Annotated in this window: 49 protein-coding genes (2 of these 49 running past the window's edge); 21 read left to right on the top strand and 28 right to left on the bottom strand. The window is 64.1% G+C overall.

Annotated features, from left to right (window positions below; genetic code table 11):
* The 10 genes from E8F12_RS01745 to E8F12_RS01700 form a co-directional block, all read right to left on the bottom strand.
* Positions 1 to 380, bottom strand: the beginning of a protein-coding gene (locus E8F12_RS01745; RefSeq protein ID WP_280323571.1) for an AAA family ATPase. Its footprint begins 838 nt before the window's first position; 380 of the gene's 1,218 nt are visible here — the first part of the coding sequence; the start codon lies at positions 378 to 380; its stop codon lies off the left edge, out of view.
* Positions 374 to 877: a TadE/TadG family type IV pilus assembly protein gene (locus tag E8F12_RS01740; RefSeq protein ID WP_280323570.1), complete on the bottom strand. Its 504-nt coding sequence runs from the start codon at positions 875 to 877 to the stop codon at positions 374 to 376. The genes E8F12_RS01745 and E8F12_RS01740 overlap by 7 nt, the downstream gene beginning before the upstream one ends.
* On the bottom strand, positions 877 to 1,347 hold the full coding sequence (locus tag E8F12_RS01735) for a TadE/TadG family type IV pilus assembly protein (protein ID WP_280323569.1): 471 nt from the start codon (positions 1,345 to 1,347) through the stop codon (positions 877 to 879). Before E8F12_RS01735 ends, E8F12_RS01740 begins: the two co-directional genes overlap by 1 nt.
* 8 nt (positions 1,348 to 1,355) lie before the next feature.
* A complete protein-coding gene (locus E8F12_RS01730; protein WP_280323568.1) occupies positions 1,356 to 2,696 on the bottom strand; it encodes a Tad domain-containing protein in 1,341 nt (446 codons plus the stop codon).
* Between the two features lie 10 nt (positions 2,697 to 2,706).
* Positions 2,707 to 2,979, bottom strand: coding sequence for a hypothetical protein (locus E8F12_RS01725; RefSeq protein ID WP_280323567.1), 273 nt, complete (start codon positions 2,977 to 2,979; stop codon positions 2,707 to 2,709).
* Positions 2,980 to 2,993: 14 nt separating this feature from the next.
* Positions 2,994 to 4,496 carry a type II and III secretion system protein family protein gene (locus tag E8F12_RS01720; protein WP_280323566.1) on the bottom strand — a complete coding sequence of 501 codons (1,503 nt, stop codon included), beginning with the start codon at positions 4,494 to 4,496 and terminating at the stop codon, positions 2,994 to 2,996.
* Positions 4,497 to 4,561: 65 nt separating this feature from the next.
* A complete protein-coding gene (gene cpaB / locus E8F12_RS01715) occupies positions 4,562 to 5,377 on the bottom strand; it encodes a Flp pilus assembly protein CpaB (RefSeq protein ID WP_280323565.1) in 816 nt (271 codons plus the stop codon).
* Between the two features lie 12 nt (positions 5,378 to 5,389).
* Complete coding sequence (locus tag E8F12_RS01710; protein WP_280323564.1) at positions 5,390 to 6,712, bottom strand: AAA family ATPase; 1,323 nt, start codon at positions 6,710 to 6,712, stop codon at positions 5,390 to 5,392.
* 15 nt (positions 6,713 to 6,727) lie between these two features.
* On the bottom strand, positions 6,728 to 7,246 hold the full coding sequence (locus tag E8F12_RS01705; RefSeq protein ID WP_280323563.1) for a prepilin peptidase: 519 nt from the start codon (positions 7,244 to 7,246) through the stop codon (positions 6,728 to 6,730).
* 41 nt (positions 7,247 to 7,287) lie between these two features.
* Positions 7,288 to 7,485, bottom strand: a complete 198-nt coding sequence (locus E8F12_RS01700; RefSeq protein WP_280323562.1) for a Flp family type IVb pilin — start codon at positions 7,483 to 7,485, stop codon at positions 7,288 to 7,290.
* A gap of 396 nt (positions 7,486 to 7,881) precedes the next feature.
* Between E8F12_RS01700 and E8F12_RS01695 the strand changes: the two genes are divergently transcribed.
* Positions 7,882 to 8,760, top strand: coding sequence for a response regulator transcription factor (locus tag E8F12_RS01695; protein WP_280323561.1), 879 nt, complete (start codon positions 7,882 to 7,884; stop codon positions 8,758 to 8,760).
* A 3-nt stretch (positions 8,761 to 8,763) separates the two neighbouring features.
* On the opposite strand, the gene ligA is transcribed toward E8F12_RS01695, so the two are convergent.
* The 4 genes from ligA to E8F12_RS01675 all read right to left on the bottom strand — a co-directional run bounded on the left by ligA (position 8,764) and on the right by E8F12_RS01675 (position 16,409).
* The gene (ligA, locus tag E8F12_RS01690) at positions 8,764 to 11,133 is read right to left on the bottom strand and encodes an NAD-dependent DNA ligase LigA (protein WP_280323560.1); all 2,370 of its coding nucleotides are present in this window, start codon (positions 11,131 to 11,133) and stop codon (positions 8,764 to 8,766) included.
* Between the two features lie 70 nt (positions 11,134 to 11,203).
* On the bottom strand, positions 11,204 to 12,016 hold the full coding sequence (gene zipA, locus E8F12_RS01685; protein WP_280323559.1) for a cell division protein ZipA: 813 nt from the start codon (positions 12,014 to 12,016) through the stop codon (positions 11,204 to 11,206).
* Positions 12,017 to 12,247: 231 nt separating this feature from the next.
* Positions 12,248 to 15,736: a chromosome segregation protein SMC gene (gene smc, locus E8F12_RS01680; protein ID WP_280323558.1), complete on the bottom strand. Its 3,489-nt coding sequence runs from the start codon at positions 15,734 to 15,736 to the stop codon at positions 12,248 to 12,250.
* 13 nt (positions 15,737 to 15,749) lie between these two features.
* Positions 15,750 to 16,409, bottom strand: a complete 660-nt coding sequence (locus E8F12_RS01675; protein ID WP_280323557.1) for a GntR family transcriptional regulator — start codon at positions 16,407 to 16,409, stop codon at positions 15,750 to 15,752.
* A 489-nt stretch (positions 16,410 to 16,898) separates the two neighbouring features.
* Here E8F12_RS01675 and xdhA point away from each other — a divergent pair, with 489 nt between their 5' ends.
* From xdhA to guaD, 4 genes are all read left to right on the top strand, one after another.
* Complete coding sequence (xdhA, locus tag E8F12_RS01670; protein ID WP_280323556.1) at positions 16,899 to 18,338, top strand: xanthine dehydrogenase small subunit; 1,440 nt, start codon at positions 16,899 to 16,901, stop codon at positions 18,336 to 18,338.
* Positions 18,331 to 20,727 (top strand): xanthine dehydrogenase molybdopterin binding subunit, encoded by a 2,397-nt coding sequence (xdhB, locus tag E8F12_RS01665; RefSeq protein WP_280323555.1) that lies wholly within the window; start codon positions 18,331 to 18,333, stop codon positions 20,725 to 20,727. Before xdhA ends, xdhB begins: the two co-directional genes overlap by 8 nt.
* 243 nt (positions 20,728 to 20,970) lie before the next feature.
* The gene (xdhC, locus tag E8F12_RS01660) at positions 20,971 to 21,804 is read left to right on the top strand and encodes a xanthine dehydrogenase accessory protein XdhC (RefSeq protein WP_280323554.1); all 834 of its coding nucleotides are present in this window, start codon (positions 20,971 to 20,973) and stop codon (positions 21,802 to 21,804) included.
* 148 nt (positions 21,805 to 21,952) lie between these two features.
* Positions 21,953 to 23,260, top strand: coding sequence for a guanine deaminase (gene guaD / locus E8F12_RS01655; protein WP_280323553.1), 1,308 nt, complete (start codon positions 21,953 to 21,955; stop codon positions 23,258 to 23,260).
* A gap of 253 nt (positions 23,261 to 23,513) precedes the next feature.
* On the opposite strand, the gene E8F12_RS01650 is transcribed toward guaD, so the two are convergent.
* Positions 23,514 to 24,284 carry a GntR family transcriptional regulator gene (locus E8F12_RS01650; RefSeq protein WP_280323552.1) on the bottom strand — a complete coding sequence of 257 codons (771 nt, stop codon included), beginning with the start codon at positions 24,282 to 24,284 and terminating at the stop codon, positions 23,514 to 23,516.
* Positions 24,285 to 24,902: 618 nt separating this feature from the next.
* Here E8F12_RS01650 and E8F12_RS01645 point away from each other — a divergent pair.
* Positions 24,903 to 26,252 (top strand): NCS2 family permease, encoded by a 1,350-nt coding sequence (locus E8F12_RS01645; RefSeq protein WP_280323551.1) that lies wholly within the window; start codon positions 24,903 to 24,905, stop codon positions 26,250 to 26,252.
* 70 nt (positions 26,253 to 26,322) lie between these two features.
* On the top strand, positions 26,323 to 26,949 hold the full coding sequence (locus E8F12_RS01640; protein WP_280323550.1) for a LysE family translocator: 627 nt from the start codon (positions 26,323 to 26,325) through the stop codon (positions 26,947 to 26,949).
* 419 nt (positions 26,950 to 27,368) lie between these two features.
* Here the strand turns inward: E8F12_RS01640 and uraH are convergent, their stop codons facing one another.
* Positions 27,369 to 27,722, bottom strand: coding sequence for a hydroxyisourate hydrolase (gene uraH, locus E8F12_RS01635; protein ID WP_280323549.1), 354 nt, complete (start codon positions 27,720 to 27,722; stop codon positions 27,369 to 27,371).
* 422 nt (positions 27,723 to 28,144) lie between these two features.
* Between uraH and puuE the strand changes: the two genes are divergently transcribed.
* The 7 genes from puuE to E8F12_RS01600 all read left to right on the top strand — a co-directional run bounded on the left by puuE (position 28,145) and on the right by E8F12_RS01600 (position 35,206).
* Positions 28,145 to 29,074, top strand: a complete 930-nt coding sequence (gene puuE / locus E8F12_RS01630) for an allantoinase PuuE (protein ID WP_280323548.1) — start codon at positions 28,145 to 28,147, stop codon at positions 29,072 to 29,074.
* Positions 29,071 to 29,586 (top strand): 2-oxo-4-hydroxy-4-carboxy-5-ureidoimidazoline decarboxylase, encoded by a 516-nt coding sequence (gene uraD, locus E8F12_RS01625; protein WP_280323547.1) that lies wholly within the window; start codon positions 29,071 to 29,073, stop codon positions 29,584 to 29,586. The genes puuE and uraD overlap by 4 nt, the downstream gene beginning before the upstream one ends.
* A 54-nt stretch (positions 29,587 to 29,640) precedes the next feature.
* A complete protein-coding gene (alc, locus tag E8F12_RS01620; protein WP_280323546.1) occupies positions 29,641 to 30,636 on the top strand; it encodes an allantoicase in 996 nt (331 codons plus the stop codon).
* A 117-nt stretch (positions 30,637 to 30,753) separates the two neighbouring features.
* On the top strand, positions 30,754 to 31,257 hold the full coding sequence (locus E8F12_RS01615; protein WP_280323545.1) for an ureidoglycolate lyase: 504 nt from the start codon (positions 30,754 to 30,756) through the stop codon (positions 31,255 to 31,257).
* 51 nt (positions 31,258 to 31,308) lie between these two features.
* Positions 31,309 to 32,625: a urate hydroxylase PuuD gene (locus tag E8F12_RS01610; RefSeq protein WP_280323544.1), complete on the top strand. Its 1,317-nt coding sequence runs from the start codon at positions 31,309 to 31,311 to the stop codon at positions 32,623 to 32,625.
* A 194-nt stretch (positions 32,626 to 32,819) separates the two neighbouring features.
* A complete protein-coding gene (locus tag E8F12_RS01605; RefSeq protein ID WP_280323543.1) occupies positions 32,820 to 34,166 on the top strand; it encodes a nucleobase:cation symporter-2 family protein in 1,347 nt (448 codons plus the stop codon).
* Positions 34,167 to 34,354: 188 nt separating this feature from the next.
* On the top strand, positions 34,355 to 35,206 hold the full coding sequence (locus E8F12_RS01600) for a nucleoside-binding protein (protein WP_280323542.1): 852 nt from the start codon (positions 34,355 to 34,357) through the stop codon (positions 35,204 to 35,206).
* Positions 35,207 to 35,460: 254 nt separating this feature from the next.
* On the opposite strand, the gene E8F12_RS01595 is transcribed toward E8F12_RS01600, so the two are convergent.
* From E8F12_RS01595 to moaA, 5 genes are all read right to left on the bottom strand, one after another.
* Complete coding sequence (locus E8F12_RS01595; protein ID WP_280323541.1) at positions 35,461 to 36,270, bottom strand: outer membrane protein OmpK; 810 nt, start codon at positions 36,268 to 36,270, stop codon at positions 35,461 to 35,463.
* 123 nt (positions 36,271 to 36,393) lie between these two features.
* The gene (locus E8F12_RS01590; RefSeq protein WP_280323540.1) at positions 36,394 to 36,657 is read right to left on the bottom strand and encodes a hypothetical protein; all 264 of its coding nucleotides are present in this window, start codon (positions 36,655 to 36,657) and stop codon (positions 36,394 to 36,396) included.
* 209 nt (positions 36,658 to 36,866) lie between these two features.
* Complete coding sequence (locus E8F12_RS01585; protein WP_280323539.1) at positions 36,867 to 37,685, bottom strand: transporter substrate-binding domain-containing protein; 819 nt, start codon at positions 37,683 to 37,685, stop codon at positions 36,867 to 36,869.
* A gap of 127 nt (positions 37,686 to 37,812) precedes the next feature.
* The gene (locus E8F12_RS01580; RefSeq protein ID WP_280323538.1) at positions 37,813 to 39,171 is read right to left on the bottom strand and encodes an 8-oxoguanine deaminase; all 1,359 of its coding nucleotides are present in this window, start codon (positions 39,169 to 39,171) and stop codon (positions 37,813 to 37,815) included.
* Between the two features lie 119 nt (positions 39,172 to 39,290).
* The gene (gene moaA, locus E8F12_RS01575; RefSeq protein WP_280323537.1) at positions 39,291 to 40,286 is read right to left on the bottom strand and encodes a GTP 3',8-cyclase MoaA; all 996 of its coding nucleotides are present in this window, start codon (positions 40,284 to 40,286) and stop codon (positions 39,291 to 39,293) included.
* 200 nt (positions 40,287 to 40,486) lie between these two features.
* Here moaA and E8F12_RS01570 point away from each other — a divergent pair, with 200 nt between their 5' ends.
* Positions 40,487 to 41,116 (top strand): TetR/AcrR family transcriptional regulator, encoded by a 630-nt coding sequence (locus tag E8F12_RS01570; RefSeq protein WP_280323536.1) that lies wholly within the window; start codon positions 40,487 to 40,489, stop codon positions 41,114 to 41,116.
* 99 nt (positions 41,117 to 41,215) lie between these two features.
* Here E8F12_RS01570 and E8F12_RS01565 read toward each other — a convergent pair whose 3' ends face one another.
* Entirely contained in the window at positions 41,216 to 41,653 is a 438-nt protein-coding gene (locus E8F12_RS01565) for a heme-binding protein (RefSeq protein WP_280288084.1), read from the bottom strand.
* Positions 41,654 to 42,014: 361 nt separating this feature from the next.
* On the opposite strand from E8F12_RS01565, the gene gcl reads away from it, so the two are divergent.
* The 6 genes from gcl to E8F12_RS01535 all read left to right on the top strand — a co-directional run bounded on the left by gcl (position 42,015) and on the right by E8F12_RS01535 (position 49,609).
* Positions 42,015 to 43,790 (top strand): glyoxylate carboligase, encoded by a 1,776-nt coding sequence (gene gcl / locus E8F12_RS01560; RefSeq protein ID WP_280323535.1) that lies wholly within the window; start codon positions 42,015 to 42,017, stop codon positions 43,788 to 43,790.
* Positions 43,791 to 43,877: 87 nt separating this feature from the next.
* Entirely contained in the window at positions 43,878 to 44,660 is a 783-nt protein-coding gene (gene hyi / locus E8F12_RS01555; RefSeq protein WP_280323534.1) for a hydroxypyruvate isomerase, read from the top strand.
* Between the two features lie 11 nt (positions 44,661 to 44,671).
* Positions 44,672 to 45,562: a 2-hydroxy-3-oxopropionate reductase gene (locus E8F12_RS01550; protein ID WP_280323533.1), complete on the top strand. Its 891-nt coding sequence runs from the start codon at positions 44,672 to 44,674 to the stop codon at positions 45,560 to 45,562.
* Between the two features lie 305 nt (positions 45,563 to 45,867).
* Entirely contained in the window at positions 45,868 to 47,148 is a 1,281-nt protein-coding gene (locus E8F12_RS01545) for a glycerate kinase (protein ID WP_280323532.1), read from the top strand.
* Positions 47,138 to 48,553, top strand: a complete 1,416-nt coding sequence (gene pyk, locus E8F12_RS01540; protein WP_280323531.1) for a pyruvate kinase — start codon at positions 47,138 to 47,140, stop codon at positions 48,551 to 48,553. Before E8F12_RS01545 ends, pyk begins: the two co-directional genes overlap by 11 nt.
* A gap of 144 nt (positions 48,554 to 48,697) precedes the next feature.
* Positions 48,698 to 49,609, top strand: coding sequence for an urea transporter (locus E8F12_RS01535; RefSeq protein ID WP_280323530.1), 912 nt, complete (start codon positions 48,698 to 48,700; stop codon positions 49,607 to 49,609).
* A gap of 164 nt (positions 49,610 to 49,773) precedes the next feature.
* Here E8F12_RS01535 and E8F12_RS01530 read toward each other — a convergent pair whose 3' ends face one another.
* From E8F12_RS01530 to recQ, 6 genes are all read right to left on the bottom strand, one after another.
* Entirely contained in the window at positions 49,774 to 51,843 is a 2,070-nt protein-coding gene (locus E8F12_RS01530; protein ID WP_348532398.1) for a FimV/HubP family polar landmark protein, read from the bottom strand.
* A 334-nt stretch (positions 51,844 to 52,177) separates the two neighbouring features.
* Positions 52,178 to 53,581 carry a DHA2 family efflux MFS transporter permease subunit gene (locus E8F12_RS01525; protein WP_280323526.1) on the bottom strand — a complete coding sequence of 468 codons (1,404 nt, stop codon included), beginning with the start codon at positions 53,579 to 53,581 and terminating at the stop codon, positions 52,178 to 52,180.
* The gene (locus tag E8F12_RS01520; protein WP_280288075.1) at positions 53,581 to 54,015 is read right to left on the bottom strand and encodes a MarR family transcriptional regulator; all 435 of its coding nucleotides are present in this window, start codon (positions 54,013 to 54,015) and stop codon (positions 53,581 to 53,583) included. Before E8F12_RS01520 ends, E8F12_RS01525 begins: the two co-directional genes overlap by 1 nt.
* A gap of 76 nt (positions 54,016 to 54,091) precedes the next feature.
* Positions 54,092 to 55,108 (bottom strand): DUF2804 domain-containing protein, encoded by a 1,017-nt coding sequence (locus E8F12_RS01515; protein ID WP_280323525.1) that lies wholly within the window; start codon positions 55,106 to 55,108, stop codon positions 54,092 to 54,094.
* A 228-nt stretch (positions 55,109 to 55,336) separates the two neighbouring features.
* The gene (locus E8F12_RS01510; protein WP_280323524.1) at positions 55,337 to 56,509 is read right to left on the bottom strand and encodes a GGDEF domain-containing protein; all 1,173 of its coding nucleotides are present in this window, start codon (positions 56,507 to 56,509) and stop codon (positions 55,337 to 55,339) included.
* Between the two features lie 219 nt (positions 56,510 to 56,728).
* A protein-coding gene (gene recQ / locus E8F12_RS01505) for a DNA helicase RecQ (protein WP_280323523.1) crosses the window boundary here: on the bottom strand, positions 56,729 to 57,671 show its end. It continues 1,193 nt past the right edge of the window; 943 of the gene's 2,136 nt are visible here — the last part of the coding sequence; the start codon falls outside the window, past its right edge; it ends in the stop codon at positions 56,729 to 56,731.

The raw sequence follows: 57,671 nt of genomic DNA, 5'->3' as shown, positions 1-57,671 counted from the left end.
AGCTCATCTTCGGCCACCGGCTCCGGCAGGAAGTCCCGGGCACCTGCCTGCATGGCCAGGCGCACGCCTTCCCTTTCGTTCAGCGGGCCACAGATCAGCAGCGGCGGTCGCTCACTGGCGGGCCGCTGCAGCAGAGCGGCCAGCTCCTCGCGCCACAGGTGGCTGACCCGCAGCAACAGGAAGTCAGGCATCTGTTCCAGCCCGTAGAGCGGGTCGGTGTGTCCGTTGGTTACCAGGCGCGTGTTCACCGTCAGGCCGGGAAGGCGCTGACAGCAGCCCTGCAGATGACGCAAGGCAGCAGCGTCACGGCTGCTGATCAACAGGCGCAGCCCCTGCCGGTTCGTGGCAGTGCTAATGGGAACTTCCCGACTGTTCAACATGGCGTGATCTCCGGCAATACATCCTCCTCGGCATGGCGGCCGAGGCTCTCGCGAGGCAGGGTCGACCTGAACACCGGCAGCGTGATGGTGCCGCCGAGCACAGGGATCATGAGATTGAAGCTGAAGTTCTCCACCCGCAATTGCACATAGCGAATGGCAATGAAGCCGTCGGTGCTGACCAGGTTGTTCGGGCTGGCCACTGTCGCGCCGCTCTCGTCCAGGTAGGTCAGGGTCAGGTCGGCGGTTTCGAGGTCACCGATCAGGCTGCTCGCGCCGGCGTCGGTGGCGGCGTTGTAGATTGCCCGGCGCAGGATGACCGGATCACTGATGTCGCACACCGCCGCCAGCCGGGCACCACGCCGCACGGTTTCATTCAGGGCATTGACGGTGAAATACAACCGGCCGAATTCCAGGATGGCGAACAGCAGGATGAACAGCAGCAGGCCGATGATGGCGAACTCCACCACATACACCCCGCGCATGCTTCTGGCATTCATCACAGGACCCTCATCACGGTGGTGGCGACCAGGGGAAAACCGAACGAAACGCCGTTGCCGATGAATCCCGGAATACCGCCCCCCAGAACCGGAACGAAGGTGAAACTGGTGCTGACCTGGACGTGAGTCGTCCCCACGGCCGTGACCTGCACATTTGTAGTGGTCAGGCCGGGCACCAGCGCTTGGCCATTCGCAGGTGCAACCGGCACGCCGTACACGGCCAGGTTCTTGGTTGCGGCCTGCAACGTGGTGCTCAACTCGACTGTTCCCAATGTCGGGTTCCAGGCCTTGCCCGCCACGTAGCGCACCGCATCACGGTTGGCCTGCAGCAGACTGTTGTACTGGAACAGCAAGCGGCCGAATTCGGCTATGGCGAACAGCAGCAGGAGCAGCAGAGGCAGGGTGATGGTGAACTCCACCATGGCCACCCCACGCTGGGCCCGTGCCTTTGAGAATGCAAGACGTGCCATGACACCTCCTACGAATCGCTGCTTGGTGTCTGGTTGTTGTCGATATAGGTCTTGTACAGCTGAATGATCTGCGGGCCGACATCGTCGGTCGGAGTCGGGCCAGCCACGTTGTCCCCTTCACACTCCTCAATGAACTGGCCGAAGATCTGCGCCTCATTGCCCTGCTGGGCAACTGTTTGCAGCAGGAAGAAACAGGCGAAGCCCAGCACGGGTACCGTGGTCTGACCCCCGGACTCCCCGTCGCAATTACCGACCACAATCTTCACCATACGCCGCTCGAAGACCCCATTGGCCTGGCAACCGCTGGGGCAATTGGCGACGCTGGCAACCCAGTCGTTGTAGTCCAGGAGGGCGGATGTGGCGGTGGAAAGGTTACCGTCATTGGAATTGACAGGCTGGCCCTCGTATTCCACCCGCGCCGGGGAAACGCTGTCGTTGTAGGTCATCTTCGGGTCGCTGAAGCTGGTCACCAGGTCCGGCGGGTAGGAAGACGCGCTATTGGCCATCGGTCCGGTGTATTCGCCGAAACGAGTGTTCAACCCCTGGGCCACTGGCCCCACGGAGTTGCCGGGTTCGGTTTCCACTTCATCCCCGACCGTGTTGCACTGGTCGATGCCACCAGCCAGGGCATTGCGGATATCCGCCGCGCCGGTGTTATTGCCCAGACGAATCAACTGGAAATTGCCAGGCCCTATGGCCGGCGCATTGTTGGCGGCACTCTTGAGCACCTCCACATCGCCGAACTGATAGCCCCAGAAGGCACCGGTATCCGGGTTGTAGTCGTCCGGGTCACCACAGACCAGCATTGGTGCTATATCGCAGGGGCTGGTGGGACTGGGCCCGGCGGTGGCAACTGCCGCCACCGCCTTTTCCGGGGGTGTGCCATTGCTCATCGCCTCGACGATGCCCCAGAAGAATCCAGTAAGCGGATAGTCCGGTACAGAAACCCGCACATAGCGTGAGTCCGACGGCCCGGGAAAAGCGAAGGGCCCATAGACGCTGTCCGAGAATTCCACCACGGCGAAGCCGGCGTTACCGGCCATGGCATCGGCCAGCTCACCGTTACCCGACGCCGCAGCGTTCAGGTTGAGGGTAGCCAGCGCAGCATCCTTCGCGAGGGTGGATGCATTGCCTGCCCCCATCACCTGGCTGAGGGTCTTGGCACCGCTCAGCGCCGCCGCATCCACCGAGTTTTGCAGCCGGGTCTTGTTCAGCAGCATATGGCCGCCATCCAGCGCCAGCGCCGCCATGGCCAGCATGGCCAGCAGGGCGATCACCACCAGCACCAGGACCGCGCCCCGCTGGCGCCGCGGAGATGAAGAAAATGACCTTTGGATATGCGAGGTCATGGCCGGGCCCTCAGTTGTCGATATTGATCTCAATCGGCTGGCCGACCTGCTTGCCATCGCCGGTCACAGCCCGATAACCGTCCATGGCATTTTCCGTTACCGGGCCGTCCCGGCCGACGGATGAAGCCTCGGTGCCAGGGTGGGCCGCCCGCTCCTTATTGGCGATCTGCTGGTAGGTGGTCTGGTAGACGCTGTAGCCGAGGGTGCCGACCCGGCCTTCCTCGTAGGACATGACGCAACCGCAGGACAGCGCCATCAGGCAGAACGGAATGAGCAGTTTCATGGTCGTGCCTCCGATTACTTGAGATCGTGGCCAAACCGGCCTTCGCTGACGCCGAGACTGACCGGCACCGGGCGACCGGGTTCGCGTCCCTTGGTCTTGCCCAGCAGGTAGAAATCCAGGTCGCTGGGTTCGACGAACTTCTCGGTGGGCAGGCGCACTGTCCTGGCATCCACCGGCTTGGCCAGGTGCGGCGTGACCAGGATTACCAGTTCGGTTTCCCCGTTCTGGAACGACTGACTGCGGAACAGGTGCCCCAGTACCGGAATGTCGCCCAGGCCCGGGAAGCGGCTGACGAAATCGCGGGTGTTCTCGCTGATCAGGCCGGCGATGGCAATGGTCTGGCCATTGCCCAGCTCGACGGTGGACTCGGCGCTGCGCTTGGTGAGCGAAGGAATGACTTGAGTCACACCATCACCCAGGACGCTCTCCAGGCCCGTATCCAGCACCAGGGAGTTGGCGTTGGACAGTTCGCTGACCGAGACATTGAGATTCAGGTTGATGCGTCCTTCATCCAGTACCACCGGAAGGAACTTCACACCTACCCCGAATTCCTTGAACTCGATGGTGATGCCATCGTCCTCGGTGATGGGCACCGGGAACTCGCCACCGGAAATGAATTCCGCCTGCTGGCCGCTCAGGGTGGTCAGGGTGGGTTCGGCCAGCACTTTGGCCGAGCCGTTGTCCTTGGCTGCCTCCAGTACCACGTTGAAGAGGAAGTCGTCCGAGAGGAACTGGCCGAAGAAGCCCTTGCCATTGCCGAACAGCGTGGTCGGGTTGACGAAGCCGTCCGCGTCGAAACCCAGACCCTGGCCGTTATTGAAGCCCCCAGTGGCCCAATTGCCGTCCAGATTCAGGGCATTGAAGCGTACATCGAGGGTCTTGAGCAGGTTGCGCTGCATTTCCGCCACCTTGACCTCCAGCATCACCTGCTGACTGCTGCCGACGGTGAGCAGGTTGATCACCTCCAGGGACTGGGTCGGCGCGGCCTTGGCCTCCTCCCCTTCGCCCTGCACCACGCTGGCGGTCTGCGCAGCGTAGCTCTTGGCAACTTTGAGTGCGGTATCCATCACTGCGGCACTGTGGACGTGGCCACGCAGGACCAGGGAGCCCTGGGCGCTGAACACCTCGATGCGCTCATTGGGCAACAGCTGGTGCAGCTTGTCCTTGAGGCCGCTGAGGTCATGCACCACGTCCAGGTCCAGAGTGTCGATCAGCCGATTACCGTTGTCCCAGAGCATGACGTTGGTGCTGCCCAGGGACTTGCCCAGCAGGTAGAGCTGGGTCGGACTGGTGATCAGGATGTCGGCGATCTCCGGGTTGCCCACCGAGATACGCTTGACCGGTACCCGCGTCGTGAGCAGTCGCGACTTGTAGATGGGCACCTGGATGCTGCCGTTGTTGGCCGCGGGCATGGGCGACGCCGCTTGCCCGGCTTGAGCCACCATCAGCGGAATCGGCAACATCGCCCAGGCCAGCAGGAACACCGCCAACGAGCCTACTTTCCGAATGCTATGCATATCCATCTCCTTGCGTGACGGGTCGATTACCTGGTCGCCGAATCAGTACTCGATGACGGGTCGCGCTATGGCTGCGCTTTCGCCAATTTCACTTCGGTACCGCGAATGATGATCACGCCTCCGCTTACCCCGACGCTGCGCCGCACCTGGGGCTTGGTGGCAGCCGGAATGGGCGCGGGGGCGGCTGGTTTCGGCGCGACCGCGACCTTGGGCTCGGGCTTCTTCTGGTCGTCCAGCGGATTGCGCAGGGCCAGTTGCAGGCGGCCTTCGCTCATGGCCTTGACCAGGACTTCCGCTTCCTTGGGCGTCATCTCCAGGGTGACGGCACGCACCACCACCGGCTGGGTCTTGTCGGTGCTGGCGGTCTGGTCCACGGCCAGCACCCGCAGGTCCTCGAGAATGGTCTTGGACTCGGAATCGGTACCGTTGCCCCCCACCTTCTTGGTGGCCAGCACATCGACCCGGTTGCCCGGCAGCAGGAAACCGCCCACACCCACCACATCGTCCACCCGCACCGAGACGGCACGTTTCTCCGACTCGATCAACGATGCCAGGGTGCTGCCACCCAGGTGCTCGGCCACCCGCGCTTCACGGAGGATGTCACCGCGCAGCATGGCGAAGGTGGCGATCTTGCCCACCACCTTGTCGGTGGCGTCGAAGGCATCATCCGGCACGGTGCCCTTCGGCATGCGCACCAGGGTGACCTGCTGGGCCTCGATCATCTGACCGAAGGGAATCTCCACCGTGGCCACCACAACCGCCTGCAGGTTGTCGTCCGGGCTGGCGTTGAGCTTGGCGCTCAACCAGTTGTTGGCCATCCAGGCCGCGCCCAGGCCGAGAACCAGCGACAGGGCAATCAGGGTGAGGGTACGAGCACTCATGTCGGCGTCTCCTTATCCAAGGCTTTCGAGCTGGACGAAATAGTTGTGCCAGGCCCATTCCAGATCGCGGGGCGACAGCGGGCCCGACTCGCCCAGGTAGGACTGGCGGTCCCGGGCCATGCCGAGCAGGTCGCGGGGGTGGCAGGGCACCAGGGGCATGCCCTGTTCCTCGTAGAGGCCCTGCAGCACGTAACGCAGCAACACCGGGTCATAGGCGATGCCCAGGCGCTCGATTTCCTGGCGCCAGATGCGCTCGTACTCTTCAGGCTGCAGGTAGCTGAAATGCAGCTTGTAACCAATGCGTCGGAGGAAGGCTTCGTCAGCCAGCTCCAGGGGATTGAGGTTGGTGGAGAACACCAGGATCAGGTCGAAGGGCAACTCGCAGTGGCGCCCACCGCCGAGGTTGAGGAAGTCGCGCTTCTCTTCCATGGGCACGATCCAGCGGTTGAGCAACTCGGCCGGGGCCATGCGCTGGCGGCCCATGTCGTCAATGATGAACAGGCCGTTGCTGGCCTTCAGCTGCAAGGGGGCCTGGTAGAGGCGGGAAAAGGGATCGTAGCGGATGTCCAGCTGTTCCATGCTGAGTTCGCCACCGGTGATCACTATGGGTCGTTTGCAGCATAGCAGGCGCCGGTCGATGCCCTCGTCCATCAGCAGCTTGTTCGTCTGCGTGATGTCTTCCAGGCGCTGATGCACCTGGGGGTCGTAGATCTCGATCACCGATTCGTTGACGGCAATCGCGTAGGGCACCCAGACGGCTTCGGCGAAGAGGCGGATCAGCCGGCTGCTGATATAGGTCTTGCCGGTACCCGCCGGCCCGTAAATCATGATGGCGCGCCCGGAGTTCATGGCCACGCCCAACTGGTCGAGCATATTTTCCGAGAGCACCACTCCCTGGAAAGCCGCGTGCATGTTGCGCGCGGTGACACTCCCGTGGTGAATGGTCTGCATCGTCAGCAAGGAGCGATAGGCACTGACCGGGAAAGGGGCCGCGCCTATGTAGCCGCTGCGCGACAAGGCATCGCGGGCCGTCGCACGGCCCCGCTCGGTCAGGCCGTAGCGCAACGCCTGCCCGCCCGTCTGCCCCAGCACTTCGATACGACCGTCCTTGCGCAGGAAGGCAAGAATCTCATCCAGCACGGCCCCCGTCAGCGCCAGGCGCTCCACCAGCCGCGGCATGTCAAGCACGCCGGCATCATGCAGGTGTTTGCAAACCAGGTCGCCGAGGAAGTTGTCCGCCAGACCGGTCTCGCGAATGTTGCGCGGCTGCGGGGCCAGGCGCTGCACGGCTTCCCGTTCGCTGGGGTAGGCATTTCTGTCGCTGACGGCATACATGAGTCGTCTCCTGACCTATAGCCCGAAGGATTGCCAGAAAATACCGGTCAAGGTCCCGAGTAGAATGGCGACCGAATAGGGGAACGGCTTGCCTGCGACTTCGTCCGCCTCGGGCGCAAGATAGGCGCGGGCCCTCAACATCAGCCCGTACCGCGCCAGGGTCTGCAGGAGCTGCCCGCGGAACAGCACGATCAGGAAGCCACAGACGCCACCTGCGATCAGGCTGTAGAAGGAAATCCACATGGCGTCCTGGTACATGAAGAAACTGCCGACCATGGCCATCAGCTTCACGTCGCCCGCCGCCATCCCCTTGAGGATGTACAGGGGCAGGAAAATGGCGAACCCGGTCAGCATCCCCAGCAGGCCGATAGTCAAACCGCTGAATCCTACGGACATGACCTGGCTTCCCAGCCCCAGCAGTATTCCTGTCAACACCAGGAGGTTCGGGATGCGGTGGCGACGCAGATCGCTCGCCACCGCAACCACCAGCAGCCCTAGCAGCAAAATGACGGGGAACATTTGCTCTATGGACATTGCTGCGTCCCTCTGGAGGTTCATTCAGCTCTTGATCCCACTTACGGAGTGCAATCAACCCCGTTTACGGCATCGTCCAAGCATTGGATGGCTGTCGCCACACTGCCGCCCAGCGCAAGGAATGCACCAACTGCCCCCAGGGTCACCAGTCCGCCGGCCACCGCGTACTCCACGATGGTCAGGCCGTCCTCGTCTTTGATGAACTTCACCACCGAAGTCTTGATTGCTTCAAAAATCATTTCGCCCACCTCACTCAAGTTGTCTCTACGAGAATTCGGCGGCACTTCGCGATCCGCCTGTGGTGGACCCTAGCCCTCCCCAAATTTGGGGGTTAGGAGTTTTTTGCGGATAGATAGGACTTTTTTGCGGACCACAAAGGAGCGGAAATAAACGGAAGCCAGGCCGGCCGTGGCCTGGGCAGGCTTGGTACCCTGCATAAAAAGCACCAAGGTGATTGGTCGGGCGACGAACGGAACGGTCGCCCGCGCACCCCCCAGAAATGGGGGCCTCAGACCTGGGTAGAACAGGATGCGTACAAAAAACTGCAAGGCAATAAGGACTCGTTCTTTACTCTGGTGGCACAGTGGCAATACTGCATCACGGGGAAGGGACAATAACGAGGGCAGGGTTCGATCATGCAGTCCTACTCGGCCGGTAAACCAAGCTTGCTCTGGCTTGACCTGACGCGCGAAAGGTCAACGCGCAAGCTCATCCAGCAATTCGAGGATTTCTGCGATTGCAGACTTGGCGACGCCACCCTGGTGGCGGGGTGCGGAAACCTGCGACAGGCCGATATGATCTGCATCCACTTCAACAAGCCAGATGTCAGCGGTCTGAACCTGCTGCTTGAGATCAAGAGGTCGCATCCTTCGATCCCGATCACCATGTTCACCGTGCAGCATTCAGAAGAACTCGCCGTATGGGCGATGCGCGCCAAGGTATGGGAATACATGGTGCTGCCACTTGCACCTGAGGACAAAAGCCGCTACCTCCACGCACTCAGGAAGCTGATTGAGGTGCGGCGCTCCGCCATCAATCTGGGCAGAACACCGGTACTCGAACATAACCCTCCTCTACCGGACAGCATTCGCCGGACGTCGAGCCACCAGAAGCACAAGGCGCTGGACAAGGTAATGCACTACATCGACCAGAATTTCCGCGAGAGCGTGGATCAGAAGGAGTTGGCCCAGCGCTGCGGCATGACCCCCTTTCGCTTCAGCCGGCTGTTCAAGGAGGTCAACGGAGTCGGCTTCATGGAGTACATCCTCGGCAAACGCATGGACTACGCCAAGGCGCTGCTGGAAAACAGCCAGATGCCGGTGACCAGCATCGGCTACGAGGCCGGTTTCAAGGACCCGTCCTACTTTGCCCGGGCTTTCAAGCAACTGGCCGGCTGCACCCCCAGCGACTACCGCCAGAGCCTGCAGCACGAGACCACGGCGAGCGCTACCCAGCCAGAGCTGGACACCACTGCCGCGGAAATCGCCCAGGTGGTCCAGAGCCTCGAGGCTTAGGCCTCAGCCCAGCGTGGCCAATTCGGCAAGAAATTGCTCCTCGTCCAGCACGCGGATGTTCAGCTCCTGGGCCTTGGCCAGCTTGGAGCCGGCGCCGGGCCCGGCCACCACGCAGTGGGTGCGCGCCGACACCGATCCCGCCACCTTGGCCCCCAGGGCCTCCAGCTTCTCCTTGGCCACGTCCCGGCTCATGACTTCCAGGGTACCGGTGAGCACCCAGGTCTGTCCCGCTAGCGGCAGGCCTTCCACGGCCTTCTTCTCGCTTTCCCAGTGCATGCCGAAGTCACGCAACTGGGCTTCGATGGCCTGCGCGCGCTCGACGTTGGCTTGCACCGCAAAGAATTCGCGCAGGGCCTGTTTCGCCTTTTCGTTGAGGCCCTTCATCACGCTCAGTTCCAGCCAGTCGCGGCTGAGGGCGATCAGGCCGTCGAGGTTGCCGGCCTTTTCCGCCAGGTTCTTCGCCCCGGTGGCCGCAATGCCGGAAATATTGAGTTTGTCGATGAAGCCGGCGAAGGTCGCGCTGGCCGCGAACTCGGGGCTCAGGCCGCCCTCCTCCTGCAGCTCGACACCGCGTGCCAGCAGGTCGCGGATTACCTTCTGGTTGTGCCCGTCGGTGAAGAAGGCATGGATTTCGTGGGCGACTTCCAGGCCCACGTCGGGCAGATAGGTGAGCACGTCGGGCAGCGCCTGCTGGATGCGCTCCAGGGAGCCCAGGGCGCGCGCCAGCAGCTTGGCGGTTTCCTCGCCCACGTCCGGGATGCCGAGGGCATAGATGAAACGTGCCAGGCTCGGCTTGCGGCTGTCGGCGATGGCCCCCAGCAGGTTACGGGTGGACAGGTCGGCGAAGCCTTCCAGTTCCACCACCTGCTCGTACTTCAGGGTGTAGAGATCGGCCGGCGAAGCCACCAGGCCGGTATCCACCAGTTGTTCGACGATCTTGTCGCCCAGGCCTTCGATATCCAGGGCGCGGCGCGAGGCGAAGTGGATGATCGCCTGCTTCAGCTGCGCGCCGCAGGCCAGGCGGCCTACGCAGCGGTAGACCGAACCTTCGCTGGTGGTTTCCTTGCCCTTGCCGCGCTTGATCAGCTGGGTGCGCTCGACTGCCGAACCACAAACCGGGCACTGCTCGGGGACATGCACCGGGCGCGCATCGGCCGGACGGCGTTCGACCACCACCTGCATCACCTGCGGGATCACATCGCCAGCGCGGCGGATGATCACGGTGTCACCGATCATCAGGCCCAGGCGGGCGACTTCATCCATGTTGTGCAAGGTGGCGTTGGCCACGGTCACACCGGCCACCTTGACCGGCTTGAGCCGCGCCACCGGGGTCACTGCACCGGTACGGCCGACCTGGAACTCCACGTCGAGCAATTCGGTGAGCTCCTCCTGGGCCGGAAACTTGCAGGCGATGGCCCAGTGCGGAGTGCGCGCGCGAAAGCCCAGCTGCTGCTGATCCTCGATGTTGTTTACCTTGAACACCACGCCATCGATGTCATAGGCCAGGCCCATGCGCCGCTCGCCGATATCCCGGTAGTAATCCAGACAGGCTTCCACGCCCTTGGCCAGTTTCAGTTCGCGGCTGATGGGAATGCCCCAGGTCTTGAGCTGCTCGAGCATGTCGACCTGGGTCGCCGGCAGTGCGCCGCTGTCCAGGCCGATACCATAGCAGCAGAATTCCAGCGGCCGGCTGGCAGTGATCCTCGGGTCCAGTTGTCGCAGGCTCCCGGCAGCCGCATTGCGCGGATTGGCGAAGGTCTTGCCACCGCTTTCCGCCTGGCGCGCGTTGAGTTCGTCAAAACCGGCCTTGGGCATGTAGACCTCGCCACGCACCTCCAGCTGCGCTGGCCAACCCTCTCCCTGCAGCTTGAGCGGGACGTTGCGGATAGTGCGCACATTGGCGCTGATGTCCTCGCCAACGCTACCGTCGCCGCGGGTGGCGCCACGCACCAGTTGACCGTTCTGGTACAGCAGGCTGACCGCCAGGCCATCGAGCTTGGGCTCGCAGCTGTACTCCACCTCGGCACCACCGCCGAACAGATCGCCGCCAGACAGGCCGAGACCACTCCGTACGCTGCGATCGAAGGCACGCAGGTCCTCCTCCTCGAAGGCGTTGCCCAGGCTGAGCATGGGCACCTCGTGGCGCACCTCGCCGAAAGCGCTGAGGGCCTCGCCGCCTACCCGTTGGGTCGGCGAGTCCGGGGTCACCAGCTCCGGGTGCTCGGCTTCCAGGGCCTGCAGTTCGCGAAACAGGCGGTCGTACTCGGCGTCGGGCACGCTGGGCTCGTCCAGCACGTAGTAGCGGTAGTTGTGCGCATCCAGCTCGGTACGCAGTTCCAGGATGCGTTCGGCGGCGGTTTGGGCATCGGTCATGGTGTTCAGGCTCTTTCTCTTGAAACAAAAAGAGCAGCCGGGGCTGCTCTTTCGTCGACTGGGCGCGGAATCAGCGCTTCTGGGTCAGGTGCTTGCGCTCGAACTCGACGATGCGCTGGCGATAGTGCTCGATGGTCTGCGCGGTCATCACGCTGCGCTGGTCATCTTTCAGCTCGCCGTTCAGTTCCTGGGACAGCTTGCGGGCGGCAGCGACCATCACGTCGAAGGCCTGCTTCGGATGGCGCGGGCCCGGCAGGCCGAGGAAGAAGCTCACGGCGCGGGTGCTGAAGTGGTCGATGTCGTCCAGGTCGAAGGTGCCGGGCTTGACGCCGTTGGCCATGGAGAAAAGCACTTCGCCGTTGCCGGCCATGCTCTCGTGGCGGTGGAATATGTCCATGGCGCCGAAGCGCAGGCCGCTCTCCAGGATGTTCTGCAGCAGGGCCGGGCCCTTGAAGCCGCCCTCGTCGCGGGCGACCACGTTGATCACCAGGACTTCCTCTACCGGCACTTCGTCGGCCTGGGACTGCGGGAAGGCCTTGCCGTTCTTCTTGCCGTCGTCGACCGGGTTGAGCAGGGTCGGCGGTTCGTCGAGGTTGAGGTCGCCCTGCTGGGGCTCGCCACGGCGCTTGCTGGACTCGCGGGCGCTCAGGGACGGCAGGTCCGCCTCATCCAGCGAGGGCTCATGGTGCGGACGGTCCTTGACCCTGGCCGGGCCGAGCAGGTTCGGATCTTCCTCTTCGTCCGCAGCATTGGAGAAGCTGCGATCCAGCCTGAACTTGAGTTTCCCCTTGCCGCCACTCATGCGACGCCAGCCATCGAACAGAATGCCGGCGATTACTATGATGCCAATGACAATCAGCCACTCGCGCAGACCGATATCCATGTAGTCCTGTGTCCCCTAGTGAAAAATGCAAACAATGGTGAAGAAAGGACATCCCGTCCCCTGAAACGTGGCGCCCAACTCCATGTTCTGAATGGCGTTTTCCACGTGCAACAAATTTGGGCATAAAGCTAGCACGACCAGACCAGCAGAGAAACCTCTGATAGAGGCTTACGCAGAAGCCGATGCGAATTTGACCTCGTTCTCGCCAGGAGTTCGCCTCCAGCGACGCCACTAGGCCTCGACCATCGACATAGCCTCCTCCACATCCACCGCCACCAGGCGAGAACATCCCGGCTCGTGCATGGTTACCCCCATCAGTTGGTCAGCCATTTCCATGGCGATCTTGTTGTGGGTGATGTAGATGAACTGCACCTTCTCGGACATTTCCTTCACCAACCGCGCATAGCGGCCGACGTTCGCATCATCCAGGGGCGCATCCACCTCGTCGAGCATGCAGAAGGGCGCCGGGTTGAGCTGGAAGATGGCGAACACCAGGGCCAGTGCAGTGAGCGCCTTTTCCCCGCCGGAGAGCAAGTGAATGGTGCTGTTCTTCTTGCCCGGCGGTCGCGCCATGATCGCCACGCCGGTGTCCAGCAGGTCTTCGCCGGTCAATTCCAGGTAGGCGTGGCCGCCACCGAAGACCTTGGGGAAGAGTGCCTGCAGGCCAGCGTTGATCTGGTCGAAGGTTTCCTTGAAGCGGTTGCGGGTTTCCTTGTCGATCTTGCGGATGACGTTTTCCAGGGTCTCCAGGGCTTCGACCAGGTCGTCGTTCTGCGAATCCAGGTAGCGCTTGCGTTCCGATTGCTGCTGGTATTCGTCGATGGCCGCGAGGTTGATCGGGCCGAGGCGCTGGATACGCGCGGCGAGGCGTTCCAGCTCCTCTTCCCAGGCACCCTCGCTGGCCTCGGCCGGCAAGGTGGCGAGCACCCCGTGCAGGTCGTAGCCGTCTTCGTGCAACTGGTCCTGGAGGGTCTTGCGACGCACGGTCAGGGCCTGCCATTCGAGGCGCTGGTGCTCCAGCTGGCCGCGTAGCAGTTGGGACTGCTGCTCGGCCTGGGTGCGGCGCTTCTCGGCATCGCGCAGTTCACGATCGGCATCTTCCAGGGCCAGGCGTGCCTGCTTGAGTTCTTCCTCCACGCCCAGGCGCTTGTCCAGCAGCTCCTCCAGTTTCAGGCGCAGCTCCTCCAGCGGTGCGGCGCCCTCCTCCAGGTTCAGGCTGAGCTGTTCGCGGCGCTCGTTGAGGCGCTCGAACTGCAGGGATAGGCGCTCCAGGGCCTGGCGGGTGGAATCGTGTTGCGCCCGCAACGAGCCGACGCGCACGGCCAGTTGGTGGGCGTGGTCCTTGTGCTGGCGGGCTTCCTGGCGGATGCGGTCGAGGCGCTCGCGCAGGCCGTCGCGCTCGGCCAGCAGCTTCTCGCGCTGCTCGGTGTCGCTGGCCATGGCGTCCAGGGCGTCCTGCAGGGTCAGGCGCGCTTCGCCCAGTTGCTCCAGCTCAGCGGCGCGCTGCTCTTCCAGTTCGCGGAGTTCTTCTTCCAGACGGCGGCGGCGCAGGGCCAGTTGTTCGACCTTGGCCTGCTGGGCGGACAATCGCGCCTTCAGTTCGCCCAGACGACGGGACTCGTCCTGCAGCAGGCGGCGCTGTTGTTCGCGGGCGTCTTCCTGCTGGCGCTGACCATCGCGCAACTGCTGCAGGCGCTCTTCCAGCAGCTCCAGGGCGGCCTCGCGTTCCTCGCGCTCGGCGTGCAGCCGCTCCAGCTCCTGGCCACGGGCCAGCAGCCCGCTCTCGGCCTCGCTGGCGCGGCGCACCCGCAGGAAGTTGCGGCCGACCCAGTAACCGTCGCGGCTGATGAGGCTCTCGCCATCGCCAAGGCTGGCCCGGCGGGCCAGGGCCTGATCGAGGCTTTCCACCGGCAGGGCCTTGGCCAGCCAGGGCGCCAGGTCAACCGGCGCCTCGACCTTGTCCAGCAGGCTACCGGGTACCCGCGTCCCGCTCCGGCCGGCACTGGCCAGGCGCAGTTCGCCCTGGCTGAAGCCGGACAGGTCGAGGCCCGCGAAATCGTCCAGCAGCACGGCCTGCAGGTCGGCGCCGAGCACGGTTTCCACCGCCAGCTCCCAGCCCTGCTCCACCCGCAGCCCTTCGGCCAGGCGCGGGCGTTCGGCCAACTGCTGATCACGCAGCCATTCAGCGGCGCCCTTGCCGGGGTTGAGCGCGGCCTGTTGCAGGGCTTCCAGGGACGCGATGCGGCCATTCAGGCGCTGCAGTTCACCCTGGGCCTGCTGTTGTGCCTGGCTGGCCTGCTGCAATGCTTCGCGCAGGCTTTCCAGGCGCTCCACCAAGCCCTGTTCGGCGGCCTGGAGCTCTTCCAGGCGCACGTCGCCGACCGCCAGTTCTTCGCTCATTTCCAGGATCGCCGCATCTTCCGGGTCAGCGGCCAACTGGACGCGCTCGTCATTCAGCCGGCGCTCGCGCTCCAGCAGGCGCTCCAGGCCCTGTTCCAGCTGCTGGATCCGCGATTGCTGCACCTCGGCCTGGCGGCGCGGCTCAGCGCTGCGCTGGTTGAAGCCGTCCCACTGCTCCTGCCAGGCATGCATGCCGGTCTCGGCTTCTTCCAACTGGGCGGAGGCCTCCTCGGCGGCAGCGGCGCTGATTTCCTGTTCGGGGCCGAGCATGTCCAGATCTTCGCCGAGCGTGGCGAGCAGAGTGCGGTCATGGCCCAGGTGGGATTCGGTTTCCTGGCGCGAACGCTCGGCTTCGCGCAGGTCATCCTGCAACTGGCGCAGGCGCTGCTGGCCGTGCTGGATGCTCTGCTCTACCCGAGCGATATCGCCGCCCACGGAATAGAAGCGGCCCTGCACCAGATTGAAGCGTTCGGACAGCTCGTGGTGACCGTCCCGCAGTCGCTCGATGCTGGCGTCGGCATTGCGCTGCTCGGCCACCAGGGCCTCGAAGCTGACCTCCTGGTTGCCGATCACCGCTTCGCGCTGGCCGACCTGATCGTTCAGCGCCCGCCACTTCAAGGCGGCGAGCTGGGCCTTGAGCTGGCGCTCCTCGGCCTTGTATTCCTGGTACTTCTCGGCCGACTGGGCCTGGCGGTGCAGGCGTTCCAGCTGGCGCTCGAGTTCTTCGCGCAGGTCGGAAAGTCGAGCCAGGTTCTCCTGGGTACGGCGGATACGGCTCTCGGTCTCGCGGCGGCGCTCCTTGTACTTGGAGATGCCCGCGGCTTCCTCGATGAAGTTACGCAGATCCTCGGGCTTGGCCTCGATCAGCTTGGAAATCATCCCCTGCTCGATGATCGAGTAGCTGCGCGGCCCCAGGCCGGTGCCGAGGAAAATATCGGTGATATCACGGCGACGGCACTTGGTGCCGTTGAGGAAATAGGTGTTCTGCCCGTCGCGGCTGACCCGGCGGCGGATGGAAATCTCGGCGAAGGCGGCGTATTCGCCCACCAGGGTGTTGTCGGAGTTGTCGAAGATCAGCTCGATGCTGGCCTGGGCCACCGGCTTGCGGGTGTTGGAGCCGTTGAAGATGACGTCGGTCATCGACTCGCCGCGGAGGTTCTTCGCGGAACTTTCACCCATTACCCAGCGAACGGCGTCGATGATGTTCGACTTGCCGCAACCGTTGGGGCCGACCACGGCCGCCATGTTGCTGGGGAAGCTGACGGTGGTCGGGTCCACGAAGGACTTGAACCCGGCCAGCTTGATGCACTTCAACCGCATCGGCGCGCCCCGCTCAACGCTCGGCCAGGGCCGCGAGCACCAGCTCGCAGTTCTGCTTGCCGTAGCCGGTCAGCACTTCACGGATCCTCGAAGGCTCGCGGTCGATCACCGCCATCAGCAGATCGTCGAAGACCGCGCCGAACTGACCCATCTGGCTACGGCGGCGTTCCAGCGCGATGTAATAGGTACGGGCGATGGCCGGCTGCAGGTTGTCCAGGGTCTGCTGCAGGTAGGGGTTGTCGGCGAAGGGATAGGCCGCCTGCATGATGCCGAAACTGGCCTCGACGAAGGCGTGGATGTCCTCCCGCTGGCGGGCCTCGGCCAGGCGCTGCTGGAGGGCGCGGAAGGGCGCCAGGTCCTCCTCGCTGCGCCAGTGCTCGGCCACGGCGTAGCCCAGCAGGATGTAGAGCTCCATCACCAGGGTATAGAGGCTGCGCACGTGCTGCGGCGTCAGCTCGGACACCTGGGCGCCGCGGCGCGGCAGGATGTTGATCAGGTGTCGGCGCTCGAGGATCAGCAGCGCCTCGCGCACCGAACCCCGGCTGACATTCATGGCCTGGGTGACTTTCAGTTCCTGAATGCGCTCACGCTCTTTCAGCTCGCCGCGAATGATGCGCTCGGCCAGGTAGTGGGCGATTTGTTCGGAGAGGCTGTCCGGTGCCTTGAACGTCATGGTTTTCCTTCGAACTGGGGACTTTGTGCACTGCGCCGGGCTTTCCCACGCAAAAGCTCCGGCGCTGACAGTACTACGGGTACGGGCAGTGGGCGCAAGTGCGATAGGGGGAAATTTCCGACTCTGCCGCAGGACGCGGGCAGGCGGCGGAGTCTACCACAAGGCGTGGTGTCGCTCTTGTAGGGGCGAATTCATTCGCCAAGGGGTGCGGAGCAGCCCCGCCCCGCTCAAGGGCAGGCTTTCGGCCTGCTTGGCGAATGAATTCGCCCCCACAGAAAAGCACCCGGCGCGCCCTTTCCTACACTTATGGACAGGTGGCACGAAAAGCGCTTGAACCTTGAGACAAAGCGGGCGCGGCGGGCTAATAACCGAAAGAGATGAAATTTTCCTGACTTTCGAGTCAAATATTTATTGACCCAAAAGTCAGACAACTCTAAATTTGCCCCCATACGAGCCCTCGTAAAACAATAAAGTGCCTGGAGGTCGTCCTTGATCCAGTTTTTACTCAATCGGGAGCTGCGCACCGAGCATGCCCTCGATCCCAATGTCACGGTGCTCAACTACCTGCGTGAGCATGTCGGCAAACCCGGTACCAAAGAAGGCTGCGCCTCGGGCGATTGCGGTGCCTGCACCGTCGTCGTCGGCGAGCTGGAGGGCGATCGCATTCGCTATCGCACCCTCAACTCCTGCCTGACCTTCGTCTCCTCGCTGCACGGCAAGCAGCTGATCACCGTGGAAGACCTCAAGCATCAGGGCCAACTGCATTCGGTGCAGCAGGCCATGGTGGATTGCCACGGTTCCCAGTGCGGCTTCTGCACCCCCGGCTTCGTCATGTCGCTGTTCGCCCTCCAGAAGAACAGCAATGGCTACGACAAGGGCCAAACCATGGAAGCCCTGGCCGGCAACCTGTGCCGCTGCACCGGCTATCGCCCGATCATCGACGCCGCCGAGCAGGCCTGTTGCCAGAAGCAGCCGGACCAGTTCGACGCCGCCGAAGCCCAGACCGTCGCCCAGCTCCAGGCCATCGCCCCGCGCGAGACCGCCGAGCTGAACAGCGGCGACAAGCGCTGCCTGGTCCCGCTGACCATCGCCGACCTGGCGGACTTCTATGTGTCCAACCCGCAGGCCCGCCTGCTGGCCGGCGGCACCGACCTGGCCCTGGAGGTCACCCAGTTCCACCGTGAATTGCCGGTGATGATCTACATCGGCCACATCGACGCCATGAAGCGTGTCGAGGAGACCGCCGATTTCATTGAGATCGGCGCCGCCACCCCGCTGTCCGACTGCTACGAATCCCTGGCCCGCGAATACCCGGACTTCGGCGAACTGCTGCACCGTTTCGCCTCCCTGCAGATCCGCAACCAGGGCACCCTGGGCGGCAATATCGGCAACGCTTCTCCCATCGGTGACGCCCCGCCGCTGCTGATCGCCCTGGGCGCCGAGATCGTCCTGCGCAAGGGCAACCAGACCCGCATCCTGCCGCTGGATGAATACTTCCTCGATTACAAGGTCACCGCTCGCCAGGACTCCGAGTTCATCGAGAAGGTGCGCGTGCCCCGTGCCCGCAAGAACCAGGCCTTCCGCGCCTACAAGGTGTCCAAGCGCCTGGACGACGATATTTCCGCGGTCTGCGCCGCCTTCAACCTGGTGATCGAGAATGGCGTAGTGCGCAAGGCCCGCGTCGCCTTCGGCGGCATGGCCGGCATTCCCAAGCGCGCCAGCGCCTGCGAGCAGGTGCTGATCGGCGCCGCCTGGTATCCGGGCACCGTCGAGCGCGCCTGCGAGGCCCTGGCCAAGGACTTCACCCCGCTCTCGGACTTCCGCGCCAGCAAGGAATACCGCCTGCTGACCGCGCAGAACCTGCTGCGCAAGTTCTTCCTCGAGCTGCAATCCCCAGAAGTCGAAACCCGGGTGACCGCCTATGTCTAACCACCACCATCACAAGACCCAGGAAGAACTGGCGGAACTGTTCCGTGCCGACATCACCACCGGCGTCGGCAAGAGCGTCAAGCACGAGAGCGCGCCCAAACACGTCTCGGGCGAGGCGGTGTACGTCGACGACCGCCTGGAATTCCCCAACCAGCTGCACGTCTATGCCCGCATGAGCGACCGCGCCCATGCGCGCATAACCCGCATCGATACCACGCCCTGCTACCAGTTCCCAGGGGTGGCCATCGCCATCACCGCCAAGGACGTGCCCGGCCAGCTGGACATCGGCCCGGTGGTGGCGGGCGACCCGCTGCTGGCCGACGGCAAGGTCGAGTACGTCGGCCAGGTCGTCCTGGCCGTGGGCGCCGACAGCCTGGAAACCGCACGCAAGGCGGCCATGGCGGCGATCGTCGAATACGAGGACCTGGAGCCGGTGCTCGATGTGGTCGACGCCCTGCGCAAGAAGCACTTCGTGCTGGACAGCCACCAGCACAAGCGTGGCGATTCCAGCAGCGCCCTGGCGGCGTCGAAGAACCGTCTGCAGGGCACGCTGCATATCGGCGGCCAGGAACACTTTTACCTGGAGACCCAAATCTCTTCCGTCATGCCCACCGAAGACGGCGGAATGATCGTCTACACCTCGACCCAGAACGCCACCGAGGTGCAGAAGCTGGTGGCCGAGGTGCTGGGCGTACCGATGCACAAGATCGTCATCGACATGCGCCGCATGGGCGGCGGCTTCGGCGGCAAGGAAACCCAGGCGGCCGGCCCGGCCTGCCTCTGCGCGGTGATCGCGCACCACACCGGGCGCCCGACCAAGATGCGCCTGCCGCGAATGGAAGACATGACCATCACCGGCAAGCGCCACCCCTTCTACGTCGAGTACGACGTGGGCTTCGACGACGACGGCCTGCTCAAGGGCATCGAACTGGAACTGGCCGGCAACTGCGGCTACTCCCCGGACCTCTCCGGCTCCATCGTCGACCGCGCGATGTTCCACTCGGACAACGCCTACTTCCTCGAACACGCCACCATCAATGGTCATCGCTGCAAGACCAACACCGCCTCCAACACCGCTTACCGTGGTTTCGGCGGCCCGCAGGGGATGGTCGCGATCGAGGAGATCATGGATGCCATCGCGCGCAGCCTGGGCAAGGACCCGCTGGAAGTGCGCAAGCTGAACTACTACGGCAAGGACGAGCGCAACGTCACCCACTACTACCAGACCGTCGAGCACAACATGCTCGCCGAGATGACCGAGGAGCTGGAGGCCAGCAGCGAGTACACCAAGCGCCGCGAAGAAATCCGCGCCTTCAACGCCAGGAGCCCAGTGCTGAAGAAAGGCCTGGCGATGACCCCGGTGAAATTCGGCATCAGCTTCACCGCCACCTTCCTCAACCAGGCCGGCGCGCTGGTGCACATCTACACCGACGGCAGCATCCACCTGAACCACGGCGGCACCGAGATGGGCCAGGGCCTGAACACCAAGGTCGCCCAGGTGGTGGCCGAGGTCTTCCAGGTGGATATCGGCCGCATCCAGATCACCGCGACCAACACCGACAAGGTGCCCAACACCTCGCCGACCGCGGCGTCCAGCGGTACCGACCTGAACGGCAAGGCGGCGCAGAACGCCGCTGAGACCATCAAGGGTCGTCTGGTGGAGTTCCTCGCCAACCACTTCAAGGTCACTGCCGAGGACGTCGAGTTCAAGAACGAGCAGGTGCGTGTACGCGACCATTACCTCTCCTTCGAGGAAATGATCCAGCTCGCCTACTTCAACCAGATCTCGCTCTCCAGCACCGGCTTCTACCGTACGCCGAAGATCTTCTACGACCGCGACAAGGCCAGTGGCCGTCCCTTCTATTACTTCGCCTACGGCGTGGCCTGCGCCGAAGTGATAGTCGACACCCTGACCGGCGAGTACAAGATGCTGCGCACCGACATCCTGCATGACGTGGGCGCATCGCTGAACCCGGCCATCGACATCGGTCAGGTGGAAGGCGCCTTCGTCCAGGGCATGGGCTGGCTGACCATGGAAGAGCTGGTGTGGAACGCCAAGGGCAAGCTGATGACCAGCGGCCCGGCCAGCTACAAGATCCCGGCCATCGCCGACATGCCCATCGACCTGCGGGTGAAGCTGGTGGAGAACCGCAAGAACCCCGAGCAGACGGTGTTCCACTCCAAGGCCGTGGGCGAGCCGCCCTTCATGCTCGGCATCGCCGTCTGGTGCGCCATCAAGGACGCCGTGGCCAGCCTGGGCGACTACAAGGTGCAGCCGCAGATCGATGCTCCGGCCACCCCCGAGCGCGTGCTCTGGGGCGTCGAGCAGATGAGGAAACTCCAACAGCCGGCCCAGGCCGCCGCCCAGGCGGAGACCGAGCCCGCGTAACCGGTAGGAGCCAGCTTGCTCGCGAAAGCGTTGCTTCCAACGACACGCGATTCGCCAGCAAGTTGGCTCCTACATAGAGAAAAAACGGTGCAGAACAATGACAACACCCACCGATCGTTCGAAGACAACGCAGCAGGACACCGACGTCGTGCTGCTGGAAACGCTGCCGGCCCCTGTGCGTCCCAAGGACGACTGGCGCCTGTCACGCTCCACCAGGCCACTGCGTAGCTGGAGACTGAGCAAATGAGTTGGATCAGCGCCCTCGCCGACCTGCAGCAACGCGGTGAACCCTGCGTGCTGGTGACCATCATCGAAGAGCGCGGCTCCACGCCGCGCAATTCCGGCTCGAAGATGGTCGTCACCGCCGAGCGCATCTTCGAGACCATCGGTGGCGGTCACCTCGAGTTCAAGGCAATGGAGATCGCCCGCGAGATGCTCGAGAATCGCACCCAGGACACCCGCCTGGAACGCTTCAGCCTGGGCGCCAGCCTTGGCCAGTGCTGCGGTGGCGCCACCGTGCTGCTGTTCGAACCCATGGGCCAGCCCCAGGCGCACATCGCCGTGTTCGGCGCCGGCCACGTGGGCCGCGCCCTGGTCCCGCTGCTTGCGAGCCTGCCCTGCAAAGTGCGTTGGATCGACTCGCGGGAGAACGAATTCCCCGAACAGATTCCCGCCGGCGTCGAGAAGGTGGTCAACGAAGAAGTGATCGACGAGATCGCCGAGATGCCCAAGGGCAGCTACTTCATCGTCATGACCCACAACCACCAGCTGGACCTGGAGCTGACCGCCGAGATCCTCAAGCGCAGCGACTTCGCCTACTTCGGCCTGATCGGCTCGAAGACCAAGCGCGTCAAGTTCGAACACCGCCTGCGCGAGCGCGGCTTCGCCGGCGAGACCGTGCAGCGCATGCGTTGCCCAATGGGTATCGGCGAAGTGAAGGGCAAGCTGCCGGTGGAAATCGCCATCTCCATCGCCGGCGAAGTTGTCGCCACCTACAACGCCAACTTCGGTACCGAAGTGAAGAAGGGTGAAACGGTCGCCAAGCTTATCCCCTCCTCCCGCCGCGAACAGGCCTGACACTTTTCCCTTCTCCCTCTGGGAGAAGGTGGTGCGAAGCGCCGGATGAGGGAAACCACCGCTCGCGCGTGACCGGACATCCCTCACCCCCGCCCTCTCCCAAAGGGAGAGGGCGCCAAAAGCCGAACCAGTAATTAACGAGACTGACATGACCTGCCACGTAACCGCCTACCGCTCCGCCATCCTGCACAGCATCGCCGACCCCGCCCTGGTGGGCGTCGAGCAGTCCTACCAGTATTTCGAAGACGGTCTGCTGGTGGTGGAAGACGGCCGCATCAAGGCCCTGGGCGAAGCCGAGGCCCTGCTGCCGACCCTGGCCGCCGGCGTCGAGGTGCGCGAATACCGCGATGCCCTGATCACCCCCGGTTTCATCGACACCCATATCCACTACCCGCAAACCGGCATGATCGCCTCCTATGGCGAACAGCTGCTGGACTGGCTGAACACCTACACCTTCCCCACCGAAAAGCAGTTCGCCGACAAGGCCCATGCCGCCGATGTCGCCGGCATCTTCCTCAAGGAGCTGCTGCGCAACGGCACCACCACCGCCCTGGTGTTCGGCACCGTGCACAAGGAATCGGTGGACGCCTTCTTCGAGGCCGCCCAGGCCCTGGACCTGCGGATGATCGCCGGCAAGGTGCTGATGGACCGCAACGCCCCGGACTACCTCACCGACACCGCCGAATCCGGCTACGCCGACAGCAAGGAGCTGATCGAACGCTGGCACGGCAAGGACCGCCTGCACTACGCGGTGACCCCGCGATTCGCCCCCACCAGCACCCCGGAGCAACTGGCGCTGGCCGGCAAGCTGTTCGCCGAATATCCGGGCCTGTACATGCACACCCACCTGTCCGAGAACCGCAAGGAAATCGAATGGGTGAAGGAGCTGTTCCCCGAGCGTAAGGGCTACCTGGATGTCTATGACCACTTCAAGCTGATCGGCGAACGCTCGGTCTTCGCCCACGGCGTGCACCTCTGCGACGACGAGTGCAAGCGCCTGGCGGAAACCGGTTCGGCGGTGGCCTTCTGCCCCACCTCCAACCTCTTCCTCGGCAGCGGTCTGTTCGACCTGCAGAAGCTGGAAGAGCACGGCGTACGCGTGGGCCTGGGCACCGATGTGGGCGCCGGCACCAGCTTCTCCCAGCTGCAGTCGCTGAACGAGGCCTACAAGGTGATGCAGTTGCAGGGCAAGAAGCTCGATCCCTTCAAGTCCCTGTACCTGGCCACCCTGGGTGGCGCCCGTGCGCTCTACCTGGACGACAAGATCGGCAACTTCCAGGCCGGCAAGGACGCAGACTTCGTGGTCCTCGACTACAAGGCGACCCCGCTGCTGGACTACCGCATGCAGCAGGCAAGGAGCCTGGAGGAGAAACTGTTCGCCCTGACCATCCTTGGCGATGACCGTGCCGTGAAGGAAACCTTCGCCGCCGGCCGCAGCGTGCATCAGCGCGGTTGAGCCGCCATGCGATGAAAGAGCCCCGCTTCGGCGGGGCTTTCTTTTGAGGAGAAGGTTTAACGCGAATGAATTCGCACACAGTTGAGGCGGCGATGGCTCGTAATCCTGTAGGGACGAATTCATTCGCCAAGGATCGCGCAGCGGTCCCCGGAGGCTACGCCAGGGGCAGGTCTTCAACCTGCTTGGCGAATGAATTCGCCCCTACAAGAAACAAAAAAACCCCGCTTACGCGGGGTTTTCTGCAGGAGCCGGATCAAGCGTTGCGGCTGGTGCCGCGGCCGGGCTTCTTCTTGGTCTGCAAGAGGTGCGAAAACACCGCGTGCAGGTCGTCCGAGGCGCCGCCTTCGTCAAGGTTGAGCTTGTCGTCGATGTGATCCATGTGATGCATCATCAGCATCACCGCGCGCTCGGCGTCGCGGGACTCGATGGCATCGATCAGGCGATTGTGTTCATCGAAGGAACAGTGGGAGCGGCTGCCGCTCTCGTACTGGGCGATGATGAGCGAGGTCTGGGACACCAGGCTGCGCTGGAAGCTCACCAGCGGCGCGTTCTTCGCCGCTTCGGCCAGCTTCAGGTGGAATTCGCCGGAGAGGCGGATGCCGGCACCACGGTCGCCGCGGGAGAAGCAGGCCTGCTCTTCCAGGACCATCTGCCGCAGTTCCTGCAACTGCTCGGCGGTGGCGTGCTCCACCGCCAGCTCGGTGATGGCCCGCTCCACCAGGCGGCGGGCGTAGAAGATCTGCCGCGCTTCCTCGACGCTGGGGCTGGCCACCACGGCGCCGCGGTTCGGCCGCAACAGCACCACGCCTTCATGGGCGAGACGCGACAGGGCGCGGCGGATGATGGTCCGGCTGACACCGAAGATCTCGCCCAGGGCCTCTTCGCTCAGCTTGGTCCCGGGGGCCAGGCGCTGCTCGAGAATGGCATCGAAAATGTGCGCATAGACGACGTCGTCCTGCGTGCCGCTGCGGGTGCTTTTGGCGGTGCGCGGCTGCTTCTTGAGTGGCTGCAACTGTTCGTTCATGGGGGCTCGCGTCGGTGGGTTCGGCGGTCTTCCAGGGCCCTTTTTGCCCCTCTCCGCCGTGCCGAGCAGGTTTGTCAGCGAGGGAAATCAGGGAAAAGCCGAATGATATTGTACACAATCAGCGTGCCGTGAACAGTTTCGCCGCAGCTCAACACTCATTCCTGACCAGTTGCACAGGTTTTTCCCGCAGTTCCCCTTCCGCGTGACCAGAGCGATGACAGAAGCGCCGAACGAGCGGAATTCCCTACATTTTTTTGTCATAAGCACGTCCGTCTCAGTGCCTTTCCGTGCTTTACCCCACGGTTTCCGGAATCACCCCGATTTCTCGCAATATGCATAACCTGTTGTTTTTTAACGATTTAGTTAACTCGCTAGGGTGCAAATTGTCGCGACATATCCTGTCCCAAAGGTCAGCTTTTGTTGATTGGTGCGAATTTTCGAACATTGAAAACATTATTTGTTTTTTTTGTATACAAAGGCATAATCGCGCCGTGAACTTCCTGACCCGCTGGTCAAGTATTGGAGGAAGCGCACCACTCACGCCATCCGCCTCAGTCAGTCCGGAGCCAACTCCAGGCTCTGGGTGACCAAAACAAAAGAGATGAGGAGTACCACGCTGTGGAAAGCATCAAACAACAAGAACAAGGAACGTACGCCGCAACACCGCCCGCCAACGGTCTGCTTGAACGACTCTTCAAGCTCAGCCTCCACGGCACCACCGTGAAGACCGAACTGGCTGCTGGTCTGACGACCTTCATCACCATGGCCTACATCATTTTCGTCAACCCGAACATCATGGCCGATGCCGGGATCGATCATGGCGCGGCCTTCGTTGCCACCTGTCTCGCCGCAGCTTTCGGTTGCCTCCTCATGGGTCTTTACGCCAACTGGCCGGTGGGCCTGGCCCCGGGCATGGGCCTGAACGCCTTCTTCACCTACACCGTGGTCAACACCATGGGCTACAGCTGGCAGATCGCGCTCGGTGCGGTGTTCCTCTCCGGCGTACTGTTCATGATCCTGACCTTCTCGCGCATCCGTGAATGGCTGCTCAACAGCATTCCCAGCAGCCTGCGCTTCGCCATGGGCGCGGGGGTCGGCCTGTTCCTCGGGCTGATCGGCCTGAAGACCGCCGGCATCGTGGTCGCCCACCCGGCCACCCTGGTACACATCGGTGACCTGACCTCCCCCGGTCCGCTGCTGGCCGCCATCTGCTTCCTGATGATCGCGGTACTGGAATACCGCCGCGTCTTCGGCGGCATCCTGATCAGCATCCTCACCGTCACCCTGGTCGGCGTGGGCCTGGGCATCGTCCAGTTCGGCGGCGTGTTCTCCATGCCCCCGAGCCTGGCCCCGACCTTCATGGCCATGGACATCGGCGGTGCCTTCAACGTGACCATGGTCAGCGTGATCCTGGCCTTCCTCTTCGTGCACATGTTCGACACCGCCGGCACGCTGATGGGCGTCGCCCAGCGTGCCAACCTGGTGCAGGAAGACGGCCGCATCGAGAACCTGTCCAAGGCGATGAAGGCCGACAGCGCTTCCAGCGTCTTCGGTGGCGTACTCGGCGTACCGCCGGTCACTAGCTATGTGGAAAGCGCCGCGGGCGTGGCCGCCGGCGGCCGCACAGGCCTGACCGCGGTGACCGTGGGCATCCTTTTCATCGCCGCGATGTTCTTCGCCCCGCTGGCCGGCATGATCCCCGCCTATGCCACCGCCGGTGCGCTGATCTACGTCGCCATGCTGATGATGGGCGGCATGGCCCACATCGACTGGAAGGAACACACCGAGACCATCCCGGCGATCGTCACCGTGATCATGATGCCGCTGACCTTCTCGGTCGCCGACGGCATCGCCCTGGGCTTCGTGACCTATGTGGCGATGAAGGCCTTCACCGGCAAGTACAAGGAAGTGTCGGTAAGTTTGTATGCACTCTGCCTTATCTTTGTAGCCAAGTTCATCTTCCTGTAAGCTTCGACCAAGCAAGACCAGGCCCTGCCGCTATGCGGCGGGGCCTTTTCATTTATGGAGAAGAGAACCCATGAGCCTGGAAACCTGGCTGCTGTTCAGCAGCGCCGCTCTGATCGTGATCCTGATTCCCGGACCGCTGTCCCTGCTGATGGTCAGCAACAGCCTCAACTATGGCCTGCGCCGCTCGCTACCGGCCTTCCTCGGTGGAGTCTCTGCCTCCATCTGCCTGCTCAGCGCCTCGGCCCTGGGCCTGGGCGCCCTGCTGCTGGCCTCGGAGAAACTGTTCAGCGCCCTGAAGATCATCGGCGCCCTCTACCTCTTCTACCTCGCCTGGCAAAGCTGGCTGGAATCCCGCCAAGCCGCGCGCCCGGCCAACGCCGAAGAGCAGCCGGTGAACCCGGGCTTCCGCGCCATGTTCTGGAAGGCTTTCGGCCTGGGTGCCAGCAACCCCAAGGACATCCTCTTCTTCGCCGCCTTCCTGCCGCAATTCCTCAGCGCCGAGCGCTCGCTGCTGACCCAGTTGCTGGTGATGATCGCCACCTGGGCCATACTCGACCTCGGCTGCAAGCTGTTCTACGGCCTCAGCGCCCGCGGTGCTGCACGCTACCTGCGCTCGGGCAAGGGCCACGTCTGGTTCAACCGCACCAGCGCCGCGCTGTTCGGCGGTGCGGGCGCGGCGTCCCTGCTTTCGCGCTGATGCTCCCCGGTGCGTTGCCCTCCCCGGCCAACGCACCCTCCCCCGTCGGCAACCTCCTCCTTTCGTTGCCCGGCAGCACAGCCCCACACGAAATCCGACCGCCAACCGGCGAAGTCGAGATAGCCGCCTAGACTCCTTCAAGTTCCGATCGTGTTCCATGGACGTGCGCGACGTGGTCTGGCCGGCCTTTATTCGACGCCCATCGCACTGATAGTGGAAGTACCCGCTCCCTTGCGCATCTCCCCGTGATGCGCTTCTGCCCGACCTTGCGTCGGGCTTTTTTTGCGCATCCCTGCGCCACAAGAAACTGTGCCAGCAGATGTGGACTTGGGCCGGCACTTTCTCGCGGGCAAAAAAAAGCCCGCAGTGTGAACGGGCTAGGAAGACTCCAGTGAGTCGAGGGTAACGAGTATCTGAAACTAGCTGCCCCGATAGGTGGAGTAGCTGTAAGGGGAAATCAGCAGCGGCACATGGTAGTGGTCCTGCTCCGCGGAAATGCCGAAGCGCAGCACCACCACATCGAGGAAAGCGGGTTCGGGAAGCTTCACGCCACGGGCACGGTAATAGTCGCCGGCGTGGAATTGGATCTGGTAGACGCCGCTCTGGTAGTCGGCGCCCTGCAGCAGGGGCGCATCGCAGCGGCCGTCGTCATTGGTGGTGGCGGTGGCGACCAGCTCCAGGCCGATGCCTTCGACACGGTAGAGCTCGATCTTGATGTCACGGCCAGGGCAACCGTGGGCGGCATCCAGTACATGCGTGGTCAAACGTCCCATTGCTCGCTGGGCGTCCGCCGGGGCAGTGCTCAGCCTCGATCGGAACGCCACACCTCCTCTGCTTGTTCATATAGGTGCGTGGGCAGGGCCAAGGCCCCGGTTCGAAGCGCAGAATAACATGCGACCGACGAAATGTAAGACATAAACTCAAAAAATTGTACACAATCATCCCGCCATATCCTGCTGTACAACCCCCAGCCAGCGGCCAATCCGGATTCGGGCGCAATGGCCAGCCGTCGCGCCCTCCAGTTCAAAGTCCTGACCATACGGGCAGATTTCTTGCCTGGATAGCGAATGACGAATTCGACAAAGTTTTGATTTACAAAACGCCAGACAATTTGTATACAATCACCCCATCCACGGTCGCGCACCACTTCCCAGGCTGTCGCTGATCGTTCAACAGACCAGAAAGGAAGACTGCAGTGAGCGCTGAGTACCCACGCGACCTGATCGGTTACGGCAACACCCCTCCGCACCCGCACTGGCCGGGTGAGGCCCGCATCGCCCTGTCCTTTGTGCTGAACTATGAGGAAGGTGGCGAACGCAACGTGCTCCATGGCGACAAGGAATCCGAAGCCTTCCTGTCCGAGATGGTGGCCGCCCAGCCCCTGCAGGGCGTGCGCAACATGAGCATGGAGTCCCTGTACGAATACGGCAGCCGTGTCGGCGTCTGGCGCCTGCTCGATCTGTTCAAGCGTCACGACATCCCGATGACCATCTTCGCCGTGGCCATGGCCGCCCAGCGCCATCCCGATGCGATCCGCGCCATGGTCGAGGCCGGCCACGAGATCTGCAGCCACGGCTACCGCTGGATCGACTACCAATACATGGACGAGGCCCAGGAGCGCGAGCACATGCTCGAAGCCATCCGTATCCTCACCGAACTGACCGGCGAGCGTCCGGTGGGCTGGTACACCGGCCGCACCAGCCCGAACACCCGTCGCCTGGTGATGGAGGAAGGCGGATTCCTCTATGACTCCGACACCTACGACGACGACCTGCCCTACTGGGAATCCAACAACCCCACCGGCAAGCCGCACCTGGTCATCCCCTACACCCTGGACACCAACGACATGCGCTTCACCCAGGTGCAGGGCTTCAACAAGGGCGATGACTTCTTCGAATACCTCAAGGACGCCTTCGATGTGCTCTACGCCGAAGGTGCCGCCGGCGCGCCGAAGATGCTCTCCATTGGCATGCACTGCCGCCTGCTCGGCCGCCCGGCACGCCTCGCCGCCCTGGCGCGCTTCATCGACTACGTGAAAGGCCATGAAAAAGTCTGGTTCGCCCGCCGCGCCGACATCGCCCGCCACTGGCACGCCACCCACCCTTTCAAAGAGCAAGCGAAATGAGCCGCTTCCAGACCCTGAACCCGTCCAGCCTGTCCCGCGACGCCTTCGTCGAAGCCTTCGCCGACATCTACGAACACTCGCCCTGGGTAGCCGAGAAGGCCTTCGACCTTGGTCAGGACGCCCAGATCGATGAAATCGACGCCCTGCACCAGCGCATGGCCGACCTGTTGCTCAGTGCCAGCCATGAAGCCCAGCTGGCGCTGATCAACGCTCACCCGGACCTGGCCGGCAAGGCCGCCGTCCGGGGCGAGCTGACCGAAGCCAGCACCAGCGAACAAGCGGGTGCCGGCATCCACGAATGCACGGCTGAAGAGTTCGCGCGCTTCACCGAGTTGAACGACGCCTACAAGGCCAAGTTCGGGTTTCCTTTCATCATGGCGGTGAAAGGCAGCAACCGGCATCAGATCCTGGCGGCCTTCGAGGAGCGGATCCACAACTCGCCCGAAGCCGAATTCGCCAGGGCGCTGGCCGAGATCAACAAGATCGCGCTGTTCCGCCTGCAGCAAATGTAAGCCGCAGCCGCACCGCTCCCTCCTCCACGCCATCAATCAAGGCAGACAAGACAGATGAAAAGCTACGCCGTCCCCTTCGAGAAATACGTCAACCTCGCCGACGCCCGTCTCGGCACCAAGGCCATCTCCGTCACCGACGACTGGTTCGCTGACGTAAACCGACTGTTCCAGCCGACCCCGGCTGTGTGGAAGGAGGGCGTGTTCGATGACAACGGCAAGTGGATGGACGGCTGGGAATCCCGCCGTAAACGCTTCGAAGGCTACGACAGCGCCGTGATCCGCCTCGGCGTGCCGGGCTCGATCAAGGGCGTGGACATCGACACCAGCTTCTTCACCGGCAACTTCCCGCCGTCGGCTTCCCTGGAAGCCTGCTTCGTGGCCGAAGGCGACCCGACCGACGACACCCAGTGGACCGAAGTGCTGGCCGCCGTCGAGCTGCAGGGCAACAGCCACCACTACCACGAGATCAATAACGCGCAGGCCTTCACCCACCTGCGCTTCAACATTTACCCAGATGGCGGCGTGGCACGCCTGCGTGTGTACGGCATCCCCTACCGCGACTGGTCTTCGGTGGGCGACAACGAGCAGATCGACCTGGCAGCCGCGCTGAACGGCGGCCGTGCCCTGGCCTGCTCCGACGAGCACTTCGGCCGCATGAGCAACATCCTCAACCCGGGCCGCGGCATCAACATGGGTGACGGCTGGGAAACTGCCCGCCGCCGTACCCCGGGCAACGACTGGGTCATCGTCGCCCTGGGCCATCCGGGCGAGATCGAGCGTATCGTCGTCGACACCCTGCACTTCAAGGGCAACTACCCGGACAGCTGCTCCATCCAGGGCGCCTTCGTGAAAGGCGGCACCGACAGCCAGATCGAGACCCAGAGCCTGTTCTGGCGCGAGCTGCTGCCGAGCCAGAAGCTGCAAATGCACGCCGAGCATGAGTTCGTCGAGCAGATCAAGGCCCTGGGCCCGATCACCCACATCCGCCTGAACGTGTTCCCGGACGGTGGTGTGAGCCGTCTGCGCCTGTTCGGCAAGGTGGCGAAGTAAACGTTTGACTGCCCCCAAAGGGGCGGATGAGGGGTGTCCGTGCACGGCACGGCATCCCTCACCCCTGCCCCCTCTCCCGAGGGAGAGGGGAACCCGTAACGAACCAGTAGAACAGCCATGCGTACCCTGAAGATCGAGCCCCTGACCAAAGAAGCCTTCGCCCCCTTCGGAGATGTGATCGAAACCGACGGCAGCGAGTACTTCATGATCAACAACGGCTCCACCCGCCGTTACCACAAGCTGGCGACGGTCGAGACCGCCCAGCCGGAAGACAAGGCGATCATCAGCATCTTCAGCGCCGAATCCCTTGAGATGCCCTTGCGCATCCGCATGCTGGAACGACATCCGCTGGGCAGCCAGGCCTTCATCCCGCTGCTCGGCAACTCCTTTCTGGTCGTGGTCGCGCCACTTGGCGATGCACCTGTACCGGGTCTGGTCCGTGCCTTCCTCAGCAATGGCAGGCAGGGCGTTAATTACCATCGCGGCGTCTGGCACCACCCGGTGCTGACGATCGAAAAGCGGGATGACTTCCTGGTGGTTGATCGCAGTGGTTCAGGCAACAACTGCGATGAGCATTACTTCACCGAGGACGAGCAGCTCCTCCTCGACCCCCACCACTAATAAGAGAAGCCCAATGATCGGCGTGACGATCGGCGGGAAGAGGTACCTACTGTGGAAGCACATCTGACCGAATGGCTGAACCTGAGTATTCGCTGGGTTCACATGATCACCGGCATCGCCTGGATCGGCGCATCCTTCTATTTCGTCTGGCTGGAGAACAACCTCAATCGCGCCAACCCGCGTGAAGGGCTGTCGGGTGACCTCTGGGCCATCCATGGTGGCGGCATCTACCACCTGGAGAAGTACAAGCTCGCTCCGCCGAAAATGCCGGACAACCTGCACTGGTTCAAATGGGAAGCTTATTTCACCTGGTTGTCGGGCGTCGCCCTGCTGACCGTGGTGTTCTACCTGAACCCGACCCTGTACCTGATCGCACCCGGCGTCGACATCTCCCCGGCCGCGGCCGTCGCCATCGGCATCGGTTCGCTGATCGCCGGCTGGTTCATCTACGACTTCCTCTGCGATTCGCCACTGGGCAAGACCCCCGCCCTGCTCGGCCTGGTGCTCTTCGTCCTGATCGTCGGCGCTTCCTGGGCCTTCACCCAGGTATTCAGCGGCCGTGGCTCCTATATCCACGTCGGCGCGCTGATCGGCACCATCATGGTCGGCAACGTGTTCCGCATCATCATGCCGGCCCAGCGAGCCCTGGTTAAGGCCATCGAAGAGAACCGCACGCCGGACCCGGTACTGCCGGCCAAGGGCCTGCTGCGTTCGCGCCACAACAACTACTTCACCCTGCCGGTGCTGTTCATCATGATCAGCAACCACTTCCCGAGCACCTACGGCAGCCAGTACAACTGGCTGATCCTGGCCGGAATCGCGGTGATCGCGGTACTGGTGCGCCACTACTTCAACACCCGCCACGACAGCAACAAGTTCGCCTGGACCCTGCCGGCCGGCGCGCTGGGCATGATCTGCCTGGCCTTCGTCACCGCGCCGAACTACAAGTCCGCCGAACCGAGCCTGGCCGTGGAGCCCGCCCACCAGGAACACGCCGCTCCCGCCGCCAGCAGCGCCGCTGCCCCGGCCGCCGAAGCGAGCAAGCCGCAGGCCGCTGCTCCGGCACAGCCGGCGGCAGCCGCCCCGGCCCAGGCCAGCAGCGGTTCCGCCAGCTACGACAAGGTCCATAGCGTCATCCAGGAACGTTGCGCTGTCTGCCATTCCGCCAAGCCCACCAGCCCGATGTTCACCTCGGCACCGGGCGGCGTGATGCTCGACACCCCGCAGCAGATCCAGATGCTCGCGCCGAAGATCCAGGCCCAGGCAGTCGCCAGCCAGATCATGCCGCTGGGCAACATCACCCAGATGACCCAGGAAGAGCGTGACCTGATCGGTCGCTGGATCGCCCAGGGCGCCAAGACCAACTAGCAAGACCACGACGGGCCCTGCCCCCAAGCAGGGCCCGTTTTTCCAAGCCTGCCCCCAGGCGGGCTTTTTTCTTCCGCGCAGTACCCAGGCCGGATGTCTGCACCCGGCCAGCAACATGACGACCCGGCATACCGCACCCACGAGGTGCGGCATTGCCAAGCGACTTACAAAAACAAAAGCGCCAGAGGTGTTGCATGACCACTCCGACAGGGCGGGATACCGCCCTTCCGCCCGCTGACCAGCGCCTACCCCTGCTGCAACTGCTGCTCGTCGGTATCCAGCATGTCCTGCTGATGTACGGTGGCGCCGTCGCCGTACCCCTGATCGTCGGCCAGGCCGCCGGTCTCTCCCGCGAAGAAATCGCCTTCCTGATCAACGCCGACCTGCTGGTCGCCGGCATCGCCACTGTGGTTCAGTCCATGGGGATAGGCCCGGTGGGCATCCGCATGCCGGTGATGATGGGAGCCAGCTTCGCCGCCGTCGGCAGCATGGTGGTGATGGCCGGGATGCCCGGCGTCGGCCTGCAGGGCATCTTTGGCGCCACCATCGCCGCCGGCTTCTTCGGCCTGCTGATCGCGCCCTTCATGTCGCGCATCGTGCGCTTCTTCCCGCCGTTGGTGACCGGGACCGTGATCACCTCCATCGGCCTCACCCTCTTCCCGGTGGCCGTCAACTGGGCAGGCGGCGGCAGCAAGGCCGCGCAGTTCGGCGCCTTGGAATACCTGGCCATCGCGGCCCTGGTGCTGGGCGTAATCCTGCTGGTGAACCGCTTCCTCAAGGGCTTCTGGGTGAATGTCTCGGTGCTGATCGGCATGGCCCTGGGCTACGCCGTGGCTGGCGCCTGCGGCATGGTCAACCTCGACGGGCTGGACCAGACGCCCTGGTTCCAGGTGGTCGAGCCCATGCATTTCGGCATGCCCAGGTTCGAGCTGGCCTCGGTGCTGTCCATGTGCCTGGTGGTGGTGATCATCTTCGTCGAGTCCACCGGCATGTTCCTCGCCCTGGGCAAGATCACCGGCCGCGAGGTCTGCCCCAACGCCCTGCGCCGCGGCCTGCTGTGCGACGCCGGTGCGTCCTTCCTGGCGGGCTTCTTCAATACCTTCACCCACTCTTCCTTCGCCCAGAACATCGGCCTGGTGCAGATGACCGGCGTGCGCAGCCGCTACGTGACCGTGGCCGCGGGGAGCTTCCTGATCGTCCTCAGCCTGTTGCCCAAGGCCGCTTTCCTGGTGGCCTCGATCCCGCCGGCAGTGCTCGGCGGCGCCGGACTCGCCATGTTCGGCATGGTGGCCGCCACCGGCATCAAGATCCTCCATGAAGCTGACATCAGCGACCGCCGCAACCAGTTGCTGGTGGCCGTGAGCATCGGCATGGGCATGGCCCCGGTGGTACGCCCCGAGTTCTTCGCCCACCTGCCGCACTGGATGGAGCCCATCACCCACAGCGGCATCGCCATGGCCACCGTCAGCGCCCTCACCCTGAACCTGCTGTTCAACATCCTCGGTGAGAAGGACCGAAGCCGACACTGCGTCGCCCACTGATCCTGTTCGCTCCCACCCGGCCGTACCCATGAGGTCCGTCCGGGACTCCACAGCCCGCCTACCCGGCGGGCTCTTTTAAACCTGCCCCAGGTATCGGGCCGTGCCCCGCGCATGGCCATTCCGGCCGCGTGGAGACTCCGTGCAGGTCTCGGCGTGTTTTCAGAAGTACAACAAGAAGGAAAACCTGAATGCTTCGCTACCACAGCCTGGCGCTTGGCGCCGCTTTGATCGCCGCCAGCCCGGCCGGCCTTGCCACTGAACAGGGCAAGGTCTTCGAATGGATGAACAACAGTGTCGGCTTCCGCTACGGCCAGCAGTTCACCAACCCGAACAACCCGGACAAGTTCGCCAAGCGTGTGTACAGCTTCACCCACGCTGACGGCTACCGTTACGGCAGCAACTTCTTCAACCTTGACGTGTTTCTCTCCGACAGCCGCGATCCGCGCAAGGGTACCGACCACGGCGGCAGTGAGGTCTACGCGGTCTACCGGCACCAGCTCTATGCCTCGCGGGTGTTCGACCAGCCGCTGGGCACCGGCCTGGTGAAGGACTACGCCTTCACCTTCGGCTTCGACGCCAACCGCAACAACAACCGCGCTTCGGCCAAGAAGCGCGCCCTGGTGTTCGGCCCGACGCTGAAGTTCAACGGCGCCGGCGTGCTCGACCTGAGCCTGATGTACTACCGCGAGAAGAACCATTCGGGCATCCCCGGCGCCAAACACCCGGACCACACCTTTGACGCCACCTACATGGTCAACCTGACCTGGCTGAAACCCTTCCAGCTCGGCGAGCACGACGCCAAGTTCCAGGGCTTCGTCAACTACGTCGGGGAAAAGGGCGAGGACTATTTCGACAAGGACACCGCCCCGGAAACCCTGATGCGCACCTCGCTGATGGTTGCCGCCATGCCTGGCGCCAGGCGCAAGCCGAACCTCTGGTTCGGTGTCGGCTACGAGTACTGGCACAACAAGTTCGGTGTGGACGGAGGCCGCGGCAGCCGCACCTCGACGCCGACGGTAAACCTGGAATTCACGTTCTGAAGCAGGGCCCGCTGCGAGGTGGGCTTTCCACTTACCGATCGCCAGGGAGGCAGTCCTCCACTGTGGGGGCGAATTCATTCGCGAAGGGCCGCGCAGCGGTCCCCTGGCGGGCAACCCGGGCAGGCCTGCGGCCTGCATAGCGAATGAATTCGCCCCCACAAAAGAGCGCCACGACCGTGCCATGGATTGGCTCCCCTCCCCTTCTAACCGTGGGGAAGGCGCGGTGCGCCCTCTCCCGGTTTTTTCCCGATGGATCAGAAGTGCACCTTGACCAGCAGGCTGGCGGTGTTCTGGTCGGTGCCGTCGAGAATCTCGTCGCCGAGGAAGCTCTCGCTGTCGATACCGTACTTGTCCTTCCAGTAGTCGTACTCGAAGCCGACGTACAGCTGCTTCTCACCCCAACCCATGGACTTGCCCAGGTCGTACTTGATCTGCGGATTGAAGTGCAGGTTGGCGTGGTAGGTGCCGCGGCTGTTCTCGTCGTTGTCCACTACCCAGTCCATGAAGCCGTCGATCAGGATGTCGGAGTTGCCAACCGGGATGGTGTAGCTCCATACCGGGGTGATCTGCCAGACGTTGTCGCCGGGGCGGCTGCCATCGGTGGTGCGGTTGTAGAAGTTGACCTGGAAATAGTCGAAGCCGGGGATGGCCAGGTCGAAGCCCGGGCCAATCAGGTAGGACTCGACGTCACCCTCGCCGAACTCGTAGGTCATGGCCAGCAGCACGTCGGTCACCGGGCCGAACTGGATCTTCTGGTCGAAGATCTTGCCCAGCGACAGGCGCGGCTGGAATTCGCCGTAGTAGGTGTTGTCGCCGACCAGGGCGTCCTTGTCACCGTTGTAGAAGATCTTGTCGAGGAAGAAGAAGTTATCGCCGTATTTCCAGCCGTCGGCGTGCTCGAAGGTCACCGTCTGCTGGATCTCGGGGTTGATCTTGTAGTTCTGGCCGTAGAGGTAGCTCAGGCTGTTGTTCTGCCAGAAGAGCAGGTCGCCGGCCAGCGCCTGGCCGCCCGCCAGCAGACCGGTCGAAAGGGCGAGAAAGTGCGGCAGATACTTGGGCTTCATGGTTTTTCCTTGTTGTAGTGGGTTTCAGGTTTTTCCGCCCCGCACCCACCCGAAGCCCGCCCCGGTATCGGGGCAGGCGTTTCAGGCAGGCTTGGGACTGGAGTGGGTTTCGCGCGCCGGGAGTCAGCCGCCAAGGCCGGGGCTGATCGGGCGGGCGCGACCGGACGGGCTGTCTTCAGCGTTGCGCTGTTCGGCTTCGTCCAGGGGGTTGTGCAGGACCTCGACCAGCGAGATCCGGGATTCGGACTTGTCTTCCTCCACGTCGGCCTGCTCGTGCGGCGACAGGCTGATCAGCAGCGGGAGGAATATGGTCGCGTTGGAGCCTGGCGTGGCCTCCAGGGCGTCGAGAAGCTCGGGACGAGCCCTGGTGATGTCGGATGAACTCATGGTCAAAGCCTGCCTGTTGTTGTTTTAGGTCGTGGGCTTGCAGGGTGCTTCTGGACACCCGTTTTACTTCACCAGGAAAAACTGATCTGGCGGTCAGGTTTTCCTGACTATATACACTCTGTGAACAGCGCTAACAACAGTTTCTTTCAAAATTGTGTACAAATTTCAGACAGAGCTCCCCCGCCAAGCCCTGAGCCCGTCACGTGCGCTCAGGGATTGGCTTTCTGCTTCTGGCGCTTGAGGAAATCGACCTTCCACTGTTCCATCCCGAGGTACTCGGAATCCAGGTTGGCCTCCACCTGGTAGCGCGCCTTGAGGGCGTCCACCTCCGCCCTGTGCTCGACGAGGAAGTGGTCGAAGCGCGCGATCAGCTCCGGGTACTTGAGGCTGGAGAGATTGAACGTGCCGCGGGTGTGCGGCAGTTTCGGGTCGAACACCAGAGCGCCGGGGCGCGCGCGGATGTTGTCGAGGTAGTAGGTGGCGACCACCACGTTGTAGTAGGCGCCATCGGCCTGTTGCTTCATCGCCTGCTTGACCATCTGGCCCAGGTCGGCGCTGCGCACCACCTGGGTCTGGCCGGCACCGATGCGCTCCTGGTAGGTCCAGGGCGTCCAGCCGTCCACCACCGCCAGCCGGGCCAGCTGGTCGATGCCCTGGCCCTGGCGATTGGGCGCAACCAGCACGCCGTCGACGTATTGCACCACCGGCTGGCTGTAGGCGATGCCCTTGCCACCCTTGAGGTCGCCGGCCCAATTGGGGCTGTCCGGGTACTTGAAGTCGATGCTGCCGTTGAGCAGGTGCTGGGTCAGCTGGTTGACCGGCAGTGGCTGGTACTGGATATCCAGTCCGGCTTCACGGGCGAACAGATCGAGCAGGTCGCGGGCGAAGCCCTGGTATTCGCCCTGGTCGCTGATCCAGTAGTGGGGCTGAAAGGACTGCTGCTCGACCCCGACCACATAGGTCTGGGCCAAGGCACAATCGACGGACAGCAGGCCGGCAGCAAGCCAGCCGAAAACCTGAGGTTTCATTACCTTCTCCTTGTTCTTGTGGGGTGATTTTTCTGTAGGAGCGAGCTTGTTCGCGAAGAGCGCTCAGCAAGCGCTTCGCGAGCAAGCTCGCTCCTACGGGATCCCGTCAGCCCTTCATCCGGGACCGTTATTCACCCGTGACCAACTGCCGCGCCAGCTGGTTGTGGCGCTCCAGCACCCGTGGCAGGTCCACCGTCACCAGTTGGCCGTCGCGGACCACCACCTTGCCGTTGATCACGCTGGTGGACACATGGGTCGGGGTGCAGAACACCAGCGCCGCCAGCGGATCGTGCAGGGCACCGGCATAGGCGATATGGCCGAGATCGAAGGCGACGAAGTCGGCGACCATGCCCGGCGCCAGAGCACCGATATCGTTGCGGTTGAGTACCTTGGCGCCGCCCAGGGTGGCGATCTCCAGGGCCTCGCGCGCGGTCATGGCGTCGGGGCCGAAACCGACCCGCTGCAGCAGCAGGGCCTGGCGCACTTCGCCGATCATGCTCGCGCCGTCATTGGAGGCCGAGCCGTCCACGCCCAGCCCCACCGGCACGCCGGCATCGCGCATGCGCCGGACTGGCGCTATGCCCGAGGCCAGGCGCATGTTCGAGCAAGGGCAATGGGCAACGCCGGTACCGGTGCGGGCGAACAGCTCGATGCCATGCTCGTCCAGTTGCACGCAGTGGGCGTGCCAGACGTCATGACCGACCCAACCCAGATCCTCGGCGTATTCGGCCGGGGTCATGCCGAACTTCTCGCGGCTATAGGCAATGTCGTTTACGTTTTCCGCCAGGTGGGTGTGCAGCGATACCCCGTACTGGCGCGCCAGCACCGCGGCTTCGCGCATCAGGTCGCGGCTCACCGAGAACGGCGAACACGGCGCCACCACCACGCGCAGCATCGAGCCGTGGGAGGCGTCGTGGTAATCCTCGATCAGGCGCTGGGATTCCTTGAGGATGTCGGCTTCCTTCTCCACCACCGAATCCGGCGGCAGGCCGCCCTGGCTGCGGCCGACGCTCATGCTGCCGCGCGCGGCGTGGAAGCGCATGCCGATCTCGCCGGCGGCGTGGATGCTGTCGTCCAGCTTGCAGCCGTTGGGGTAGATGTACAGGTGGTCGCTGGAGGTGGTGCAGCCGGACAGGATCAGTTCGGCCATGGCGGTCTGGGTGGAGACATGGATCATCTCCGGGGTCAGCCGCGCCCAGATCGGGTAGAGGTTGGTCAGCCAGTTGAACAGCTCGCCGTCCTGCGCCGCCGGCACCACGCGGGTGAGGCTCTGGTACATGTGGTGGTGGGTGTTGACCAGGCCGGGGATGACGACCTTACCCTTGAGGTCCAGCACCTCGTCAGCCGTTTGCGGCAATTCGGCGCTCGGCCCGACCTTGATGATGCGGTTGTCCTCGATGAACATCCCGCCCTGGCGGATTTCACGGCGCTGGCCGTCCATGGTCACCAGCAGGTCGGCGTTCTTTACCAAGAGTGTCTTAGCCATTCGGGGCTCCTTGTAGGGTGCGCCATGCGCACCGGTAGGCGGACAGAAAAGTTTCGGTGCGCACGGCGCACCCTACGCAAAGGCGTATGTACTGCTTGGAATTTGGAGTGCGGGCGCGGTCAGCCGCCCGTCATGCTCATGAAGCGTACGACCTGCACTTGCTGGTCCGATTCGAAGAAATGCCGCTCCGGCTTGAGCCTGAGCGCGTCGATCAAGACCGCGCGCAATCTCGCACCATCGCCGGGATGGCGGCGGATCAATGCCTTGAGATCCAGCGCGCCCTCGTGACCGAGGCAAAGCACCAGCTTGCCTTCGGCCGTGACGCGCACGCGGTTGCAGTCGCCGCAGAAGTTGCGGCTGTGGGGTGAGATGAAACCGACCTGGGTATCGCTGCCGATCACCTGCCAGTAGCGCGACGGGCCGCCGGTTCGGTGGCTGCTGGGCAGCAGCTGGAAGCGTTGTTCGATCCGTTCACGCACCTCCTCCGAGGTGCACAGGGTGACCTTGCGCTCATGGCTGGAGATGCTGCCGAGCGGCATCTCCTCGATGAAGCTGATATCCAGGCCACGCTCCACCGCGAAGGCCACCAGGTCCTGGACCTCGTCGTCGTTGCGTCCCTTCTGCACCACGGTGTTCAGCTTGATCCGGCGGAAGCCCGCCGCCCGCGCCGCGTCGATGCCGGCCAGAACCTGGTCGAGGCGGTCGCGACGGGTGAAGGCGGCAAAGCGCTCGCGCTGCAGGGAATCGAGGCTGATGTTCAGGCGCGTGACGCCGGCCCGGCGCAGTTCGCCGGCCATATGCCCGAGCTGGGAACCGTTGCTGGTAATGGCGAGGTCCTGCAGTTCATCACGCGCTCCCAGGCGCGCCAGCAGGGAGGTGAGCCCCTTGCGCACCAGCGGCTCTCCGCCGGTGATACGAATGCGGGTGACCCCGAGCCCGATGAAGGCATCGGCCACCGCATAGAGTTCTTCCAGACTGAGAATCTGCGCCCGGGGAGCGAAGACCATGTCCTCGCTCATGCAATAGGTGCAACGGAAGTCGCAACGGTCGGTGACCGAAAGACGCAGATAGGAAATTCGACGCCCGAAAGGGTCGAGCAAGTGGTTGTCTTGCATGGTGAAGCCTGCCGCAGCACGCACCGGTCAGGACACCGGCGACATGGACGGATGCCGAATGGAAACAGAAACGCCTTGTTTTGTATACAGGAAATTCATCCAGTGGCTCGCTTGAGAGCGCCGCGAACCCGGTGCTAACATGCCCGACCTCTCGCCAGCCGGCCTTCCTGGCGCCCTGGCGAGCCAAACAAGGAGCCGATGTGAGCAGCATTCGCGAGCGCAACAGAGACCTGATCCTGCGCGCGGCCAGCGAGGAATTCGCCGACAAAGGGTTCGCCGCCACCAAGACGAGCGACATCGCGGCCAAGGCTGGCCTGCCCAAGCCCAACGTCTACTACTACTTCAAGTCGAAAGAGAATCTCTACCGCGAGGTGCTGGAGAGCATAGTCGAGCCGCTGTTGCAGGCCTCCGCGCCCTTCAACCAGGCCGGCCACCCCTTCGAAGTGCTCACCGCCTACATCCGCTCGAAGATCCGCATCTCCCGCGAGTTGCCCTACGCCTCCAAGGTGTTCGCCAGCGAGATCATGCACGGCGCGCCACACCTTTCCCCCGAGCAGACCGCGCAGCTGAACGAACAGGCCAAGCACAACATCGAGTGCATCCAGCGCTGGATAGACCAGGGCCTGATGGCCAAGGTCGACCCCCATCACCTGCTGTTCAGCATCTGGGCCGCGACCCAGACCTACGCCGACTTCGACTGGCAGATCTCCACCGTCACCGGCAAGGCCAGCCTCAGCGACGCCGACTACGATGCCGCCGCGGAAACCATCATCCGCCTGGTGATCAAGGGCTGCGAGGTCGAAGAAAAGGTTCCGGCGAAGAGCGCCTGAGTCAGCAATCGGTCCTACAAAAGATTCGCCCCCACAGAGATGCACTCTCTGTGGGGGCGAATTCATTCGCTAAGGGCCGCGCAGCAGCCCCACTGATCGTCAGGCCGCGCCGGCATCCGCCTTCAGGCCTGCCGCTTCCACGGCGCTCACCGCGCACTGTTCGTCAATATCCGAAGTATCGCCGCTGATCCCGACGGCGCCGATCACCTGTCCCTGGGCATCGCGAATCAGCACGCCACCCGGCGCCGGCACCAGATTTCCGTCGGCCAGGTTGTTCACCGCGCCGATGAAGGCCGGGCGCTGTTGCGCGTCGGCGGCGATCAGGCGCGAGCCCTTGCCCAGGGCTACGGCGCCCCAGGCCTTGCCGATGGCGATCTGCGGCCGAAGCATGCTGGCGCCGTCCTGGCGCTGCAGGGTGATCAGGTGGCCGCCGGCATCCAGCACGGCGATGGTCAGCGGCGCCGTGCGCATTTCCCGACCAGTGGCCAGGGCGTGGTTGGAAATGCTCACAGCGGTTTCCAGGGTCAGAGTGGTCATTTTCAAGCGTTCCTCGTGAGTGGTTGAACCTTGTGCGGCGTCGTTTGGGCCAGGGTCGGCACACTCCTGCGGCCATGCGGGCGTTTTCCAGCCCGTCCTTCGACGCGTCTGAAAGCTGTAGCTCACTATCCCACCGAACACAAAAAAATCAACAGATAGATACAATCACATTATTTTTTGTATACATTAGATCCGTCGGCATCCTGACCATCTGTGCAGAGGCCCGTGAAACGGGCGTTTTAAAAGAGTCGCTGCCCTGCGACCTTTAGCCTCACAAATGGCCTTGACCCTTCAGTCAGCTGCTGAATAGAATCCAGCCACGTAGCTTGTATACAATTTTCACAAGAAAGAGGCACAAAACATGGCCAAAATGAGAGCAATCGAGGCCGCCGTCCTGGTGATGCGCCGCGAAGGCATCGACACCGCGTTCGGCATCCCCGGCGCCGCCATCAACCCGCTGTACGCGGCCCTGAACAAGATCGGCGGCATTGACCATGTACTGGCCCGTCACGTCGAAGGCGCCTCGCACATGGCCGAGGGCTACACCCGCACCAACCCGGGCAACATCGGTGTCTGCATCGGCACCTCCGGCCCTGCCGGCACCGACATGGTCACCGGTCTGTACTCGGCTTCCGCCGACTCCATCCCGATCCTCTGCATCACCGGCCAGGCCCCGCGTGCACGCCTGCACAAGGAAGACTTCCAGGCCGTCGATATCACCAGCATCGTCAAGCCGGTGACCAAGTGGGCGACCACTGTCCTGGAGCCGGGCCAAGTGCCCTACGCCTTCCAGAAGGCCTTCTATGAAATGCGCAGCGGCCGTCCAGGCCCGGTGCTGATCGACCTGCCGTTCGACGTGCAGATGGCCGAGATCGAATTCGACATCGACGCCTACCAGCCGCTGCCGGTACAGAAGCCGTCCGCCAGCCGCATCCAGGCCGAAAAGGCCCTGGCCATGCTGAACGACGCCGACCGTCCGCTGCTGGTCGCCGGTGGCGGCATCATCAATGCCGACGCCTCGGCCAAGCTGGTGGAGTTCGCCGAACTGACCGGCGTACCGGTCATCCCGACCCTGATGGGCTGGGGCACCATTCCCGATGACCACCCGCTGATGGCCGGCATGTGCGGTCTGCAGACTTCGCACCGCTACGGCAACGCCACGATGCTGGAATCCGACCTGGTATTCGGCATCGGCAACCGCTGGGCCAACCGCCACACCGGCTCGGTGGACGTCTACACCCAAGGCCGCCGCTTCATCCACGTGGACATCGAACCGACCCAGATCGGCCGCGTGTTCACCCCGGATCTGGGCATCGTGTCCGACGCCGGTTCCGCCCTGGACGCCTTCCTCGAAGTCGCCCGCGAGTGGAAGGCCGCCGGCAAGCTGAAGGACCGCAGCGCCTGGGTTGAATCCTGCCGCGAGCGCAAGCGCACCCTGCAGCGCAAGACCCACTTCGACAACGTGCCGGTCAAGCCGCAGCGCGTGTACGAAGAGATGAACGAGTTCTTCGGCAAGGACACCTGCTACGTCAGCACCATCGGCCTGTCGCAAATCGCCGGCGCGCAGTTCCTGCACGTCTACAAGCCGCGCCACTGGATCAACTGCGGCCAGGCGGGCCCGCTGGGCTGGACCGTTCCGGCAGCACTCGGCGTGGTCAAGGCCGACCCGACCCGTCCGGTCGTGGCGCTGTCCGGCGACTATGACTTCCAGTTCATGATCGAAGAGCTGGCCGTGGGCGCGCAGTTCAACCTGCCCTACATCCATGTGCTGGTGAACAACTCCTACCTGGGCCTGATCCGCCAGGCGCAGCGCGGCTTCGAGATCGACTTCTGCGTGCAGCTGTCCTTCGAGAACGTCAACGCACCGGAACTCAACGGCTACGGCGTCGACCACGTCGCAGTGGTCGAGGGCCTGGGTTGCAAGGCGATCCGCGTATTCGACGCCAACGAGCTGCAGGGTGCCTTCGCCAAGGCCAAGCAGCTGATGGAAGAGTTCCGCGTACCGGTCGTGGTCGAGGTCATCCTGGAGCGTGTCACCAACATCTCCATGGGCACCGAGATCAACGCCATCAACGAGTTCGAGGAACTGGCCAGGACCGGCGCCGACGCCCCGACCGCCATCTCGCTGCTGGACTGACTGACTCCCCTCTCCTGTTCGTGGCAGGAGAGGGGCTTCACCTCCCCTCTTCCGCTTGCGGGAGAGGGGAACAAGAAGGAGACATTCATGCCCCGTTTTGCTGCCAACCTCTCCATGCTGTTCACCGAAGTGGACTTCCTGGACCGTTTCGCCGCTGCCGCCGAAGCCGGCTTCAGCGGTGTCGAATACCTCTTCCCCTACGATTTTCCGGTAGAGGAAATCCGTGCCCGCCTGGACGCCAACAAGCTGGAGCAGGTGCTGTTCAACCTGCCGGCCGGTGACTGGGGCAAGGGCGAGCGTGGCATCGCCTGCCACCCTGACCGCGTGGAAGAGTTCCGCGCCGGCGTGGACAAGGCCATCGCCTACGCCAAGGTACTGGGCAATACCCAGATCAACTGCCTGGCCGGCATCCGTCCGCAAGGTCATGACTGCGCGACCATCGAGCAGACCTTCGTCGAGAACCTCAAGTTCGCCGCCGAGAAGCTCGAGGCCGCCGGCATCAAGCTGGTGATGGAAGCCATCAACACCCGCGACATCCCCGGCTTCTACCTGAACAACACCAAGCAGGCCCTGGCCATCCGCGAAAAGGTCGGCAGCGCCAACCTGTTCCTGCAGTACGACATCTACCACATGCAGATCATGGAAGGAGACCTGGCGCGCACCGTCGAGTTCAACCTCGCCGCGATCAACCATGTGCAGCTCGCCGACAACCCGGGCCGCAACGAGCCGGGCACCGGCGAGATCAACTACCGCTTCCTCTTCCAGCACCTGGACCGCATCGGCTACCAGGGCTGGATCGGCTGTGAATACAAGCCGGCTACCACCACCGTCGCTGGCCTTGGCTGGCTGAAGTCGCACAACGCAATCTGAGGACAAATCCCATGGCAAAAATCGGATTCATCGGCACCGGCATCATGGGCAAGCCCATGGCTCAGAACCTGCAGAAGGCCGGCCACACCCTGTTCTTCTCCGAGCATTTCGACAAGGCCCCGGCTGATCTGCTGGGCGACAACGGCGTTGGCCTGGCCAACCCGAAAGAGGTTGCCCAGGAAGCCGAGTTCATCATCATCATGGTTCCGGACACCCCCCAGGTCGAAGACGTGCTGTTCCGCAAGGACGGCGTTGTCGAAGGCGCTGGCGCCGGCAAAGTCGTGATCGACATGAGCTCCATCTCCCCGTCCGCCACCAAGACCTTCGCCGAGAAGATCAAGGCGACCGGCGCCGCCTACCTGGACGCCCCGGTATCCGGTGGTGAGGTGGGCGCCAAGGCCGCGACCCTGAGCATCATGGTCGGTGGCTGCCCGAACGCCTTCGAACGCGCCCTGCCGCTGTTCCAATCCATGGGCAAGAACATCACCCGCGTGGGTGCCAACGGTGACGGCCAGACCGCCAAGGTGGCCAACCAGATCATCGTTGCCCTGAACATCCAGGCCGTCGCCGAAGCCTTGCTGTTCGCCGCCAAGAACGGCGCCGACCCGGCCAAGGTCCGCGAGGCCCTGATGGGTGGCTTTGCCGGCTCCAAGATCCTGGAAGTCCACGGCGAGCGTATGATCAAGGGCACCTTCGATCCGGGCTTCCGCATCAGCCTGCACCAGAAGGACCTGAACCTGGCGCTGTCCGGCGCCCGCGAGCTGGGCCTGAACCTGCCGAACACCGCCAACGCCCAGCAAGTGTTCAGCACCTGCGCAGCCATCGGCGGCAGCAACTGGGACCACTCCGCACTGATCAAAGGCCTGGAGCACATGGCCAACTTCTCGATTCGCGAGGAGTGATGCGTTACCCACTGCAAGGTTGAGCCAGGAAATCCTGTAGGTTGGCGCTGAGCGAAGCGAAGCCCAACATTGAGCCGGCAGCTCCGATCGTTGGGCCTCGCAGGCTCGGCACCAACCTACCAAAGCCCGACCTTGCCGGTGGGCCCCCTTCGACCCTCCTGGCCCGCGGTGACACGGCGCCAACGACCAGGAGGGTCGATTCCAGTCCCGAACCGCTGCACGCGGCGGTTCCGGACTGTAATCGGCCTGATCGCCAGGCAAGCCTGGCCAGCCCATAACAAGAATCCAGTGCCACGGAGCCTGTCATGTCCATCGACCCGCAAAGCCTGCTGCGAGACCTCTTCGCCACCGCCATCGCCGCCGCCCACCCGCGCCAGGTCCTGGCCGATCACCTGCCCTCCGATCGCTCCGGCCGCGTCATCGTCATCGGCGCCGGCAAGGCCGCCGCAGCCATGGCAGAAGTGATAGAGCGCGAATGGCAGGGCGAGATTTCCGGCCTGCTGGTGACCCGCTACGGCCATGGCGCCGACTGCAAGAAGATCGAAGTGATGGAAGCCGCGCACCCGGTGCCCGACGCCGCCGGCCTGGAAACCGCCCAGCGTGTGCTGAAGCTGGTCAGCGGTCTCAGCGAATCGGACCGGGTCATCTTCCTGCTCTCCGGCGGCGGATCTTCCCTGCTCGCCCTGCCCGCCGAGGGCCTGACCCTCACGGACAAGCAGGCGATCAACAAGGCCCTGCTGAAATCCGGCGCCTCCATTTCCGAGATGAACTGCGTGCGCAAGCACCTCTCGGCGATCAAGGGCGGCCGCCTGGCCAAGGCCTGCTGGCCGGCCACCGTCTACACCTACGCGATCTCCGACGTGCCCGGCGATGAAGCCACGGTGATCGCCTCCGGCCCCACCGTGGCCGACCCGACCACCTCGGCCGAAGCCCTGGCCATCCTCGCCCGTTACGAGATCGAAGTGCCGACCCATGTGCGCGCCTGGCTGCAGGACCCGCGCTCGGAAACCGTCAAGCCGGGTGACCCTTGCCTCACCCGCAGCCACTTCCAGCTGATCGCCACGCCCCAGCAGTCCCTCGACGCCGCCGCCGAGAAGGTGCGCGCCGCCGGCCTGACCCCGCTGATCCTGGGCGACCTGGAAGGCGAATCCCGCGAAGTGGCGAAAGTCCATGCCGGCATCGCCCGCCAGGTGGTGCTGCATGGCCAGCCGATCAAGCCGCCCTGCGTGATCCTCTCCGGCGGCGAGACCACCGTGACCGTGCGCGGCAACGGCCGTGGCGGGCGCAACGCCGAGTTCCTGCTGAGCCTGACCAATACCTTGAAAGGCCTGCCCGGTGTCTATGCACTGGCCGGCGACACCGACGGCATCGACGGCTCGGAAGACAATGCCGGCGCCATCATGACCCCGTGTAGTTTCAGCCGTGCCGCCAAGCAGGGCCTGTCCGCCAGCGACGAACTGGACAACAACAACGGATACGGGTATTTCGCCGCCCTCGGCGACCTGATCGTCACCGAGCCGACCCGCACCAACGTGAACGACTTCCGCGCCATCCTGATTCTCGAGAGCCCTGAAAATGACGCCTGACAAGAAAGTAAAAATCCTCGCCACCCTCGGTCCGGCGATCAAAGGCATCGACGACATCCGCCAACTGGTGGAGGCCGGCGTCAACCTGTTCCGTCTGAACTTCAGCCACGGCGAGCACGCCGACCACGCCCAGCGTTACCAGTGGGTGCGCGAGGTGGAGCGCCAGCTGAACTACCCCATCGGCATCCTCATGGACCTGCAGGGGCCGAAGCTGCGCGTCGGCCGTTTCGCCGACGGCAAGGTCAACCTCGAACGCGGCCAGGCCTTCCGTCTGGACCTGGACAACACCCCGGGCGACGCGCGCCGGGTCAACCTGCCCCACCCCGAGATCATCGAGGCCCTGGAGCCGGGTATGAACCTGCTGCTGGATGACGGCCGCCTGCGCCTGCAGGTGATCGCCAAGCAGGCCGACGGCGTCGATACCCAGGTGGTGGCCGGCGGCGAGCTGTCCGACCGCAAGGGCGTCAACGTGCCGGAAGCCGTGCTGCAACTCAGCCCGCTGACCGCCAAGGACCGCCGCGACCTGGACTTCGGCCTGGAGCTGGGCGTGGACTGGGTGGCGCTGTCCTTCGTGCAGCGCCCGGAAGACATAGTCGAAGCCCGCGAACTGATCCAGGGCCGCGCCTTCCTGATGGCCAAGATCGAGAAGCCCTCCGCCGTCGTGCACCTGGAAGAGATCGCCCGCCTCTGCGACGCCATCATGGTCGCCCGTGGCGACCTGGGCGTGGAAGTGCCGGCGGAGAACGTGCCGCGCATCCAGAAGGACATTATCCGCACCTGCCGCCAGCTCGGCCGGCCGGTGGTGGTGGCGACCCAGATGCTCGAATCCATGCGCTTCTCGCCGGCGCCGACCCGCGCCGAGGTGACCGACGTCGCCAATGCCGTGGCCGAAGGCACCGATGCGGTGATGCTCTCCGCCGAGACCGCTTCCGGCGACTACCCGCTGGAAACCGTGCAGATGATGAGCAAGATCATCCGCCAGGTGGAGAACGGCCCGGACTTCCAGAGCCAACTCGACGTCAGCCGCCCGCAGGCCGAGGCCACCGCCTCGGACGCCATCAGCTGCGCCATCCGCCGCATCAGCGGCATCCTGCCGGTGGCTGCCCTGGTGAACTACACCGAGTCCGGCAGCTCCAGCCTGCGCGCCTCCCGCGAGCGGCCGAAGGCGCCGATCCTCAGCCTGACGCCGAACCTCCACACCGCGCGTCGCCTGACTGTGGCCTGGGGCATCTATTCGGTCGTCAATGAACGCCTGCACAAGGTCGAGGAAGTCACCAGCACCGCGCTGGAGATTGCCCAGGCCCAAGGCATGGCCAAGCGTGGCGATACCGTGGTGATCACCGCCGGCGTGCCTTTCGGCCAGCCGGGCACTACCAACAGCCTGCGGATCGAAACCCTGAATTGATATGAAACACCCGGAGCGACGGGGTCCATAGAGAACCCGCGCTCCCCGCACTGACCTCGATGTCGGGCGGACAAGAAATCCCATCTGGCCACCGCCAGTTAATCGGCGCCCTCTCACCAGGGCGCCTCTTTATTTCAAGCTGCCATGCAACGACTGCCTCTACGACCCGAAGTCCGTAGCTGGGCCTCCGCCCAACTGAACGGCTTCAGCCAGATCTTCCTCCAGCGCCACCCCGGATGCGGCGCGCTGATCCTGCTCGCCATCGCCATCGGCGCCCCGGACCTGCTGGGCGGCGCCCTGCTCGGCGGTGCGGTCGGCTGGCTCACGGCGGTGCGCCGGCGCTACGCCCGCGAGGACATAGAGGCCGGCCTCTACGGCTACAACGGCGTGCTCCTGGGCCTCCTGCTCAGCGTCCGCTTTGAGCTCTCGCTCTATCTGGCGCTGCTGATCATCTGTGCCAGCGGCTTGTCCAGCCTGCTGCTCAATCCATTGCTGAAAGCCGTGCGCCAGCGCAACTGGCTGCCGGCCTATACGTCGCCCTTCGTTGCTCTCGGCTGGCTGCTGCTGGCCCTCGGCGGCCCGCTGGAGCTGCTGCCCTCCTCCGCCCCGGCTGCGTTGCCCCTGCAGCCCGGCTGGATAGACACGCCACTGGCGGTCGTACGCGGCATCGGCCAAGTGATCTTCCTCGACCAGCCCCTGGCCGGCGCCTGCGTGATCGCCGCCCTCTTCCTCGCCGGCTGGCGGGTGGCGCTCTGGGCGCTACTGGGGTCGACCACCGCCCTGGCCCTGGCGTCGCTCGTGGGCATGCCGATGCAGGCGGTGCTGGGTGGGCTGTTCAGCCTCAATGGCGCGCTGATAGCCCTGGTCCTGGGCAAGGACTTCCGCCGCCCCTGGTGCGTGCTGGCCGGAATCCTGCTGGGCGTGCTGCTGCAGCCCGGCTTTGCCCTGATCGGCTTGCCGGCCATGACCGCGCCGTTCATCCTCGCCTGCTGGCTGGTGCTGGCGGCCAAGCGCCTGATGGGCATGGCGCAGCCGGCGCAACGGCGGTTGCTGTAGAGGCGAATTCATTCGCCAAGCAGGTCGAAGGACTGCCCATCGGCAGTCCCAGCCTTAGGCCGGATGAGATCCGGGAATCCCGCGTCGCCCTTCCCTGAAAATTCCGTACCCCGAATGAAAAAGCCCGGACCAAGTCCGGGCTTTTTCATTCGGGCTGACGCCGTTCAGGCAATCTTTGCCAACAGGTCGCGGGCTTCCTGTTTCTGCTGGTCGTCGCCTTCGCTAATCACCTCGTTGAGGATGCCGCAGGCCGCCTCGATATTGCCCTGTTCGATATAGGCGAGCGCCAGGTTGAGCTTGATGAGGTTCTCCTTGCGGGCATCCAGCTTGTCCAGTTCTTCCAGGCTGACCAGGGGATCGACGAATTCCGCGGTGAATTCGTCCAGAGTTTCGGCCTGGGACAGTTCGGGCAGTTCGCCGAAGGGCGTCAGGGTGTCGGCGTCCAGGGTCAGCTCGAAGACCTCCGGCAGTTCCTGGAGGTTAGCGGGAAAGCCGATATCCTCTTCCACGGTGGGGAAGGCCTGGACCACGGCAGACTTGCGCTTGGGCTCAGCAGTCTTGAAGGGACTGACCTGTTCCCAGTCGGCATCCATCGGGTAGCCATCGAAGTCGGACTGCCGGCCATCGATGGGCTCATTGCTTTCCTCGATCGGCGAGAGTTCATCCAGCACGAAGACGGGCTCGGCCGGGGTACTGGCCGGGCCGACTTCGGCATAGCGTGCACGGATCGCCGCGATGCGCTCTTCGTCGGCTTGCAAGTCACGCAGCGCGGCTTCTTCGTGGGCAAAGGCCGCCGAGTCGCGCAGTTCACCCAGGACCTCCAGCAGGCGATAGCGCAGCTCCAGACGCTTCGGCTCCTGGGCGATGGCCGGGCGCAGTGCGCCCAGGGCTTCACGCCAGCGACCGTAGGCGATGTAGATGTTGGCGCCTTCCAGGGCGTCGTGGCTGGCCTGGGCGGCAGGAGCCGGCACGAGCTGCAGCGCAACCGACGGCCTGACGGCGGCCGGCACCAGTTCCGGCTTGGCCGGGGTGACGGGCTGAAGGTGTGTCTGACGATGCTGGAAGGCGACCTTGGCCTTGCCGGTGGTCTGCGCCTCTGCCAGTTCCTGCTGCTGGCTCTCCTGACGGGAACGGCGCAGCAGGACCCAATCCAGGATGAACAGCAGCACCAGGCCGGTCACCATGATGGCCCACCAGAAGGGGCTGATGCCGGAATTGCCTTGCTGGGCGGCGATCGGCTCCTGCTCCTCGACGGTCAGGACGGCCGGAATCAGCACGGGTTCGGGAGCGGGCTGGGCCTGCGGGATTGCGCGGACCGGGACGGCGACCGGCTCGGCGGTGAGGTTCTGGACCTGGGCCTGCAACTCGGTCATCTCGCGATCGCTGCCGCTCAATTGCTGCTGCATGGACTCCAGGCGCGCCTGCAGTTCGGCGATGTCTTGTCGCAGCTGTGCGCGCTCGACTTCGCCCAGGGCCAGGCTGGAGTCTACCCGCTGCTGGGCCTGGGTCAGCTCGTCCAGGCTCGGACCAGCGGCGACCGGGGCCGGCGCCTCGATTGGAGCAGCCGCTGGTGCGACTGGAGCGGCAGGGACTTCGGCAACGGCAATTTCATCCGGCAACAGCAGCGACTGGCCCACATGCAGGCGATCGATGTCGCCACCGGGGAAGGTCTGGGCATTCAGGGCCTGGATGCCATCCAGCACTTGTTGCTGGGTCATGCCGCTGCCGGCGCTGAGGCGCTTGGCGATCAGCCAGAGGCTGTCGCCCGGCGCAACCTGGTAACGCTTGCCTTGCGTGGCTGCGGGCGCGGGTTTGGGTTGTACCGGAGCCTGGCTCGTGGTTGCGACGGGAACGGCGCGAGCCGGGTTGACCGGCGCGGCGCTGGCGGTATAGGCGGCGGATCCCGGTGGGTCCAGCAACAGGGTGTACTCGCGCAGCAGCTTGCCGTTGGGGCGGGCCACTTCGACGATGAAATTCAGGTAAGGCTCGAGGACCGGCTTATTGGATACCACGCGGATATGGCTGCCGGAGCCACGGATAACCGGGCTGAAGCGCAGGTCGTTGAGGAAGATGAAACGATCGACGCCGGCACGCTCGAAGGCGTCGGTCGAGGCCAGGCTGACCTTGACTTCGCTGTTGTCGAGGTCGCCGACCTCGAGCAGTTCGATCTGGGCATCCAGTGGCTGGTTGAGGGCGGAGTGCAGGGAGATTTCGCCTAGCCCCAAGGCTGGCACCAGGCCTGAATAGAATGCAGAGCCTGACGCAAGCGTCAGAAGGAGCTTGTGAACCCTCGCCATACGTCCTCCCCGGCCATCCGTACCCACGAGTTGCACCCCCGATGTCCCGCCCGGGCATCCTCGAGGTGACGCGAAATACGTTGACCTTAAAACAGCAATAATAGCGGGATGCCGCTCCTTATTCATCCCACTGCAGACCTGTAATGGCGGGCTCCCTGCTCCCTCTCCCACCGTAATGGCAGCTGGCCACAAACATGTGCTGTAGCTTACTCCACTATAGGAAAGATTTCGCCAGGGTCTTGACAAATTTTTCATCGTGCGTTTTGCACGTTCAAACCCTTGCAGGACGCACGCCCCAGGCTGGTATCACGGCCACCAGGAAGAGTAGCGCAACCAGCCAGAAACTCAGTTCGAAGGCCAGTGCCTCGCCCAGCGCATCGCCCCCGGCGGCGACGTGGCGCCACTCGAGGAAGAACGTCAGCAGGTTGATCCCGAAGGCGCCACCGAGCTGGCGGACGAAGGTGATGGCGCCTGCTCCCAGGGCCAGTTCCTCCGGGCTGAGGATATCCAGCGAACCGGTGCTCAGCGCCGGCAGGAGCAACCCGAGGCCCAGGCGGCCGACGCAGGCCCAGCCACAAAGCACCAGGAAGGACCCACCCGCCCCTACCAACCCCAGCGCCGCAGAAGACAGGGCGAACACCAGCAGCCCGACTACCAGCATGGAGGCCGCCGACAAGCGGTCGCTGGCCCAGCCGCCAATAAAGGAGGACAGCCCCAGCACAACACCGGTCGGCAACAGCAGCAGCCCGGCCTCGCCGGCGCTGTAGCCTTCCACCGTCTGCAGAAAGAGCGGGATCAGGTAGGTGGAACCGTAGAGGCCCATGCCCAGCACCAGCGCAACCCAACTGGCCCGGCGGAACGCCGCATGGCGCCAGAGTTGCAACGGCAGCAGGGGTCTGGCGCAGACGCGGCTACGACGCAGGAAGGCAGCGGCGCAACCCAGGCCGAACAGTCCCGGAATCCAGGCGCTGGGAGCCAGCCAGCCGAAGCGCTGGGCCTCGGCCAGGGCGCCGAGCAGGGCGAACAGTGCAATGCTGAGCAAGGCGAAGGCCGGAAGGTCCACTCCGGGCGTGCGGCGGTCGCGGTCGCTGGGCATCAGCCACTGGGCGCCGATCAGGGCGAGCAGGCAGAGCGGCAGGGGCAGCCAGAACACCGCGCCCCAGCCAAAGTGGTCGATCAGGTAGCCGCCGATGGTCGGCCCCAGGGTCGGCGCGACCATGACGCCCAGGCCGTAGGCACCCAGGGCCATGCCCCTCCCGCCGTCGGAATAGACGCGGAAGATCAGCACCATGGCCAGGGGCTGGATGATGCCGGCGCAGGCTCCCATGAGGATGCGCAGGGCGATCAGTTGCCAGGCCGCGGTGGACACCAGGGCCAGGAGCGAAGCCAGGCCGAACAGGCCGAGGCCGAACTGCACGGTGCGCCTTGCGCCCAGCCGAGCCTGGCACCAGGCGGCGAGCAGGAGGCCGGCAGTCATGGAGGCGAGGAAACCGGTCGACAGCCATTGCGCCAGCGGCCGGCCGATATCGAAGTCGGCCATGATCGCCGGCAAGGCGACGTTGATGCTGGTGGAGGCGAGGATCATCGCCATACTGCCGAGCATCAGGAGGCCCAGCAGCCATTGCGGATAGCGGCTGCCGAAGCGCCCGTGCAGCGCCTCCAGATCCTGCCCCATCAGAGGTGTTCCAGATTCGCCAGTATCCGCGCGTGAACCTGCTGGCAGCGGCGCAGTTCTTCTTCGTCGATACCGGCGAAGAGCTCCTGACGAAGCTGGCTGGAAATGTTCTCGATCTTCTCGATCAACGGACGGGCCGGCGGACAGAGGGCGATCTTCTTGGCGCGACGGTCTTCGGCGACGGCCATGCGCTGGATCAGGCCCTGGGCTTCCAGGCTGTCGAGCAGGCGCGCCAGGGTCGGCCCTTCGACGCCGACGCTCTTGGCCAGCTCGCGCTGGGTCGGCAATTCCTGGAAGCGGGAAAGGTGCAGCAGCACCAGCCAGCGAGCTTGGGAAAGGCCCATGCCGAGCAGGCGGCGGTCGAGTTCGGCGCGCCACGCCCGAGACATCTGGGCGAGTTGCATGGCGAAACGGTGTTGATCGGGGTAGGACATCGAAATTGACTCGGACTTCTTATACTAATTATTAGCCAGCTAATCATAGCCTTAAGCCGCGAGCAAGCCCCCTGCCCTACCACTTCACGTACTGGTCCTCGACGAAGCCCCACATCCGATCGATCCGTACCGGCGGGCGCCCCGGCGGCCGCAGCGTGCCGCTGAATCGGCCGAACACCTGCTTGAAATTGCTTGCAATGAATCCGAGGTTCAAGCGTTCCTGATGCAGCCCCTCGCCCTCGAAGGTCAGCGCCACCTGGCCGTCATGGGAGTCGATGCTCCAGGTCTTCAATGGTTGTTTGCGGTCGAAGGCGAAGCGCACGCTGTCAACCTTCAGCAGCTCACCGTCGAGCCAGAAGCAGTTCTCGGTGAAACTGGTCTCGTTCACGCCGCAGGACAGGTTCATGCCCAGCCGCAACCCGTCTACCAGGCCGGACAGGCAGGCCCAGTTCCAGTTGGTTTCCGGGCGCATATAGCCGGCGGACCAATCGTGATGGGCAAAGGCGCCGATGCGCCCGAGGTCGAAATCCCCCAGCGCGCTCTTCACCTCGCCCCGGCAGGCCACGCCGGCGACTTTCTGCGCATAGACCCAGCCATTGGTGGCCGTCGGCGTGCAGATGTACATGGGCTGGAAGGCCGGCTCCTGCTCACTGAAGCTCGCGTCGATACGGGTGCCGTCGTCCAGCTCCACCAAGAGCCGCTTCTCCCGCACCTCGGCGCGGTTTTCCAGGCGCAGCAGGTTGCGCCCCTGGCGCAGCTGGCAGACGCCTGCGTCCGGGCTCTGCGAAAACTCGGTGCCCAGGCCCAGCGGCAGCTTGAACTGGCGCTCGATCATGCGCCCGCTGGCGGGATGGAAGAGATAGACGAAGCCGATACCCACCAGGCTCAGGTTGGCCAGGGCGCAGCCGCCGATCAGCTCGTCGCTGATCAGGCCGAAATACTGGAACTGGTGGAAGCGCCGCCACTTGGCCAGCGCCCCGAGACGGCGCCCCATGGGCGAGCGGAAGTCGAAGTCACGGTAGTTGATGAGGCCCGGCGCAGCGGGAAAGATGCCGTAATGCGGCTGGCCGTCGGCCTGGATCAGCTTGTCCATGCGGATCGCTCATGGCGGTAGGAGCGGCGATGCTAGCACCCGCCGAATCAGCGGACAGTCACGGGCGGCGCCATCCGGACCGACGAATTGGGTCCGCCACGAAAACTGGTCGAGCGACGGTCAGGCTAGGCAAAAATTGGTGAGGATGCGGAGTTAACGACTGTTAATGAGCAGTCCGAACCAATTTTTAACGACGCATGGCCGAGCGCAGACAGTTTTCGTCGGGACCTATGCCACCACCCGATTGCGGCCGGAGGCCTTGCCCTCGTATAGCGCACGGTCCGCGTGCTCATAGAGCTCGTAGAGCTTGCCCAGGGCCATGCCCGGCACCGGCTGCACGCAGGCCACGCCTATGGACATGGTCAGCACCGGCGCGGTGGGTGACGCTTCGTGGCGGATTGCCCGGTGCTCCAATGCGGCTCGCAGCTTCTCGGCGCAGTTGCGCGCCTCCTGTTCGTTGATGCCATAGAGCAGTACCGCGAACTCCTCACCGCCCAGGCGCACTGCCATGTCCAGCGGCCGGCGCGCCATTTCCTCCAGCACCCGCGCGACCTGCTGCAGCACCTGGTCGCCGGCCTGGTGGCCGTAGCGGTCGTTATAGGCCTTGAAGTGGTCCACGTCGCAGAGCAACAGCGCCAGGCCGTGCTCTTCGCGTTGGGCCTGGCGCCACAGGCGCTCCAGCTGGCGGTTGAAGCTGCGGCGGTTGTAGAGGCCGGTGAGGCTGTCGTGGTCGGCCAGCACGCGCATCAGGCGGCTGATGAGGAAATGTTCGCGGGACTTGAACTCCAGCAGATAGCAGCCGACGGCGCCGGCCAGGTTGCCGAACAGCAGGAACAGGAGGTTGTTGATCAACCGCGGCAGCGGCAGTCCGGCCCAGATCTCCAGCCCCACATAGGCCAGCAGTATCACCAGTGAGACAGCCAGCGCCTCCACCAGGCGCAGACCCACCAGGAAGTAGGCCGCCATGCACACCAGCAACAACCCTTCATAAGGAAAGGCAGGGTCGCTGCGGTGGGCGATGGCCACCACCGCTCCGGCGCCTATGCCCAGGGCGCCGATGCACACCAGGCTGAGTGGCGCGAGCAGGTGCCGGTGGCTGCGCTGAACCATCAGCACGCCGCAGGCCAGCAGCAGCCCGAGCACGCCGAGCCGCACGGCCAGCATCCACCAGCGCGTCTCGCTGCTGATCAAGTAGAAGTCGAGCACGGCGAAGGCCAGCCAGATCAACAGGCCGACGCTGAGGGCGATGCGCTTGAGGTCGAAGTTCTCTTCGAGGAAATAATCGCGGTATTCGCGCTCCAGGGAACGCGCGAAGCGCAGGTGACGAAACCCCAGGGCCAGCTGGTCGGCATAGGGATTGGGGCGGACGTCATTCAGCCAGGCTGGATTGTTGTAGGACACATCTACCTCTTCTGTCGGAGGCCTCTGGCGCACATTAGCTGGTTGGGAGATGCGTCACAAGTTCGTCGTTTCGCCCCGTCACGATTCCGACGCAACACCTGTCCCCTACTCGCGCGGTCCCTCCATTCGGTAGGGTGGGTATCGCTTTTCATATCCACCAGCGCAGCCGGTGAGGCTCCAACGGTGGATCGGTGAAGCGTGATTCACCCTACCCTTCGGTCAGGCTTCGAATTCCGCCACCAGGGCCGCACGTACGCAGTGCAGCACGCCATCGGGCACGCGACCGGCGAAGAGCTCGGCCACTTGCGCCACCGGCGGCAGTTCGCCCTCGCCGTCGAGGAAGGCGTCCTGAATCTCGCCAAGCAGTTCTTCAGGCAGGTCCAGTGCCTGCTCCAGGCTCAGCTGCTGGTTGCCGATGGTCTCGGCGAGCAGGCTGTAGACGTTCTTTTCGCTACAGTCGAGCTGGCGGGCGATCTGCGCCGGGGTCATGCCGGCGCGTGCCAGGCTGACCAGTTCATGGCGCAAGTCGGTGACGGCACGGGGCGCTTCGCCAGCGCCGGCGCCGGCGCCGTTCAGCACCTCGAGGAAGGCCTCGCCGTAGCGCTCCAGCTTGCGCGCGCCGACGCCGCTGACCTGGGCCATCTCGGAGAGGCTGCGCGGTTTGCTGCGCAGCATTTCCAGCAGGGTCGCGTCGGGGAAGATGACGTAGGGTGGCACGCTGTGCTCCTCCGCCAGCTTGCGGCGCAGGGTACGCAGGGCTTCCCATTGCTCGCGCTCTTCGCTCCGCACCAACTGGCTGGCGGCGCTGGCGGCGGGCTTGGGGGCCTTGGCCGAGAGGTCGCGGCGCAGCTCCAGACGCACTTCGCCGCGCAGCAGCGGACGGCAGGATTCGGTCAGGCGCAGGCCGCCGTAGCCTTCCAGGTCGATATCAGCCAGGCCGCGCGCCACCAGTTGGCGGAACAGGGTGCGCCATTCGGCCTCGGACATGCCCTTGCCCACGCCGAACACCGAGAGGTGCTGATGACCGGAGGCGCGCACCTTCTCGTTGTCGCGGCCGAGCAGCAGGTCCACCAGATGGCCGACGCCGTAGCGCTGGCCGCTGCGATAGATGGCCGAGAGCGCCTGGCGCGCCGGCTCGGTGGCGTCCCATGTCTGCACGCCG

It is taken from the genome of Pseudomonas sp. BN102, from assembly GCF_029871245.1.
In the GTDB taxonomy this organism is placed as follows: Bacteria; Pseudomonadota; Gammaproteobacteria; order Pseudomonadales; family Pseudomonadaceae; genus Metapseudomonas.
This window is presented reverse-complemented; position numbering and strand designations above follow the sequence as displayed.

What these genes read in the sequence shown, in the direction of transcription:
- E8F12_RS01740 (WP_280323570.1), bottom strand. Translation starts at nt 877, where the DNA reads ATGAATGCCAGAAGCATGCGCGGGGTGTATGTGGTGGAGTTCGCCATC.
- E8F12_RS01735 (WP_280323569.1), bottom strand. Translation starts at nt 1,347, where the DNA reads ATGGCACGTCTTGCATTCTCAAAGGCACGGGCCCAGCGTGGGGTGGCC.
- E8F12_RS01730 (WP_280323568.1), bottom strand. Translation starts at nt 2,696, where the DNA reads ATGACCTCGCATATCCAAAGGTCATTTTCTTCATCTCCGCGGCGCCAG.
- E8F12_RS01725 (WP_280323567.1), bottom strand. Translation starts at nt 2,979, where the DNA reads ATGAAACTGCTCATTCCGTTCTGCCTGATGGCGCTGTCCTGCGGTTGC.
- E8F12_RS01720 (WP_280323566.1), bottom strand. Translation starts at nt 4,496, where the DNA reads ATGCATAGCATTCGGAAAGTAGGCTCGTTGGCGGTGTTCCTGCTGGCC.
- cpaB (WP_280323565.1), bottom strand. Translation starts at nt 5,377, where the DNA reads ATGAGTGCTCGTACCCTCACCCTGATTGCCCTGTCGCTGGTTCTCGGC.
- E8F12_RS01710 (WP_280323564.1), bottom strand. Translation starts at nt 6,712, where the DNA reads ATGTATGCCGTCAGCGACAGAAATGCCTACCCCAGCGAACGGGAAGCC.
- E8F12_RS01705 (WP_280323563.1), bottom strand. Translation starts at nt 7,246, where the DNA reads ATGTCCATAGAGCAAATGTTCCCCGTCATTTTGCTGCTAGGGCTGCTG.
- E8F12_RS01700 (WP_280323562.1), bottom strand. Translation starts at nt 7,485, where the DNA reads ATGATTTTTGAAGCAATCAAGACTTCGGTGGTGAAGTTCATCAAAGAC.
- E8F12_RS01695 (WP_280323561.1), top strand. Translation starts at nt 7,882, where the DNA reads ATGCAGTCCTACTCGGCCGGTAAACCAAGCTTGCTCTGGCTTGACCTG.
- ligA (WP_280323560.1), bottom strand. Translation starts at nt 11,133, where the DNA reads ATGACCGATGCCCAAACCGCCGCCGAACGCATCCTGGAACTGCGTACC.
- zipA (WP_280323559.1), bottom strand. Translation starts at nt 12,016, where the DNA reads ATGGATATCGGTCTGCGCGAGTGGCTGATTGTCATTGGCATCATAGTA.
- smc (WP_280323558.1), bottom strand. Translation starts at nt 15,736, where the DNA reads ATGCGGTTGAAGTGCATCAAGCTGGCCGGGTTCAAGTCCTTCGTGGAC.
- E8F12_RS01675 (WP_280323557.1), bottom strand. Translation starts at nt 16,409, where the DNA reads ATGACGTTCAAGGCACCGGACAGCCTCTCCGAACAAATCGCCCACTAC.
- xdhB (WP_280323555.1), top strand. Translation starts at nt 18,331, where the DNA reads ATGTCTAACCACCACCATCACAAGACCCAGGAAGAACTGGCGGAACTG.
- xdhC (WP_280323554.1), top strand. Translation starts at nt 20,971, where the DNA reads ATGAGTTGGATCAGCGCCCTCGCCGACCTGCAGCAACGCGGTGAACCC.
- guaD (WP_280323553.1), top strand. Translation starts at nt 21,953, where the DNA reads ATGACCTGCCACGTAACCGCCTACCGCTCCGCCATCCTGCACAGCATC.
- E8F12_RS01650 (WP_280323552.1), bottom strand. Translation starts at nt 24,284, where the DNA reads ATGAACGAACAGTTGCAGCCACTCAAGAAGCAGCCGCGCACCGCCAAA.
- E8F12_RS01640 (WP_280323550.1), top strand. Translation starts at nt 26,323, where the DNA reads ATGAGCCTGGAAACCTGGCTGCTGTTCAGCAGCGCCGCTCTGATCGTG.
- uraH (WP_280323549.1), bottom strand. Translation starts at nt 27,722, where the DNA reads ATGGGACGTTTGACCACGCATGTACTGGATGCCGCCCACGGTTGCCCT.
- uraD (WP_280323547.1), top strand. Translation starts at nt 29,071, where the DNA reads ATGAGCCGCTTCCAGACCCTGAACCCGTCCAGCCTGTCCCGCGACGCC.
- alc (WP_280323546.1), top strand. Translation starts at nt 29,641, where the DNA reads ATGAAAAGCTACGCCGTCCCCTTCGAGAAATACGTCAACCTCGCCGAC.
- E8F12_RS01615 (WP_280323545.1), top strand. Translation starts at nt 30,754, where the DNA reads ATGCGTACCCTGAAGATCGAGCCCCTGACCAAAGAAGCCTTCGCCCCC.
- E8F12_RS01605 (WP_280323543.1), top strand. Translation starts at nt 32,820, where the DNA reads ATGACCACTCCGACAGGGCGGGATACCGCCCTTCCGCCCGCTGACCAG.
- E8F12_RS01600 (WP_280323542.1), top strand. Translation starts at nt 34,355, where the DNA reads ATGCTTCGCTACCACAGCCTGGCGCTTGGCGCCGCTTTGATCGCCGCC.
- E8F12_RS01595 (WP_280323541.1), bottom strand. Translation starts at nt 36,270, where the DNA reads ATGAAGCCCAAGTATCTGCCGCACTTTCTCGCCCTTTCGACCGGTCTG.
- E8F12_RS01590 (WP_280323540.1), bottom strand. Translation starts at nt 36,657, where the DNA reads ATGAGTTCATCCGACATCACCAGGGCTCGTCCCGAGCTTCTCGACGCC.
- E8F12_RS01585 (WP_280323539.1), bottom strand. Translation starts at nt 37,685, where the DNA reads ATGAAACCTCAGGTTTTCGGCTGGCTTGCTGCCGGCCTGCTGTCCGTC.
- E8F12_RS01580 (WP_280323538.1), bottom strand. Translation starts at nt 39,171, where the DNA reads ATGGCTAAGACACTCTTGGTAAAGAACGCCGACCTGCTGGTGACCATG.
- moaA (WP_280323537.1), bottom strand. Translation starts at nt 40,286, where the DNA reads ATGCAAGACAACCACTTGCTCGACCCTTTCGGGCGTCGAATTTCCTAT.
- E8F12_RS01565 (WP_280288084.1), bottom strand. Translation starts at nt 41,653, where the DNA reads ATGACCACTCTGACCCTGGAAACCGCTGTGAGCATTTCCAACCACGCC.
- gcl (WP_280323535.1), top strand. Translation starts at nt 42,015, where the DNA reads ATGGCCAAAATGAGAGCAATCGAGGCCGCCGTCCTGGTGATGCGCCGC.
- hyi (WP_280323534.1), top strand. Translation starts at nt 43,878, where the DNA reads ATGCCCCGTTTTGCTGCCAACCTCTCCATGCTGTTCACCGAAGTGGAC.
- E8F12_RS01550 (WP_280323533.1), top strand. Translation starts at nt 44,672, where the DNA reads ATGGCAAAAATCGGATTCATCGGCACCGGCATCATGGGCAAGCCCATG.
- E8F12_RS01545 (WP_280323532.1), top strand. Translation starts at nt 45,868, where the DNA reads ATGTCCATCGACCCGCAAAGCCTGCTGCGAGACCTCTTCGCCACCGCC.
- pyk (WP_280323531.1), top strand. Translation starts at nt 47,138, where the DNA reads ATGACGCCTGACAAGAAAGTAAAAATCCTCGCCACCCTCGGTCCGGCG.
- E8F12_RS01535 (WP_280323530.1), top strand. Translation starts at nt 48,698, where the DNA reads ATGCAACGACTGCCTCTACGACCCGAAGTCCGTAGCTGGGCCTCCGCC.
- E8F12_RS01525 (WP_280323526.1), bottom strand. Translation starts at nt 53,581, where the DNA reads ATGGGGCAGGATCTGGAGGCGCTGCACGGGCGCTTCGGCAGCCGCTAT.
- E8F12_RS01520 (WP_280288075.1), bottom strand. Translation starts at nt 54,015, where the DNA reads ATGTCCTACCCCGATCAACACCGTTTCGCCATGCAACTCGCCCAGATG.
- E8F12_RS01515 (WP_280323525.1), bottom strand. Translation starts at nt 55,108, where the DNA reads ATGGACAAGCTGATCCAGGCCGACGGCCAGCCGCATTACGGCATCTTT.